Origin of the sequence: Saccharospirillum alexandrii, assembly GCF_004000275.1 — a bacterium.
GTDB classification, from domain to species: Bacteria; Pseudomonadota; Gammaproteobacteria; order Pseudomonadales; family Natronospirillaceae; genus Saccharospirillum; species Saccharospirillum alexandrii.
In genome coordinates this window covers 1383668-1441213 of sequence record NZ_RCIP01000001.1, presented here as the reverse complement: position 1 = coordinate 1441213, position 57546 = coordinate 1383668, and the positions used below count along the sequence as shown (strand labels likewise).

At 56.2% G+C, this 57546-nt stretch carries 53 protein-coding genes and 2 tRNA genes (2 of these 55 only partly in view); 38 read left to right on the top strand and 17 right to left on the bottom strand.

Annotated elements, in window-relative coordinates; all coding sequences use genetic code 11:
* Positions 1-954 carry the 5' portion of a 3-hydroxyacyl-CoA dehydrogenase gene (locus EP166_RS06475; RefSeq protein ID WP_127555945.1) on the bottom strand. The gene continues 588 nt to the left of window position 1, outside the view, so 954 of the gene's 1542 nt are visible here — the first part of the coding sequence; it begins with the start codon at positions 952-954; its stop codon lies beyond the left edge, outside the window.
* Between the two features lie 182 nt (positions 955-1136).
* On the opposite strand from EP166_RS06475, the gene EP166_RS06470 reads away from it, so the two are divergent.
* From EP166_RS06470 to EP166_RS06460, 3 genes are read left to right on the top strand one after another with little or no spacing between them, the layout of a single operon-like run.
* On the top strand, positions 1137-2288 hold the full coding sequence (locus EP166_RS06470; RefSeq protein ID WP_127555944.1) for an acyl-CoA dehydrogenase family protein: 1152 nt from the start codon (positions 1137-1139) through the stop codon (positions 2286-2288).
* Entirely contained in the window at positions 2288-3895 is a 1608-nt protein-coding gene (locus EP166_RS06465; RefSeq protein WP_127555943.1) for a class I adenylate-forming enzyme family protein, read from the top strand. The genes EP166_RS06470 and EP166_RS06465 overlap by 1 nt, the downstream gene beginning before the upstream one ends.
* On the top strand, positions 3892-4302 hold the full coding sequence (locus EP166_RS06460) for a PaaI family thioesterase (protein WP_127555942.1): 411 nt from the start codon (positions 3892-3894) through the stop codon (positions 4300-4302). Before EP166_RS06465 ends, EP166_RS06460 begins: the two co-directional genes overlap by 4 nt.
* Before the next feature lie 81 nt (positions 4303-4383).
* Here the strand turns inward: EP166_RS06460 and EP166_RS06455 are convergent, their stop codons facing one another.
* The 7 genes from EP166_RS06455 to EP166_RS06425 form a co-directional block, all read right to left on the bottom strand.
* A complete protein-coding gene (locus EP166_RS06455) occupies positions 4384-5265 on the bottom strand; it encodes a 2-oxo acid dehydrogenase subunit E2 (RefSeq protein ID WP_127555941.1) in 882 nt (293 codons plus the stop codon).
* A gap of 17 nt (positions 5266-5282) precedes the next feature.
* The gene (locus tag EP166_RS06450; RefSeq protein WP_127555940.1) at positions 5283-6740 is read right to left on the bottom strand and encodes an NAD-dependent succinate-semialdehyde dehydrogenase; all 1458 of its coding nucleotides are present in this window, start codon (positions 6738-6740) and stop codon (positions 5283-5285) included.
* Between the two features lie 14 nt (positions 6741-6754).
* On the bottom strand, positions 6755-8080 hold the full coding sequence (locus EP166_RS06445) for a biotin/lipoyl-containing protein (protein WP_127555939.1): 1326 nt from the start codon (positions 8078-8080) through the stop codon (positions 6755-6757).
* On the bottom strand, positions 8070-9065 hold the full coding sequence (locus EP166_RS06440; RefSeq protein ID WP_127555938.1) for an alpha-ketoacid dehydrogenase subunit beta: 996 nt from the start codon (positions 9063-9065) through the stop codon (positions 8070-8072). The genes EP166_RS06445 and EP166_RS06440 overlap by 11 nt, the downstream gene beginning before the upstream one ends.
* Before the next feature lie 10 nt (positions 9066-9075).
* Positions 9076-10077, bottom strand: a complete 1002-nt coding sequence (locus tag EP166_RS06435; RefSeq protein ID WP_127555937.1) for a thiamine pyrophosphate-dependent dehydrogenase E1 component subunit alpha — start codon at positions 10075-10077, stop codon at positions 9076-9078.
* A gap of 184 nt (positions 10078-10261) precedes the next feature.
* Positions 10262-11071 carry an SDR family NAD(P)-dependent oxidoreductase gene (locus EP166_RS06430; protein ID WP_127555936.1) on the bottom strand — a complete coding sequence of 270 codons (810 nt, stop codon included), beginning with the start codon at positions 11069-11071 and terminating at the stop codon, positions 10262-10264.
* Positions 11072-11092: 21 nt separating this feature from the next.
* Positions 11093-12838 carry an extracellular solute-binding protein gene (locus tag EP166_RS06425; RefSeq protein WP_164743840.1) on the bottom strand — a complete coding sequence of 582 codons (1746 nt, stop codon included), beginning with the start codon at positions 12836-12838 and terminating at the stop codon, positions 11093-11095.
* Positions 12839-13121: 283 nt separating this feature from the next.
* Here EP166_RS06425 and EP166_RS06420 point away from each other — a divergent pair, with 283 nt between their 5' ends.
* The 7 genes from EP166_RS06420 to EP166_RS06390 all read left to right on the top strand — a co-directional run bounded on the left by EP166_RS06420 (position 13122) and on the right by EP166_RS06390 (position 20396).
* Positions 13122-14075: a sugar ABC transporter substrate-binding protein gene (locus EP166_RS06420; protein ID WP_127555934.1), complete on the top strand. Its 954-nt coding sequence runs from the start codon at positions 13122-13124 to the stop codon at positions 14073-14075.
* A 163-nt stretch (positions 14076-14238) separates the two neighbouring features.
* Complete coding sequence (locus EP166_RS06415; RefSeq protein WP_246026245.1) at positions 14239-15174, top strand: ABC transporter permease; 936 nt, start codon at positions 14239-14241, stop codon at positions 15172-15174.
* Between the two features lie 9 nt (positions 15175-15183).
* Positions 15184-16185 carry an ABC transporter permease gene (locus tag EP166_RS06410; protein WP_127555932.1) on the top strand — a complete coding sequence of 334 codons (1002 nt, stop codon included), beginning with the start codon at positions 15184-15186 and terminating at the stop codon, positions 16183-16185.
* Positions 16182-17684 (top strand): sugar ABC transporter ATP-binding protein, encoded by a 1503-nt coding sequence (locus tag EP166_RS06405; RefSeq protein ID WP_127555931.1) that lies wholly within the window; start codon positions 16182-16184, stop codon positions 17682-17684. The genes EP166_RS06410 and EP166_RS06405 overlap by 4 nt, the downstream gene beginning before the upstream one ends.
* Before the next feature lie 64 nt (positions 17685-17748).
* Positions 17749-19053: a M24 family metallopeptidase gene (locus EP166_RS06400; protein ID WP_127555930.1), complete on the top strand. Its 1305-nt coding sequence runs from the start codon at positions 17749-17751 to the stop codon at positions 19051-19053.
* Between the two features lie 22 nt (positions 19054-19075).
* Positions 19076-19480, top strand: a complete 405-nt coding sequence (locus tag EP166_RS06395; RefSeq protein WP_127555929.1) for an FmdB family zinc ribbon protein — start codon at positions 19076-19078, stop codon at positions 19478-19480.
* A 241-nt stretch (positions 19481-19721) separates the two neighbouring features.
* A complete protein-coding gene (locus tag EP166_RS06390) occupies positions 19722-20396 on the top strand; it encodes a substrate-binding periplasmic protein (RefSeq protein ID WP_164743839.1) in 675 nt (224 codons plus the stop codon).
* Between the two features lie 59 nt (positions 20397-20455).
* Here the strand turns inward: EP166_RS06390 and EP166_RS06385 are convergent, their stop codons facing one another.
* Both EP166_RS06385 and EP166_RS06380 read right to left on the bottom strand, forming a co-directional pair.
* Positions 20456-21619 (bottom strand): CaiB/BaiF CoA transferase family protein, encoded by a 1164-nt coding sequence (locus tag EP166_RS06385; RefSeq protein WP_127555927.1) that lies wholly within the window; start codon positions 21617-21619, stop codon positions 20456-20458.
* A gap of 91 nt (positions 21620-21710) precedes the next feature.
* On the bottom strand, positions 21711-22220 hold the full coding sequence (locus EP166_RS06380; protein ID WP_127555926.1) for a MarR family winged helix-turn-helix transcriptional regulator: 510 nt from the start codon (positions 22218-22220) through the stop codon (positions 21711-21713).
* A gap of 162 nt (positions 22221-22382) precedes the next feature.
* On the opposite strand from EP166_RS06380, the gene EP166_RS06375 reads away from it, so the two are divergent.
* From EP166_RS06375 to EP166_RS06335, 9 genes are all read left to right on the top strand, one after another.
* Complete coding sequence (locus tag EP166_RS06375) at positions 22383-23528, top strand: 2-hydroxyacyl-CoA dehydratase family protein (RefSeq protein WP_127555925.1); 1146 nt, start codon at positions 22383-22385, stop codon at positions 23526-23528.
* A complete protein-coding gene (locus tag EP166_RS06370; RefSeq protein WP_220432490.1) occupies positions 23528-24820 on the top strand; it encodes a 2-hydroxyacyl-CoA dehydratase family protein in 1293 nt (430 codons plus the stop codon). The genes EP166_RS06375 and EP166_RS06370 overlap by 1 nt, the downstream gene beginning before the upstream one ends.
* Before the next feature lie 70 nt (positions 24821-24890).
* The gene (locus EP166_RS06365) at positions 24891-26084 is read left to right on the top strand and encodes a CaiB/BaiF CoA transferase family protein (RefSeq protein ID WP_127555924.1); all 1194 of its coding nucleotides are present in this window, start codon (positions 24891-24893) and stop codon (positions 26082-26084) included.
* Complete coding sequence (locus tag EP166_RS06360) at positions 26081-27193, top strand: CoA transferase (protein ID WP_127555923.1); 1113 nt, start codon at positions 26081-26083, stop codon at positions 27191-27193. Before EP166_RS06365 ends, EP166_RS06360 begins: the two co-directional genes overlap by 4 nt.
* Positions 27190-28383 carry a CaiB/BaiF CoA transferase family protein gene (locus EP166_RS06355; protein WP_127555922.1) on the top strand — a complete coding sequence of 398 codons (1194 nt, stop codon included), beginning with the start codon at positions 27190-27192 and terminating at the stop codon, positions 28381-28383. The genes EP166_RS06360 and EP166_RS06355 overlap by 4 nt, the downstream gene beginning before the upstream one ends.
* Before the next feature lie 76 nt (positions 28384-28459).
* Positions 28460-29485 (top strand): TRAP transporter substrate-binding protein, encoded by a 1026-nt coding sequence (locus tag EP166_RS06350; RefSeq protein ID WP_127555921.1) that lies wholly within the window; start codon positions 28460-28462, stop codon positions 29483-29485.
* A 54-nt stretch (positions 29486-29539) separates the two neighbouring features.
* The gene (locus EP166_RS06345) at positions 29540-30052 is read left to right on the top strand and encodes a TRAP transporter small permease (protein WP_127555920.1); all 513 of its coding nucleotides are present in this window, start codon (positions 29540-29542) and stop codon (positions 30050-30052) included.
* On the top strand, positions 30049-31344 hold the full coding sequence (locus EP166_RS06340; protein ID WP_127555919.1) for a TRAP transporter large permease: 1296 nt from the start codon (positions 30049-30051) through the stop codon (positions 31342-31344). Before EP166_RS06345 ends, EP166_RS06340 begins: the two co-directional genes overlap by 4 nt.
* On the top strand, positions 31326-32567 hold the full coding sequence (locus EP166_RS06335) for an MFS transporter (RefSeq protein WP_127555918.1): 1242 nt from the start codon (positions 31326-31328) through the stop codon (positions 32565-32567). The genes EP166_RS06340 and EP166_RS06335 overlap by 19 nt, the downstream gene beginning before the upstream one ends.
* A gap of 69 nt (positions 32568-32636) precedes the next feature.
* On the opposite strand, the gene EP166_RS06330 is transcribed toward EP166_RS06335, so the two are convergent.
* The gene (locus tag EP166_RS06330; protein WP_127555917.1) at positions 32637-33677 is read right to left on the bottom strand and encodes a TRAP transporter substrate-binding protein; all 1041 of its coding nucleotides are present in this window, start codon (positions 33675-33677) and stop codon (positions 32637-32639) included.
* Between the two features lie 303 nt (positions 33678-33980).
* The gene (locus EP166_RS06325; protein WP_164743838.1) at positions 33981-34457 is read right to left on the bottom strand and encodes a MarR family winged helix-turn-helix transcriptional regulator; all 477 of its coding nucleotides are present in this window, start codon (positions 34455-34457) and stop codon (positions 33981-33983) included.
* 156 nt (positions 34458-34613) lie between these two features.
* Between EP166_RS06325 and EP166_RS06320 the strand changes: the two genes are divergently transcribed.
* The 6 genes from EP166_RS06320 to EP166_RS06295 all read left to right on the top strand — a co-directional run bounded on the left by EP166_RS06320 (position 34614) and on the right by EP166_RS06295 (position 40964).
* On the top strand, positions 34614-36308 hold the full coding sequence (locus EP166_RS06320; RefSeq protein WP_127555915.1) for an AMP-binding protein: 1695 nt from the start codon (positions 34614-34616) through the stop codon (positions 36306-36308).
* A complete protein-coding gene (locus tag EP166_RS06315; protein WP_127555914.1) occupies positions 36305-37120 on the top strand; it encodes an enoyl-CoA hydratase/isomerase family protein in 816 nt (271 codons plus the stop codon). Before EP166_RS06320 ends, EP166_RS06315 begins: the two co-directional genes overlap by 4 nt.
* Positions 37121-37122: 2 nt before the next feature.
* A complete protein-coding gene (locus EP166_RS06310; RefSeq protein WP_127555913.1) occupies positions 37123-38025 on the top strand; it encodes an SDR family NAD(P)-dependent oxidoreductase in 903 nt (300 codons plus the stop codon).
* A 47-nt stretch (positions 38026-38072) separates the two neighbouring features.
* On the top strand, positions 38073-39095 hold the full coding sequence (locus EP166_RS06305; protein ID WP_127555912.1) for a TRAP transporter substrate-binding protein: 1023 nt from the start codon (positions 38073-38075) through the stop codon (positions 39093-39095).
* Positions 39096-39157: 62 nt separating this feature from the next.
* Positions 39158-39676 carry a TRAP transporter small permease gene (locus EP166_RS06300; protein WP_220432489.1) on the top strand — a complete coding sequence of 173 codons (519 nt, stop codon included), beginning with the start codon at positions 39158-39160 and terminating at the stop codon, positions 39674-39676.
* A complete protein-coding gene (locus EP166_RS06295) occupies positions 39669-40964 on the top strand; it encodes a TRAP transporter large permease (protein ID WP_127555911.1) in 1296 nt (431 codons plus the stop codon). Before EP166_RS06300 ends, EP166_RS06295 begins: the two co-directional genes overlap by 8 nt.
* Positions 40965-41303: 339 nt before the next feature.
* Here EP166_RS06295 and EP166_RS06290 read toward each other — a convergent pair.
* Positions 41304-41378, bottom strand: a tRNA-Gly gene (locus EP166_RS06290).
* 46 nt (positions 41379-41424) lie between these two features.
* Positions 41425-41500, bottom strand: a tRNA-Glu gene (locus tag EP166_RS06285).
* 299 nt (positions 41501-41799) lie between these two features.
* Here EP166_RS06285 and EP166_RS06280 point away from each other — a divergent pair.
* From EP166_RS06280 to EP166_RS06250, 7 genes are all read left to right on the top strand, one after another.
* Positions 41800-42225, top strand: a complete 426-nt coding sequence (locus EP166_RS06280; protein ID WP_164743837.1) for a YbaN family protein — start codon at positions 41800-41802, stop codon at positions 42223-42225.
* 124 nt (positions 42226-42349) lie between these two features.
* The gene (locus EP166_RS06275; RefSeq protein WP_127555909.1) at positions 42350-44164 is read left to right on the top strand and encodes an extracellular solute-binding protein; all 1815 of its coding nucleotides are present in this window, start codon (positions 42350-42352) and stop codon (positions 44162-44164) included.
* A 10-nt stretch (positions 44165-44174) separates the two neighbouring features.
* Complete coding sequence (locus EP166_RS06270; protein ID WP_127555908.1) at positions 44175-45293, top strand: microcin C ABC transporter permease YejB; 1119 nt, start codon at positions 44175-44177, stop codon at positions 45291-45293.
* Entirely contained in the window at positions 45293-46333 is a 1041-nt protein-coding gene (locus EP166_RS06265; RefSeq protein WP_127555907.1) for an ABC transporter permease, read from the top strand. Before EP166_RS06270 ends, EP166_RS06265 begins: the two co-directional genes overlap by 1 nt.
* A gap of 3 nt (positions 46334-46336) precedes the next feature.
* Complete coding sequence (locus EP166_RS06260; protein ID WP_127555906.1) at positions 46337-47944, top strand: ABC transporter ATP-binding protein; 1608 nt, start codon at positions 46337-46339, stop codon at positions 47942-47944.
* Between the two features lie 227 nt (positions 47945-48171).
* The gene (locus EP166_RS06255; RefSeq protein ID WP_127555905.1) at positions 48172-49050 is read left to right on the top strand and encodes a DMT family transporter; all 879 of its coding nucleotides are present in this window, start codon (positions 48172-48174) and stop codon (positions 49048-49050) included.
* 87 nt (positions 49051-49137) lie between these two features.
* Positions 49138-49620 (top strand): FKBP-type peptidyl-prolyl cis-trans isomerase, encoded by a 483-nt coding sequence (locus EP166_RS06250; RefSeq protein WP_127555904.1) that lies wholly within the window; start codon positions 49138-49140, stop codon positions 49618-49620.
* 75 nt (positions 49621-49695) lie between these two features.
* Here the strand turns inward: EP166_RS06250 and tpx are convergent, their stop codons facing one another.
* The gene (gene tpx, locus EP166_RS06245; RefSeq protein WP_127555903.1) at positions 49696-50193 is read right to left on the bottom strand and encodes a thiol peroxidase; all 498 of its coding nucleotides are present in this window, start codon (positions 50191-50193) and stop codon (positions 49696-49698) included.
* Positions 50194-50403: 210 nt separating this feature from the next.
* Between tpx and ltaE the strand changes: the two genes are divergently transcribed.
* Positions 50404-51408 (top strand): low-specificity L-threonine aldolase, encoded by a 1005-nt coding sequence (gene ltaE / locus EP166_RS06240; protein WP_127556264.1) that lies wholly within the window; start codon positions 50404-50406, stop codon positions 51406-51408.
* Here the strand turns inward: ltaE and EP166_RS06235 are convergent, their stop codons facing one another.
* Complete coding sequence (locus tag EP166_RS06235) at positions 51409-52206, bottom strand: phosphotransferase (RefSeq protein ID WP_127555902.1); 798 nt, start codon at positions 52204-52206, stop codon at positions 51409-51411. It abuts the gene before it with no gap.
* A gap of 383 nt (positions 52207-52589) precedes the next feature.
* On the opposite strand from EP166_RS06235, the gene thiB reads away from it, so the two are divergent.
* The 4 genes from thiB to EP166_RS06215 all read left to right on the top strand — a co-directional run bounded on the left by thiB (position 52590) and on the right by EP166_RS06215 (position 56430).
* Positions 52590-53579, top strand: coding sequence for a thiamine ABC transporter substrate binding subunit (thiB, locus tag EP166_RS06230; protein WP_127555901.1), 990 nt, complete (start codon positions 52590-52592; stop codon positions 53577-53579).
* Positions 53580-53592: 13 nt separating this feature from the next.
* On the top strand, positions 53593-55101 hold the full coding sequence (locus EP166_RS06225) for an ABC transporter permease subunit (RefSeq protein WP_164743836.1): 1509 nt from the start codon (positions 53593-53595) through the stop codon (positions 55099-55101).
* Positions 55094-55804, top strand: coding sequence for a thiamine ABC transporter ATP-binding protein (locus EP166_RS06220; RefSeq protein WP_127555899.1), 711 nt, complete (start codon positions 55094-55096; stop codon positions 55802-55804). The genes EP166_RS06225 and EP166_RS06220 overlap by 8 nt, the downstream gene beginning before the upstream one ends.
* Positions 55805-55899: 95 nt before the next feature.
* Positions 55900-56430, top strand: coding sequence for a thioesterase family protein (locus EP166_RS06215; RefSeq protein ID WP_127555898.1), 531 nt, complete (start codon positions 55900-55902; stop codon positions 56428-56430).
* Positions 56431-56716: 286 nt separating this feature from the next.
* Here the strand turns inward: EP166_RS06215 and EP166_RS06210 are convergent, their stop codons facing one another.
* Positions 56717-57361: a phosphoribosyltransferase gene (locus EP166_RS06210; protein WP_246026223.1), complete on the bottom strand. Its 645-nt coding sequence runs from the start codon at positions 57359-57361 to the stop codon at positions 56717-56719.
* Positions 57362-57381: 20 nt separating this feature from the next.
* Between EP166_RS06210 and EP166_RS06205 the strand changes: the two genes are divergently transcribed.
* A protein-coding gene (locus tag EP166_RS06205) for a phosphoribosyltransferase (RefSeq protein WP_127555897.1) crosses the window boundary here: on the top strand, positions 57382-57546 show its beginning. It continues 423 nt past the right edge of the window; only the first 165 of its 588 coding nucleotides appear in the window; its start codon is at positions 57382-57384; its stop codon lies off the right edge, out of view.

Genomic DNA, 57546 nt, shown 5'->3' with positions numbered 1-57546 from the left:
GATCCATACCGGGCAGGGCGGGGTGCGTTCGATGGGGGGTTCGTCGGGCATCACTTGCTGCCCATTCTCGTAGGTGTAAAAACCCGCGTTCGTCTTTCGACCCAGCAGCCCGGCGCTGACGCGCGGGCGTATCAGTTGCGCTGGCCGATACCGGGGTTCTTGATAGTACTGGTGGTAAATGGATTCCATTACCGCACTGGAAACATCGAGCCCGGTGAGGTCCATCAGGGTGAAAGGGCCCATTCTGAACCCGCCCTGGTCGGTCATGATGCGGTCGATGTCCGCACAGCTGGCGCTGCCTTCTGACAGTATCCGCAAGGCCTCGGTGCCGAATGCGCGGCCAGCATGGTTCACGAGAAACCCCGGCGTGTCGGTGGTGTGTGCGGTGAAATGCCCAAGCTGCTGCCCGAGCGCCGTCATACGCTCGGTGACTTCAGGTGCGGTTTTGATACCCGGAATCACTTCGACGATCTTCATCAGCGGCACCGGGTTGAAGAAATGAAACCCGATCACCTGCTCCGGCCGCTTGCAGCCAGAGGCGATGTCGGTCACCGACAGCGATGAGGTGTTGGTTGCCAGAATGGTGTCGTCTCCGACCAGGCCTTCCAGCTCTGAAAACAGACTTTGTTTAACCTCCACCTGTTCAACAATGGCCTCGATGATGACGTCGCAATCGGCCAGATTGGCAAGCTCGGCTCCGGGTATCAGGTGGGCCAGCAGTCGGTCGTGGTCTGTCTCGGTCAGCTTGTTCTTACTGATTTTTTTCTGCCAGAGGCCCGAGACGAAATCGATGGCGGCGGTCGTTGCCCGGGTATTCTGATCGTACAAGATGACCTCAAGCCCGGCTTCAGCGGCAATTTGGGCAATGCCCCGACCCATGGCGCCGGTACCGACGATGCCCAGACGTTTGAATGTCAGTGACGCTGGCGTCGAAGTAGGGTGTTCACTCGACATAATGGAATTTCCTGTGACCTGTGCGTTTTATTGTTATGGCAGACCCGATGGTGGGTTCCGCTCTGAAAAACTGGATTCTAATGATTGACTGACATCCTAGGCTATGTAAAAGTTTGGCGCAATATATGCGGAAGAAGATACCGCATAGCGGAATAACAATAATAGCGCGGAGACGATCAACCATGATCAGAGATCAGGAAACACTGGACCAAATATTGGGTACGCTGCGGAAGTTTGTGCGTGAGCGGCTGATTCCGAATGAAGCCGTGCTGGCTGACACAGATCAGGTTCCGGCTGACATCGTTCAGGAAATGAAAGACATCGGCCTGTTTGGGCTGGCCATTCCGGAAGCCTACGGTGGCCTGGGTCTGACCATGGAAGAAGAAGTCCGGGTCGCGATGGAGATCGGCCAGACATCGCCCGCCTTTCGTTCCATTTTCGGCACCAATAACGGCATTGGTGCCCAGGGCATTCTGATTGATGGCACCGATGAACAAAAAAACTATTACGTGCCCCGGATGGCGACCGGCGAGATCATCAGTGCGTTTTGTCTGACCGAGCCCGACTCCGGTTCAGACGCGGCCAGCCTGAGAACAACGGCGATACGCGATGGCGATCACTATGTGCTGAATGGCACCAAACGCTACATCACCAACGGCCCTGAAGCGGATCTGTTCACCGTCATGGCACGGACCGACCCGTCGAATAAAGGCGCAGGTGGCATCACGGCCTTTGTGGTCGAGGGCAATACCCCGGGTTTATCCCGCGGGGCTATCGACAAGAAAATGGGGCAGAAAGGCTCTCATACCTGCGACATCATCTTTGAGGACTGCCGGGTACCGGCAGCCAACATCATCGGTCTCAAAGAAGGCCAGGGCTTCAAAACCGCGATGAAAGTACTCGACCGCGGTCGACTGCACATTGCAGCGGTGTGTGTGGGCGTGGCCAACCGGCTGATCGATGAATCGGTTCGGTATGCCATGGAACGAAAGCAGTTTGGGGTTCCGTTGTCCGATCAGCAACTGGTTCAGGCGATGCTGGCCGACAGCAAAACCGAAACCTACGCCGCCGAGTGCATGGTGCTCGATGGTGCTCGCCGCAAAGACGCGGGCGAGAATGTCTCGACCCTGGCCTCCTGCAGCAAATTGTTTTGCTCGGAGATGGTTGGCCGGGTGGCCGACCGGGCTGTGCAGATTCACGGCGGCGCCGGTTACATGGCGGAATACGCGGTCGAACGCTTTTACCGCGATGTCCGGTTGTTTCGCATCTATGAAGGCACCAGTCAGATCCAGCAATTGGTGATTGCCAGAAACATGGTGCGGGATGCCAGCTGATGGAATGGTCGACGCCCCGTCAGGCACCGGATGAGCAGATTTTTGGCCGCTGGGCCAGTGAACTGGTCGCTGAACTGCCCGATCGACTGAGTACCCGCGTTCACGACAACGCGAAACGCATACCCGAGCAACCCGCTCTGGTCGACGGGTCAGTGCGCTGGAATTACCGGCAGTTGTCAGCCGAGATTACAGCGGCGACCGCCTGGTTGACCGGGCAGGGTATTCGCCCGGGTGATCGGATTATGGTGGTCAGCGAAAACAGTCGGGCATTGGTGGTGCTATTGCTGGCTGCCACCGAGCTCGATGCCAGTGTCGCCATTGTTAATCCGCGTTTGTCCGTCAATGAGGTGGATGCCATTGCCCTCGATTGTCAGCCCAGACGCATCTATTACACCGCGAGTGTTTCCACCGAGGCCGCAGAGCACGGAGTACGGCGTAAGGCGGATACCCTTGTTCACGAGAGCCTGGGTGAGCTGATGATCAGCCCGGTCAACACGGTTGAAACGGATCCAGTGTACCCAGAGGGTCATCGCCAATTGGCCGCACTGATTTATACCTCCGGTACCACCGGCCGACCCAAGGGCGTCATGCTCAGTCACCGGGGCATCCTGTATATAGCGTCTATATCCGGGGGCATGCGTCATCTGACGGAGGGGCAGCGCGTCTATGGTGTATTGCCCATGTCGCACGTGTTTGGCTTGTCGTCGGTGTGTATGGGTTCGTTATACAACGGTGCCTGTCTTTACGTGGTGCCAAAGTTCACACCGGAGGCCGTGTTCGACGCGCTTGAGCATGAAGCGATTACCGTGCTTCAGGGCGTTCCAGCCATGTATGCCAAAATGTTGGAGCACCTGCGCACCCGTCAGCAGCCGCTGAAAAAGGACTCGCTGGTCTACCTCTCGGCGGGTGGCTCACCGCTCGATACAGAAACCAAGCAGCGGGTGGAGGCCGTGTTCAATCTTACCTTGCACAACGGATACGGTCTCACCGAGGCGAGCCCGACCATCAGTCAGACCCGGATCGATCAGCACCCACAGGATAATACCGTGGGTGCGGTATTGCCGATGCTCGAGTATCGACTTCAACTTCTAGACGCCGGTTCGGCTTCCAACGCGTCAGCGCGTGACGACGTGCCCGGGGAGCTGTGGGTGCGGGGTCCCAATGTCATGCTGGGTTATTACCGTCAGCCAGACGCCACGGCCGCCTGTCTGACCGCCGATGGCTGGTTGAATACCGGTGATATTGCGCGGGTCGATGACCAGGGGCAACTGTATATTGTCAGTCGCAGCAAAGAACTCATCATTCGCTCTGGCTTCAATATTTACCCGCCGGATATAGAGGCTGTGTTAAACCGACATCCGGCGGTGATCATGTCGGCGGTCGTCGGGCGGCAGGTGACGGGAAATGAAGAAGTGGTCGCCTATGTTCAGTGCGACCCGGGTGCCATGGTCACTGAACAGACATTGCAGGATTTTGTGCTGGATCAACTGGCCCCCTACAAGCGCCCCGCCAGAATTCATATCATGGAGCAGTTACCGGCGACGGCGACCGGTAAAATCCTGAAAGGCCGGCTGCGAGATCTGGCCAATACCGAAGGTGATGAATGAAGCAACAGCAACCGTATTCCGGTTACCAGGCGCTGATAGGCTGGGTGGTTACAGAGCGTCAACCAGGCACCGTGACACTGGCGCTGGAACTGACCGAGCATCACCTGAACCTGAGCGATTTTGTTCATGGCGGTGTTTTGGCCTCGCTTCTGGATACAGCCATGAGCTTTGCCGGGCTTTACAGCCCCGACCCCAAGGTGGTGCGCAAAGCCGTTACGCTGTCGATGACAACCACCTTTGTCAGCCCCGCACGTGAAGGGACGCTGACCGCCATAGGCAGGGTGCGCGGTGGCGGTCGCAAAACCTTTATGTCCAGTGGCGAAGTGTTCGATGCCAACGGTCATCTGATCGCGTTCGGGGAAGGGACCTTCCGGCTTCGCTCTGGCAGTGAAAGCGAAGGTCCCTGAGGAAGGCAGGCGAGGTCGCTGCGCGGTCACGGACCGGCCACTACCGCGCCAGTGCACGCTTATAGAAGGGGGTACTGTCTTCTATATCAACAGTAAACGCGGGTCAGCCAGGCTGCGCGCATAATCATTGAGAAAACGGGCGGCAACGGCCCCGTTTATGACGCGATGGTCATAGCTCAGGTCCAGCGGTACCATCGGCGTTGCCACAAACGACTCGCCATTCCACACCGGTTGTTGCTGCATACGGGTAATGCCGAGAATCGCAACCTCGGGCGGGTTCACGATTGGGCTGAAACCGGTACCGCCTATTCCCCCAAGATTGGTGATCGTCATGGAGGCACCCCCCATTTCATCGGGGCTCAGCTTTCTCGACTTTGCCCGCGTAGCCAGATCAACGATGTCTGCAGCAATCTGCCACAAGCCCTTTTTGTCAGCATCCCGAATGACCGGGACCATCAGCCCATGCTCGGTATCCACCGCGATGCCAATATGGACGTAGTTCTTCATGTGGAGGATGTCACCGTCTGCACTCAGGGACGCATTGAACGTTGGAAACTTTTTCAATGAAACGGCCAGTGCTTTCACAAAAAAAGGCAGCGTCGTCAGCTTCAGCCCTCGTGCGGTAGATTCGCTGCGATACTGAGCGCGGATGCGCTCGACTTCACTGACATCCACCTCATCGTGATGAGTGACCTGGGGAATCACTGCATTCGCAGCCGTCAGGTTCGCAGAGGCAACCCGGTCAATTTTGCTGGTTTTGTGCTCATCAACCGGTCCGAATTGACGGTGATCCACGTTCCAATAGCTGCTATAACCGTTCACAGGCTGCTCCAGTGTCTGATGGCCGTTGAGGTCATCCATGGTAAGTTGGGTTCTGCCCAGTCGGTCGGCCAGATCTTGAAGATCGATCGATAAGCGACGCGCTTGCGCTCGAACGCTTGGTGATGCAACAACAGTGTGCATACGATAATCCTCTCTCTTTACCAGGTTGCCGAGATGTACTGGGTTTCCATGAATTCCAGCATGCCTTCATGACCACCCTCGCGACCGAGGCCGGATTGCTTGCTGCCACCAAACGGAGCCGCCGGGTCGCTGACAAGGCCCCGGTTAAGGCCGACCATGCCATAGTCCAGCCGTTCGCATACTTGCATGGCACGCTTCATGTTCTCGGAAAAAACATAGGCCACAAGGCCATACTCGGTATCGTTTGCCCGGCGAATCACGTCGTCCTGGTCTTCGAAGGTTTGAATGGCAACGACCGGCCCAAATATTTCATCGTGCACACAGTTGGCGTTTTCCGGCACATTGGAGAGCACCGTCGGCGGGAAGAAAAAACCTTTACCGGGTAGCCGCTGTCCGCCACATTCCACTTTGGCGCCTTTCGCTACCGCATCGTTAACAAAGCCCACTACTTTCTCAAGCGTATCCAGGTTGACCAGTGCGCCTACGTCAACGGCCGGGTCGGCACCATTACCGATCTTTAACGCCGACATTGTTTGCGTCAGGCGTTTGGTGAATTCGTCAGCCACATCCTTGTGCACGTAAACCCGGTTGGCCGCCGTGCAGGCTTCGCCCAGGTTGCGCATCTTGGCGAGCATCACGCCTTCAATGGCGGTATCCATATCGGCATCTTCAAACACGATGACGGGGGCATTGCCGCCAAGCTCCATTGCGGGTGTGAGTACCTGATCCGCCGCTGATTTGAGCAGCTTGCGCCCAACCGCTGTTGACCCTGTGAAAGACACAACACGAACGCGAGGGTCGTGCATCATATGATCGACAACTTCGGCTGGCTTACTGGTGGGCAAGACGTTAACCAGACCCGCCGGTACGCCCGCCTCTTCAAGCAGGGGCATCAGGGCCAGCATGGTCAGCGGTGTTTCAGCGGCGGGTTTGATAATGACACCGCAGCCGGCCGCCAGGGCAGGCGCAATTTTTCGGGTACCCATCGCTGCCGGGTAATTCCAGGGGGTGACCAGCACCGCTAAACCGGCGGGCTTGTGTTGCACGATGATTCTTGCACCGGAAGCCGGTGCATGGGTAATGAGCCCGTCTGCTCGAACGGCCTCTTCCGCGAACCAGCGAAAGAATTCGGCAGCATAGCGAATTTCGCCCATCGCATCGGTTTTGCCTTTACCATTTTCCAGTGTGATCAGATAGGCGAACTCTTCAAGCCGCTCCTGAATCAATTCCCAGGCTTTTCGAAGCACTTCAGAGCGTTCGCGCGGTGTTCTTGCGGCCCACTCAATCATGGCTTTTTCAGCGGCATCAAGGGCGGCATCAGCGTCAGCTATCTCTGCTGATGCAACGGATGCCAGCGTTTCTTCCGTCGCCGGATTAAATACGCCAAAGCGGCCGTTTTCTGACGCGGGAACAAACTGACCATTGATATAAAGGTCGGTTGGAATCGTGTTGATGAAATCGTTATGTTGTGACATACCAATACCTTTCTTTAGAAGAGGTGCCGAATGGGATCTGCCATGCGTCCGGCAAAGTTATCGAGTACGACGGCTGCATCTTTCCCGGCGAGCAGGGCATTGGTGCAGGTCAGTGTCAGCATCAGTTCATCGCCGGAGCTCACGATCGCAATGACGGGTGCTGACTCGGGCGGAAGTTCAGCTGAGGAAATAAAAGTTCCCCGCAGATCGTGAATGATGACATCCGGTTCGCCTTCCGTAGCTACGGTCTCTGACAATCTCTGACGGGCCGAATAGGTTTCACTGGTACCTCGCCGGTTAATGCGCACGGTCGCCTGATCGGCCAGGCTGGCGCCGGCAAAGGCAGCGATGACACTCGCGTCACTGGCAGACTCGATATGACCGGTTGCCCAGTCAAGAAAAGCATCCAGTGCAACCGGTGATACGCGTGCGGACAATCGGGTTATTACCGCGCCGGGCGCCGCGAACTCCGATCGTTTCCCGGCCTTTTCATGGGCTTGCCTGAGTGCTTCAAAGTCTCTGGCATGAAACGGTTGGGGGTGGCCTGTAGCGGCCAGATGGGCCAGATCATAGCCCGCCTGGTGGGCGAGGCGCTTTAGCTTGGGCGAGGCCAGTACCTTCCCTTCCGGTGCCGGCTCCCGACGCCTGCTGACTTCCGGTTGTTTTGGGGCAGCCGGCTCTGCAACGGTCGTTGCCGGCGCTTTTTCCGATACCTCTACCGAGGGTTGATCGGCGCTGGCAGTGGGCACGGCCGACGACGAATACGCTCTGTCGACGGGGTCTGATACCGGGTCTTCGCTGATGATGGCAATTGTTTCGCCCGTGGGTACGTCGTCGCCAGCGGCGGCCAGCCGCGCCGCGAGATAGCCATCAACGCCAGCCGGTACCTCAACCACACTCTTGTCCGTTTCCACTTCGAACAGAATGTCATGCTGTTTGACGGCGTCACCGGGTTCCTTGTTCCACCCGACCAATACGCCCGAATCCTGAGACATGCCGAGCACGGGCATAATGATCGGTTTGCCGGTAGGCAGTGAGTCAGGCTTTTGGGCTGCTTCCACAGGTTCTTTGTCGGCTGTCTCGCCCGGCGCCGGAGCGTCGGCCGTATCACTGATGATGGCAATGACCTGGCCAACCGGTATCTCATCCCCATCACGAGCGCTGACGCTTACCAGAAAACCACTGGCAGGGGCTTCAACTTCCATGGTGGATTTGTCGGTTTCCACTTCGAACAGGGTTTCGCCCTGAGTAACGGCCTCACCCTCCGACTTGTGCCAGGCGAGCAGCGTCCCCGTATCCTGCGCCATGCCCAACGCAGGCATGATGATGTCATGCCGCATTGATCAACTCCCCGCTTACCAGTTTTTTGGCCTGTTCGAACACCCGCTCCGGGGTGGGAACCGTGATGTCTTCGAGTGCCGGTGAGAAAGGAATAGGTACGTCCATCGCGCCGATACGGGTGGTCGGGGCATCCAGATGGTAAAACGCCTGTTCATTGATCCGGCTGGCAATCTCCGAGGTCACGCCAAAGCTCTGGTGACCTTCATCGACCACAATGACCCGGCCCGTCTTTTTGGCCGATTCAACCAGAGTCTTTTCATCCAGCGGGACAATGGTGCGCGGGTCGATGACCTCGGCACTGATGCCCTCAGCCTGCAGCATTTCTGCCGCTTTCTCACACACCTGCACCATAGAGGAGGTGCCGATGAGTGTGATGTCGGTGCCTTCGCGTTTTATGCAGGCTTCACCAAAGGGGATGCTGTATTCCTCTTCCGGTACTTCGGCGGAGTCCTGATACATCAGCTTGTCTTCGAAAATGACGACGGGATTGTCGTCGCGAATCGCGGTCTTCAGCAGGCCCTTGGCTTCATAGGCAGATGATGGCATGGCCACCTTTAAACCCGGTATGTGGGCAACAATGGCATGCAGTGATTGTGAATGTTGCGCTGCCGAGCGCCGCGTTGCGCCCATATTGGTGCGCAACACCAGCGGTACATTGAGTTTGCCGCCGGACATGTAATGGGTTTTGGCCGCCTGGTTACACAACTGGTCCATGATCAGAAAGATGAAGTCGCCGAACATCAAGTCGACAACGGGGCGCATCCCCGTCATGGCAGCACCCACACCAATACCCATAAAACCGGGTTCGGAAATGGGCGTATCGATGACGCGTTCGGTCCCAAACTCTTCCACCAGGCCCGACAAAACCTTGAAGGGTGTACCGGCTTCTGCCACGTCTTCGCCGAGAATAATCACCGTTTCGTCGTGGCGCATCTCTTCAGCCAGTGCCTCGTTAACGGCCTTTGATAACGTAATTTTCCGCATACTGTTCTCCTCAGGCTAAGACATGCTCAATATCGGTGTAGACGTGCATGTCCACCTCCGAGACATCCGGGTAGGGGGCGTCCAACGCGTAGGCGACGGCCGCTTCCGCGTCTTCGGTGACCTCCTTGCTGAGCTCGTCCAATTCGGCCTCCGTGGCGTACTTGTTCTCGATTAGCCAGGCGCGCATACGGATGATCGGGTCCCGGTTTTCACGCCAGTCTTCTTCTTCCGACTTGGCGCGGTAGTATTCGCGATTAATGTCACCGACATGGTGTCCGTGATAGCGGTAGGTCATCAGTTCCAGGAAGAAAGGTCCTTCACCTTTGCGGGCGCGATCGACTAACGTGCGGGACAGCTCGTTTACAGCGATGACGTCCTGACCATCCACCTGATGCGACTCGATACCAAATGCTTCAGCCCGGGCCGTAATGGAACCGGCTGCAATTTCTTCCGTCTTGGTGTACTCGGAATAGCCGTTGTTCTCACAGGCGTAAATGACCGGGAGTTTCCACAGTGCGGCCATGTTCATCACTTCGTACATCAGCCCCTGGGCAGTAGCGCCATCACCAAAGAAACAAACGGCGACATCACCGGTTTTTTTCAGTTTGGAAGTGAGTGCAGCTCCGGTTGCAATGCCGAGAGAACCGCCCACGATTGCATTGGCACCCAGGTTGCCATTTGACTGATCGGCAATGTGCATGGAACCGCCCTTGCCACGGCAGTAGCCTTCTTCTTTCCCCAGCAATTCACAGAACATGGCTTTGAAGTCTGCTCCCTTGGCGACACAATGCCCGTGACCTCTGTGGGTGGAGGTGATCTTGTCGGTAGGCAATAAGGCTTCGCAAATACCAACGGCGACAGCCTCTTCCCCGGAATACATATGCGTCAGACCTGGCATCTTGGCTGACAGGTAGAGCTGATTCGCATTGTTCTCAAAGGTACGGATGCGAACCATCTGACGAAACATTCTTAACGCATCGTCCGCACTCACTTTCTTCTTGGCGTTACTCATTGCAAACCTCTGTAGTTGACCTGGCAGCCCGTTGGTGTTGGGCGTCGTCGTACCAGGTTTGGCGAAAAATGAGGGCAAGTGTTCAGCAAACCGCCGGCCGCAACGCAGTATCCATGGAGAACAGAACAAGCAACATTGGTTCTGTGGTTACCATTTCAGATACCGCGATGTCAGCCGGTTGGCGTTACTGCATGACGATGCCACCATCAATCATGATCATCTGGCCGGTCATATAGTCGCTTTCATCCGAGCACAGGAAAGCGGCGGTGCCGACAACGTCATCGGGCGTTGACAGCTTTTTCATCAGAATCATTGTTTTGGCAAGGTGATCCATGGACTGGCCTTCCTCTTCGAACATGCCAATCTCAACCAAGTCCTTGTCCAGTTGTTCCCACAACTCGGTCTTGACAACACCAGGGCCATAGCCATTGACGGTGATCTTGTGTTCCCAGAGTGCCTTGGCACCCCCAGTGGTCAGGGCAAGGACGGCGTGCTTCGAACAGCCATAAGGAATGACATCCAGGAAGGTGGTGCGAGACAAAATGCTGCCCACGTTGATGATCTTGTAGGGGTGATCGTCCATTGGGCCCTGCTTGATCATTTGTTTTGTCGCCTCTTGCATGCCATAGAGCATGCCTTTGGTGTTGACGTTCATGATCAGGTCCCAGTTTTCATCATCGATGTCCAGAAACATTTTCGGCTTGTTGACGCCTGCGTTGTTCAGGTACACGTTGATGGAGCCGAACGCATCGACACAGGCCTGAACCGCTGCCGTATGGTCTTCCCGCTTGGTCACGTTCATTGAAACGGCAATGGCTTTGCCAACACCGGCTTCGTTGATGCTGTTTGCAACAGCCTTGACGCCTTCGACGTTCAAATCGCCAAGAACGACGTTGGCGCCCTGAGCGGCAAAATACATGGCATTGGCTGCGCCCATACCCTGTGCGGCACCGGTGATAACGATGTTTTTTCCAGACAGTCTCTTCGGATCCATTTCACTTCTCCAGTCTTGTTGTTATTGCCAGTTTTCAATGAGTTTTTGAACACCATCGTGAGCCCGCGACAGCGCCTCTTCCGGTGTGATGACCCCTCGCAGCATTTCGTGCAATACGACGCCACAGAACTGGGTTATCGCTCCAAACTCGGGAGTGGGTGGTCTCGGCCATGCCTGCAGTTGGTCCTGGATGGCCAGTTGGTCAACCGCATCAAAGATCGGTGAATTGATGCGGATGTTTGGATCTTCACTTGCCGAATACCGTGAGCAACCGCGGCTGCCATTTTTCACATAGAGGCTCTGAGCCCGTTCGGACGTGAATGTCTCCAGGGCGATGGCAGCTTCCTGTCTGCGTCGCTCGCTTAAATTACTGGGAATGCCCAGCACAAAGCCGCCCAATGGGGAAATGGGTTTTTTGCCGGAACCGGCCGGGTGCGCGATGAAGCCGGTGTTGTCTTTGGCCGGAGAATTGTCGTCATCTTCGAAATAGGGTGTCATCTGGGAAAAGCTGTAGGTCATGGCGACCTGGCCCTGGGCATAGCTTTTGGTCCGCTCATACCAGGACATGTTCAGGATGCCCGGGGGTGAGTACTTCAGTAATTCAAGTAAGAACTTGGCTGCAGACAGACCCGCCTGCGAGTCGATCATTGATCGATACTTGCGACTGCCCAGGCCCGCAATCGAGAATTCCTCTCCATCCGGAGCGAGATCAATGATTGGTTGGCCAAAATCGGCCATCGCCATCATAAAGGTATGGCTCAGAGCGGTACCTCTTGCCGCATTCCAGGCGATACCGTAGATCTGTTTTTCCGGCTTATGCAATTTTGCGGCAACCGCCAGCAGTTCATCGATAGTTGTAGGCGGCGCAATGGCTTCCTGAGCAAAGAGGTCAGTCCGGTACATCAGAACTTCAGAGGTGGTCTCTACCGGGATGCCGTAGCAACGTCCACCCCAGTGGGACGCTCTCCAACTGGCGGCGTGAAAGTCTGTCGGGCTGAGTGCCTCCATGTCGATCAGTGTATCCAGCGGCAACAACATGCCCCGTTCGGCAAATTCGCCAATCCATGGGAAATTGACGGCGACCAGATCGTAACTGCTTTTTTCACGGCCCGAGTTCTCTACGGCCTCGTCGTAGAGTTTATCGAGAGAATAGGACCGGTGATGGATAGGGCACCCGACGATCAGTTCGAAGTGCCGCTTGAGGTTGTTCATGATCAGGAATGTAGGGTCGCTGTGCGACAACATGCGCAACCCGCCGGGCAATGACAGAGGGGTACTCAATACGTTCAACGGCGGCCCGAGGCGTTCGCTGAAGTAATCACTGCCGAAGAAACGCTCGTCAGGTTCGAGCTTTTGATCGGCCAGGTTGACCGTGCTGTTGATCAGCAGGTGGTTGTCTTTGGCCATCTGGATCCAGAGCGACAGCAACTGATCGCTGGGGTGCAAGGTAAAGCTGCGTTCACTTTTATGGCGTGCTCTGCGGTTAATCAGGCCTGATTCAACCAGTTCATTCAACCGGCGGGTAGCGGTGGCATAGGGTACGCCACTGATGTCGATAAGCAGCGTAGGCGAGGTTACTTTTCCCTGAAAATGGCGCCTCAGGAGTTCAACACACATACGAATGTGGGCGTTGGGTTTGAACAGTGAATGAGCCGACTCAAAGGCCAGCATGTGTTCATCCATGTAGTCGAGAAAGCGCAATACGCCTTCATCCGGAGCCGCCAACACCGAGATTCTGTCTACCGAATTGTTGTGCATTGACGCCATAAAAACCGCTCCGTGTCTTGCTTGGGCCGCCTTCATTGCCAGTTGGCCGCAATTAGTTCTTATTAGGGAACTGAATATACTCCCAGAGCGTAAGTATATTAACCATTATGATGTCCATAATGGATATGACGTATCCAAAATGGATATATTGGGGGGTTTTTCAACGTGCAGCCGGGGGTATGGTTAATGGGCCCGTTTAAAACTGGGAATGCGTAACTTGCCGTTGACCTAGCTGATGCAGCAGTAACGCAGTAAAGCAGAACAACAATAACGGAGAGTAAACATGAGCACGAAAACACTACTTGCAACCGCTGTAACTGCCACCGTTTTAATGGGTCCTGCCCTGGCGATGGCCGAAATGAGAATTGGTATCACACAGAATAACGTGGGTGTTGATAGCTACCAGACAACCTATGAGAGTGCCTTTATCGCGGCAGCAGAGGCTAATGATGAGGTTCGCGCCGTCGTCCTTGATGCCGGGGGTGATGTAGCACGGCAAATTGCCCAGGTCGATTCGCTCATTCAACAGGAAGTTGACGCGATCATCATCTGGCCAACCAATGGCGAGGCCGTCATCCCGGCTGTCCGCAGAGCGCATAATGCCGGTATCCCTGTGGTTGTCACCAACTCCAACATTGCAGAGCAGGGGTTTGATTTCATTCGGTCTTTCTCTGGGCCGGATAACGTAACGCAAGGCAGTCGCTCTGCCGAAATCATGTGTGACAAGTTCAAGGACATGGGGATCGAGAACGAAGCCAAAGTTGTACAAATCTCTGGACAACCTGGCTACACCACGGCCATTGAGCGCGCGGCCGGCTTCGAAGACCGCTTGCCTGAGGTCTGCCCTAATGTGGAGCTGATGGAAACGCAGCCCGGCGACTGGAACCGGGAGCGGTCTCAACAGGTCATGGAAGCCTTTTTGACCAAGTACGATGACATTGACGGCGTCTATTCGGGCGACGACAACATGGGTGTTGGCGCACTCAATGCAGCCCGCGCCGCAGACCGTGACGGTATCATTTTTGTGGGTGCCACCAATTTCTCGGTAGGTTACGACGCAATGGCTGAAGGTGAGTACTGGGGTTCTATTTACCAGTCGCCCGTCGATGATGCGGAAGCTGCGCTGCAAACCGCCATTGACATTCTGGAAGGTAAAGAGGTGCCTTTCCTGAACTATTTCGACACACCGAAAATCACTCAAGACAATATGGATGAGTTTACCCGTCCAGTTTTCTGATACGGGCGATGGGTAGGTGCTCATTGGCACTTTCATAATCCCACTGTCAATGTCCCATGGCGTTCAATCGAACGCATGGGGCACTCTTTAACCCGAATAACAACAAAACGGTTTCAGGGATACCCCTATGGCAAATCTAGCCAGAAAACGAATTCTTACCGTGATGGGAAATCAAGGCATTCTCATTGCCTTCGTGGTGTTTATGGTGATTTTCGCGCTCGCAAGTCCGAAGTTCCTGTCGTTGGACAATCTGCAAAGCGTGGTCAGATCATCTGCGATTCTGGGTGTGATGGCGCTTGGCGTTACCTTTGTCGTCATCAGCGGGAATCTCGACCTGTCGGTCGGTTCCATGATGTCATTCTCCACCATCGTAGTGCTGGACCTGCACGATAAATTAGGGCCCAGCCTGGCCATTCCGACCATGTACTTGATGACACTCGGTTTGGGCGGGACCATTGGCTTTCTGGTTGGGTATCTAAGACTTAATTCACTGATTGTAACGCTTGGCATGCTCTCAGCCATCCATGGGCTGACGCTGACCTATTCAGGCGGAAAAAACATGGATATTGATGACAAGGCAGGTACCTGGTTCAGCTTCTTTGGGCAAGGAGAAATTCTAGGGTTGCCTGTCCCGATTATCCTGTTTGTTGCACTGGCTGCCTTCCTTGGCGTGCTGCTGGCTAAAACTCCGTTTGGCAGAAAGGTATATGCCGTCGGTGGTAATTCAACCGCTGCGTCATTTTCTGGCATACCCAGAGCCCGCACCGTATTTACCTGTTATCTCATTTCAGCGTTTTGCGTGGCAACGGCCGGGTTGATTCAGGCCAGCCGTTCCATGGGCAGTCAGAACACAGTCGGCCAAGGCCTGGAGCTGGAAGTGCTCGCGGCTGTCATTCTCGGAGGCGCTTCTTTACTGGGTGGTTCCGGTACGGTTCTCAAGACGGTAATTGGTGTGCTCATTCTTGGCTTTATTCAAAACGGACTCCTGCTGATTGGCTGGCCTTTCTACATCCAGTATGTCATCACGTGGATCATTATCATCCTGGCGGTGTGGCTCGATATTTCAGTCAAACGCGGTAAGTTCTGGGCCACGATATAGGAGCCGGTAATGAATTCTGAATTTATAAAACGCAATCTCAGCACCAGCGCAATCTGGCTGTTCATTGTTGTTGAGCTCATATTCTTTAGTGTCGCGGGGCAATACTTATCGCTAACCGACGTTGCTTTTATGGATGGCGGCAACATGCTGCTTCTGCTCAAACAGTCAGCGCCCATTGGCATCATTGCTGTCGGTATGACCATCGTAATGGTCAATGGAAACATTGACTTGAGCGTTGGTGCCATCTTTGCGATGGCCGGTATCATTCTGCTGGATAGTTTGTCCTGGAGCATTTTTTCAGGTATCGGAGACTGGGTCATCGTTGTCAGTGTGCTACTTGCACTGACAACCGGTGTGTTGCTTGGCGCGCTCAACGGGTTGATTGTCTGGAAGACAGGCGTCGATGCTTTCATTGTCACCCTGGGTTCCATGCTGGGCTATCGCGGGCTTGTGTTCATGTTCAATGGCGAAAACCCAACGTCAAATCTCAACTGGACACTGGTCGACCTTGCCGAGGCTAGGTTCCTTGGAGTTCACACGGCTACCTGGGTGTTTGGCTTGACCGTATTGATTGTTTGGCTAATCACCCGCTACACAGTCCATGGACGCAATGCGTATGCCATTGGCGATAACCGGAATGCCGCAGTGAACGCTGGCATTCGAGTCGGTCCGCACATGTTAATCAACTTTGCATTGATAGGCTTTCTGGCCGCACTGTCAGCGGTGGTTTTCTACGCCGGATCAGGATCGGTAAACCCGAATGATGGCATGTTGTATGAACTGTGGGTCATCACCGCCGTGGTGTTAGGCGGTACCAAACTGGCCGGTGGGTCGGGCTCCATTATCGGTACTCTGGGAGGGGTCATTGCCATCCAGTTGCTGCGTACCGGGCTGGGTTACATCGGTGCGGACACTTCGACCGTTAATTTGGTTCTCGGCCTGATCCTGATTGTGGTTCTGTTTATTGATCGCCAGCTTAACGTCAAGGGCGCACAGGAGTTAAAAGTATGACTCAGTCAACGCCAGCCCTGCGTCTGGAGGGTATTGTCAAGGAATTTCCGGGTGTAAAAGCACTCGATAACGTATCGCTGTCGGTAATGGCGGGTGAAGTTCACGCACTGATGGGCGAAAACGGCGCTGGAAAATCCACACTGATGAAGGTGCTCGGTGGCATCTATCAGCCCGATGCCGGAACAATCTATGTGGCTGAAACGCCGGTTGTCATGTCCAACCCGCTCGATGCGAAGAACAAGGGCATTGTTTTTATACATCAGGAACTCAGCCTTGCTGAAGAGCTCTCGGTGGCAGAAAACGTTTATTTGGGTGAGCTGCCGAGAAAGTCAGTGGGAAGGGTTGACTGGAAAACGCTTTACGAGAAAACGGACGAAATCCTTAGGCGTCTGAAAGTAAGCTTCAATGCTCGCACTCGGGTAGGCGATCTGTCCATCGCCAACCAGCAGATGGTTGAGATCGCGCGAGCGCTGACCGTTGATGCCAAGGCGGTCATTTTCGACGAGCCGACAGCATCACTAACTGATGCTGAGAAACTGGTCTTGTTTGAAGTGATTGACGACTTGAAGAGCCAGGGTGTCGGTATCGTATATATATCTCATCGCATGGAGGAGATCTTCAAGATCACCGATCGGGTCAGCGTGCTTCGCGATGGCCAGTATCAGGATTCCGTGTTGACGGCAGACACCTCAGAGGAAGCCATTACCCGAATGATGATTGGCCGAAACCTCGACCTATCCCGTGCTCCAGTCAGCCATGAGCTGGGAGAGGTTGCTATCGAGGTTAAAGACCTTAGTTGTGGAGCCTCATTCCAAAACGTCAGTTTCAAAGTTCGGTGTGGAGAAGTGCTTGGGTTCTACGGTTTGGTGGGTGCAGGCAGGACGGAAATAGCGGAAACGCTGTTTGGCCTCCGGCAGCCCAGTTCGGGAACGATCTTACTGGATGGAAAGGAGACGGTGATCAGTTCACCTGCTATCGCCATCAGAGAAGGTATTTCCCTGGTTCCTGAAGACCGAAAAACCCAGGGGCTGGTGCTAGGCATGAACTGCCGGGACAACATGACGTTGCCTCAGATCGATGACATGAAAGCAGGGCCATTCGTATCCGATGGGGCAGAAGTAGCGCTTTTCGACCTGTATCGGGATCGGCTGGATATTCGCACGCCGGGTTGGCGACAGACTGTGGGTAATCTATCGGGCGGTAACCAGCAGAAAATTGTCATTGGCAAGTGGCTGTCAATGCACCCGAAAGTCCTGATCGTTGATGAGCCAACACGAGGCATCGACGTAGGCTCCAAATCCGAGATTCACAAGCTGATACGAGAGCTTGCAGCCAGTGGCTACGCCGTCATAGTGATCAGTTCGGAAATGCCGGAAGTACTGCACGTGGCCGATCGAATTGTTGCCATGTACTCAGGCGAAATAATAAAGACGTTCACATCAGACGATGTAACGGAAGACAACCTTATCCAGGCGATCTCCGGAATTAAACCAAAATAACCAAAGACACTTGGTGAAGTGCCGGAATGTGGTCAGGCACAACACCGTAGGCGAGAGGGATACCATGAGCAATAACATTATCGTAGAACCGACTATCATTGACGCAGAGGCACTTAATCCACGCTGGGACTGGAGTCGTCCCATTCCGGCACCCGGACGCATGAACGTTGATTTTGAGGAGCGGGTCGACTTTCGACGGTTGCACAAGTATCGCGTCGCCCGTGCCAGACAGGCACTCCGAGAATCTGATCTGGGCGCGATGCTGTGTTTTGACAATAACAACATACGCTACCTGACCAGCAGTGTGATCGGCGAGTGGTCCCGCGATAAGATTTGCCGGTATGCGCTGTTCACCGGTAATTCAGATCCGTACCTCTGGGATTTCGGCAGTGCAGCGGCGCATCACCGTTTGAATAACCCCTGGTTCGATAACGACCACTGGCGAGCAGGCATGCTGGGCTTGCGGGGTTCCGTAGCCGAAGAAGCCGGACTGTTTGAAAATGCGGCAAAAGAAATTCGCGACATACTGCAGTCGGAAGGCGTTGCCGATATGCCCATCGGGGTCGATGTCTGCGAACCACCCATGTTGTTCGCCTTGCAAAAACAAGGGCTTGATGTCCGGGATGTCCAGCAGGTGATGCTGAACGCCCGGCAGATCAAAAGCATGGACGAGATTATCCTGCTCAATCAGTCCGCATCGATGGTTGATGGTTGCTACCAGTTGATAGCGGATAACCTTAAGCCTGGCAAGAGAGAAAACGAGCTTGTGGCCATCGCCAACAAGTTTCTGTATGACAATGGGTCGGACGATGTAGAGGCGATCAACGCTGTGTCAGGGGAGCGCTGCAGCCCACACCCACATAACTTTACTGATCGCATGTATCGTCCGGGCGATCAGGCTTTTTTTGACATTATTCAGTCTTACATGGGTTACCGCACCTGTTACTACCGTACCTTGAACGTGGGTAGCAAAACGCCGGCGCAGGTTGATGCGTATCGTAAAGCCCGGGAGTGGATTGATGCAGCCATCAACCTGGTCAGGCCGGGAATGACCACCGACAAAATCGCCGCAGTATGGCCGGCGGCAACGGAGTTTGGATTTCAGAGCGAGATGGAAGCTTTTGGTCTGCAGTTTGGGCATGGGCTTGGTTTGGCACTTCATGAACGCCCGATCATCAGCCGGCTGGTGTCGTTTGAGAACCCGTTCGAACTGCAGGAAGGTATGGTGTTCGCGCTTGAGACCTATTGCCCGGCAGCCGACGGCAATGGCGCGGCGCGCATTGAAGAAGAGGTTGTGGTGACCGCTGATGGCTGTCGGGTAATAACTTTGTTCCCAGCCCAGGACCTGTTCGTGGCGAACCCCTATTAAGTTTTGGAATTGAGGAAACACTATGCCTACCTACACCTATCGGGCAACAGACTCCGGGGAGATCTATGAAATCTCCCACAGCATTCATGAAGCAACCCTGACGCAGCACCCGGACACGGGCGAGGCACTGGAGCGTGTGATATTGGGCGCGCCAGCGTTACACATGAAGGGGTTGAAGAAACACGTTCAGGTTAACTACAAAAGCGCAGCCGCGACCGCTTGTGGCTGTGCTTCGAACGTTGCGCTTGCGCAGCAAATGTACAGCAACAGTCGTGAGACACCGGCCTATGGTTCGGTCAGCAGCAGGCGCACTGTTCACGGCGGAGTCACTACCGGTCCCATTGGTGGCCATAGCCATAGCCACAGCCACGGAGGAAGTTGTGGGCACAACCATGGATCGGGCGGGAGTTGTGGCCACAAGCATTAAAAGGCAGGAAACGTCGGTTGCCAAAGCACTTTAAATAGTCAGTGAGCTGCACTGAAAGTTGGTCTGATGCCTCGTTGATCAGTAACAATACTACCGGTAACGCAGCAGGCTTTCGGGTGAAAGTACAGTGAGGTGCGGGGAGCTTAATAGCTTTGCCAACCTTCGGGACCCGGCGATAGAAACGATCATAGAGGCATTCAGAGGGTGAGTTATGATGTTGTTAAAAACAGCAGATTGTCTGATGCTTGGTGTTCTCCTGGTGGTAGGGTCCAGCTCGCTGGCAGCCAGTGAGCTCAGAGTGATGAAAGAAGATTATGGTCAGTTTCATTACAATACGGATCTGCAAAGTCAGGCCGGTGCCATTGATCTGGAGGACGAGACAACACAGCGAGTCCGGCAGATACTGGACCAGGTGGATGTTGACTACAGCATCCAGATGCGCACCTGGCCGATCTCCTACCGGCGTGCATCCGAAAGACCAGGGTATGGCATCTTTCCATTGGAGCGGCAGGACGATCTGGAAAACACCTTTGAGTTCATAGGGCCTCTGGCGGAGTACCAGTGGGTTGTTTACACCCGGGCAAGCAGTGACCGTGAGATCAGCAGTCTGGATGACTTGCAGGGCATGAGAGTGGGTGGGTATCAGAACTCACCCATTACCGAGTATTTAACGGAACGGGGGGTAAGCGTGGATGAACTGCCCTACGATGCATTGAACCTCAAAAAGCTGACCCTGGGTTATATTGACGCCTGGGTAACCTATAACGCCAACGCAGAAAGCATCGCCCGCCAGGCGGGCTACCCAATGCCAAGATCGGCCTGGGTAGTGAAGACGGTCGATGTTTACCTGGGCATTAACAAAGAAAGTGAGGCCGGGTTGCTGATGTCGTTGGGCGAGGCATCTCAGGGGTTTTGACCTGCTCGGGTTATGCCCGGTATTCAGCGGTGCAATCGCATCGGCATCGGGCTTGGATTCTAGATCATTCCAACCTCGCCCAATATCTCGTCCGTGTGCTCACCTAAACGCGGTGGGGCGGTATCAACCCCTGGACCATCGTGTTCAAATTTGAAACCTGCGTTCAGTATGGTGGCCCGATCAATGGCAGTGCCATTAACGGGAATTTCTAATTGCAATCCGCGATCCTTTAACTGATCGAGTTGTAACACTTCCTCTACCGATCTTACGGCGCCGGCCGGTACACCTGCTTCACACAACCGTTTTTCCCAGTCCATGGCTGAACGGGTCTTAAAGGTTTTGCTTAGTTCTTGTTGTAACGCCTGATCGTGCTGCAAACGCAGGTCAGGGTCGCTAAACCGTGCGTCTTCCAATAAGTCCAACCGTTCCATGGCATGACACAGGCGTTCGTACTGGTTTTGCTGTACCGCGCCGATGGTCAGCGGCATGTCCAGGGTGTCGAATGTATCCGCGGTGGGTGCTCGTGAAAACCCCCGGTTGCCCGTCCGCTCGGGCTGGATGCCTGAAATCATCAGCGGCGAAAAGACGGAGGCCATCATGACCATGGAAGCGTCCAGCATCGACATGTCGATGAACTGGCCTTTTTTGTCAGGGTCCCGCTCACGCTGTATAAAGGCGGACTGAATGGCAAAAGCGGCCAGGAGAGCACTGTAGGTGTCCACAATTGGAAAACCGATGCGCATGGCTTCACTGTCGGCCTCACCGGAAAGACTCATCAGTCCTGAAACGCTCTGGATAATCTGATCGATGGCGGGGTAGTCCCGCATGGGGCCTTCCTGACCGTAGCCGGACACCGAGCAAAAAATCAGCCCGGGATGGCGCTCACGCAAGGTATCGTACCCCAGCCCCAGGCGATTGATGACACCTGGCCGGAAGTTCTCAACCAGGATATCGCTGCTGTCGATGATCCTGAGGGCGGCTTCGCGCCCGAAGTCAGATTTGAGATCCAGCACAACCGATTTCTTGCCGGCATTGGTGGAAATAAACGGCTCGGACATACCACGAAGTTCCCGTCTCTGGGTGTAGTTACGCAGTACGTCGCCACCGGGGGGCTCGATTTTTATGACTTCGGCGCCGAGAAGCCGTAGAAAGTGGGTGGCGAGCGGCCCGGCAATGACGTGCGAAAAATCGGCGATTCGTACGCCCGCGAGTGGTTTTGCCATGAGATCATTCCAATCAAAACGAGTAATAGTTAACAAAGTTAACTACTTGCCTCGCTGACGTCAATGGTTGCCGTCATTTATCCTGGCCAGTTCAGGGGTTGGCGGTGCTGTCCGTCGATTGATGCCGTTCGGCTAGATGAGCGCACAGCCGGTTCATCATGTCGAAGAACTGGGCCTGCTCTTCTGTTGAGAAAATGTTCAGCAAGGTCTCATGCTGAGTTTCCATCTGGTGGCGCATCGCGGCGCGTCGCTTCTCACCTTCTTGGGTCAGAACAAGGGCGTTGTAGCGTTTGTCGGCCTTGACCCGTTCGCGTTTGACCAACCCTTTGTCCTCCATTGAACGGACCACCTTGGTGACCGCCGGTTTCTTGAACACGACTGCCGCGGCAAGGTCGTTCTGAGAGATCCCGGGGTTGATGCCAATGAGGTTGGTAATCGCGATTTCACCCGGTTCGACATTCAGTTCTTTGTAGGCATCTGCAGTTTCATTGCGAATGTAGGTGCGCAGTACTCTCGACAGAAATGGCAAATCTCTGGCCAGGTAGTCCAGTTCCAATTGCCCGTTGTAGGGGAGCGTCGAGATATCAGGAGTGTCAGTCATAGGGTTCCAGAATCCATTTTTTCAGCAGTGAATTTGCCACGGAAGCGCTCAAAGTCAAGCCGTGATCTGCGCCAGCCAGCGATCGTGAACAATGCGTTTGACACAGACAAATCGATATAGTTAACTAAATTAACTAATAACAAAGCGACCCGGAGGTGCAGATTGAAGTCAGCCCAGGCGATCACAGAACTGGAAACGGCCTTTGCCAACAAAGCCCGACCAGCGACTCGCGAAGACAAACCTGCCCGGCTATGGGTGGGGTGCTTTGGTAATGCGGTGCCTGACGTATTGCTGGCTGCGGCAGGATGCCGGTTTGTAGACGTTAAAGCCATTCCGGATGCGGAGCTGAATGACGTTCATCAGGGCATGGCGCGATTTATTGAGCCGTTCCTGGATGATTACACCCGTGTGTTCCTGCACCGGCTCGCCTGTGGACGACTGGATCATCTGAGGGCCATCGTTTTCAGCCGGCAGGATGCGGCAGCCCTGGTCGCTTACCAGTACGCGCTGGAGTATCAGCGCCAGCATCAGGCGGACACAGCTTTTCCGACGCTGCTGTTATGGAACGCGGAACAGGGCACCACTGAGGCTGTGATGACCTTTAACCAACGCCAGGCAAGTCAGCTTTTGACTCGACTGGCGGCGCTGGGTGCCGCGCACCCGAGCAAGGAAGACATCGCAACCGCCATTGAGCAGGTCCGCACCAGGCACCAGGCGCTCGATGAACTGACGCTGGTTCAGCGTGATGGAACGCCCCGGCTTACCGCGCTGGAGGTTTTACGCTGGCGTAATGCGGGGCGCTACCTGGACCCCGCCCAATTTTCTTCGCAATTGCGTACCGCCTTGTCGGATGTGAGTAGCAGGCCGGCTCGGATGGGCAAGCGACTTGGCCTGGTTGGAACAGCCACTGACTCCGAAGACTTATATCGCATGCTCGATTCAGTTGGGTGTGTGGTTGCTGATCTGCAGCCATTTGGCCAGGCCTGGCCGGGGCCAATGAGTGAGTCAGATGATCTGGACGGTCTGTTAAACGCCATGGCGATTGATCCCTTTTGCCCCAGAGGTCGGTCCTCCATCGCCATGGTCGATGCGCTGGCCGATGCCTGTGCGCTGGCTCAATGCGATGCGGTGATCGCCCAGATGGACCAGAACGACGACACATTTGGCTGGGATCTGCCCAGTCTGGAACAGGCGTTGAATGACCGGGGAATTCCTCTGCTGCAACTTGGCTTTCGCGATTTAAGGCCGGACGGTGACTGGATCACCAGGTCCCGGGAACGCTTGACCACTGTCTTGGGAGATCTGTGATGACTGACGCCAACGCAACCGACTACGTGCCGCTGGCAACCGCTCGTCAGGCAACCGACTATCAGCGCGACTGGGTGCGGGGGCTGCGTGAGCAGATCAAGTCCGGCACTGAGTTCGCCTTTGTCAATGCGGATACACCGCATGAATTGTTTCACATCATGGGGCTGCCGATTGTCACTAACCAGTGGTGGTCGGCGGTGTTATCGGCCAAGCAGCTGTCAGAATATTACTTCGATTACATGGAAACGCTGGGCTATCACGATCGATTGGCAAAATACTCCAGTTTGCCGCTGATCGCCGAGCTAGAGGGCGACCGTGAGCGCCAGCCCTGGGGCGGCTTGCCGGCACCGGCGATTCTGTGCGCCCGACAAAGCGCCGATGATCATCAGCGCATCTTTTCCTTATGGGCCAAGCAGACGGGGGCGCCGCTCTTTCTGTTCAGTGCGCCGGCGGTTCCGGACCCGGCGCCCAACTGGTGGCAACTGGCCCGCGACGACTGGGAAACCTTGTACGGAACCGACCGTCTCGACTTGATGGAAGCGGAACTCTACGACCTGGTGCATCAACTGGAACACATCACGGGTCGGGATTTCGACCCGGATGCGTTTGCCCGGTACATGGCCGCCATTAATCGACAGGAAGAACTGTTCGATGACGTCAGTCAGATGTTGGCGCAGGCGCCTCGTTGCCCCATTCGAATAGCTGAACAAATTCCCAACGTGATGATTCCACAATGGCACCGCGGTTCGGACTGGGCCCTGCGACATGCCGAAGCCTTCCGTGACGAAGTGAAACAGCGCATCGAGGACGGCGTGGCGGTATGCCCCGACGAATCCATTCGCATGATGTGGGTCGGCGCGGGGCTCTGGTTCGATACCAGCTTCTACGCGGCGTTTGAAGAAAGCCACAGCGCCGTGTTCGCCTGGTCCATGTACCTGCCGTTCGCTGCCGATGGTTACATCCGGTACGACCATGGCGATCCGATGCGCTCCCTGGCTGCTCGGGTTGTGTCTATGAATGAACAACTGCACCAGCCGCCCTGGGTCAATTCCTGGTTGGTTGAGCAGGCCCGGCGCTATCGAATCGACGTGGCTCTGATGCTGATCCCCCGGCACGATCGCTTTTCCGGTCAGGGTTCCCTGTTCTCGAAACAGGCGCTGGAAGCGGCGGGAATCACGGTGATTGAGATCTGGTCCGACATGGTAGACCGGCGCGAGTGGGACCGGGAGGCCATGGTTGCACGGGTCGCCTCGGTGCTCGATGAGGTGAAGGCAAAAAAGGTTTTGACGTAGTTAACAAAGTTAACTATTGTGGAGTTAAACAAGATCGGTGATAAACCGACTTCAAGACAGGAGCTTCCCGATGACGGCTTTGCAGGATATTAACATTGCGGATTTCAGCTGGGTCGGCGCCGGACCGCGCGCCACCAAAGATCTGGCCGATAATGGCGCCACCGTTGTGAAAGTTGAATCGCGCAAGCGCCTCGACCTGGGTCGTCGTTCCCCGCCTTTCGCGGGTGACAGTTCCAACGCCGATGCCTCGGCGTTTTTCGCCCAAACCAATACCTCCAAATACAGCGTCACCATTAATCTGTCGGAGCCCCGTGGCGTTGAAGTTGCCAAATCGCTCATCGCCTGGGCGGATGTGGTCGTGGAAAACTTCGGGCCTGGCTTCATGGATCGCATCGGTCTTGGTTACGAAGAATTAAAGCGCATCAAACCGGAGATCATTCTCGCCAGTGTGTCGGTGGCCGGGCGTACCGGGCCCATGGCTGGCTTTCGCGGCTACGGCAATTCCGCGGCTGCCCATTCCGGCCACGCGGCCATGTCTGGCTGGCCCGGTCATGAACCGCATATGCCTCCCTTTGCCTATGGCGACGTCATTGCGCCCATGTTCGCCACGGTGGCTATTCTCGGCGCCCTGGAAGAACGCGCCCGGACCGGGCAAGGCCAGCATCTGGACATCTCTCAAATTGAACCCATGGTCCATGTTCTGGCCGATCTGTACGCCGAGGCGGATGAACCTGAAAAGCCGGGGAACGGTGATCCGGTGATGTCGCCTCACAATGTTTACCCAACCCGCGATGACGATGGCTGGATCGCCATTTCCGTTGAAAACGACTCCCAGTGGCAGGCGCTGTGCCGGGCGTTTGATCAGCCGAACCAGGCGGTCGACGCTCGATTTGCCAGCGCCGAATCGCGCCGGAACAACAGTACCGAACTGGATGAATGGCTCAGCGACCTAACCCGCCAACACACGGCCGAAACGCTGGCCGCTGACCTGTGCCGGGCCGGTGTGCCTGCTGCGCCGGTTCTGAATGGCAAAACCCTGTTTGACGACCCCGAACTGAACCGCTGTGGTCATTTCACCACGCTTGATCACCCGGTGCTCGGCGCCAGCAAGATGCCGACGCCACCGATGCAGATGTCGGACACCCCATCCTGTGTTGGCCGGTCTCCGTTGCTGGGCGAGCACACTCGACTGGTGTTGGTCGACTGGCTTGGAATGAGCCCTGAGCAAGTCGAGACGCTGCAGCGCGAGGAGGTACTGGCATGAGCATGTTGAGTGGCATCAAAGTACTGGAGTTCAGCAATGGTCTGGTGGATCTCGGTGGGCGAATGCTGCGGGAAATGGGGGCTGATGTGATCTCGGTGACGTCGGAGCGGGCCAGTGACCGGCCACACTGGCGCACTCTGGCCTGGCACCACGGCAAAACCCGCGTCACTGTGCCGGAAGGTGCTGATCTTGGCCAGTGGGCTCTTATTGATGACGCCGACATTGTGCTCGACGACCGGCGTCCTGCGCATACCTCAACGCTGGACGAACTGAGAGCCGGGCGGCCGGGCCTGATACACGTTATCGCACGCCCTTACAGCGCGAGCGGCCCTTACCATGACCGGCCTGCCAGCGATCTGACACTGATGGCCATGTCCGGCCTGATGACCATTACCGGTGAACCGAACAAGCCACCGTTGCGATTGCCGGGAGAGCAGGCTTATGCCCTGACCGGTATCCAGGTAGCGACGGCTGCCTTGTTGGCACTGCATGTGCGCCGCCGCACCGGCCAGGGCCAGCGGGTTGAAGTGTCTGCCTTTCAGTCGGCTGTTCTTGCCAACTACCGGGAAGCCATTATGTACGAATGGACCGGTCGAATCGGCCGGCGGACCGGGAACCAGTTGGTGCGGGGCAAGTCGGGTGTGCGTCAGGTATGGCCCTGTGCTGACGGCTATGTCACCTGGTCGATGATCGATAACCCCAGCATGATGCGATCCATGGTGGCTGTGATGACGGAGCGCCAGGTCGCGGGCGAGCTGGCGGACATAGACTGGGAGGCCATTCTGGTCGCCGATACCCCGCAAGACACCATTGACCGCTGGCAGTCCGTTTTTGGCCGCTTTTTCGCCACCCAGACCCGCGCTGAACTGGGCGCCTTGTCATTGGAGCGTGGTTGGGGATTGTCCGTGATCAAGAATCTGGACGACGTACGACGCGACGCGCACCTGCTTGAACGCTACCTCTTCGTCCCGGTGCGGGATGAAGCTAGCGGCGTCGAGACACCCTTGCCGGGACCTCTGTTTCACCACACAACAGCCGATGAACCACCTGCGCGGGTATTACGCAAACCGGTGCCGGTTACGGCGTCTACCCGGTGGGGTGACCTGTGAGTCGCGCCGCATTGGCCGGGGTTCGGGTCCTGGACTTTTCGCGCCTGTTGCCCGGGCCTTATTGTACCTGGCTGCTGGGTGACATGGGGGCCGATGTCATTCGCGTTGAGAACCCGCGCGAACTGGCGAAACAGGCGACCATATTTGGTTGGGATAAGCTGACACCGGCAGAGCGGACGCGGCTGCGAGAGCGGGACATTCTGGCGCGCAACAAACGCTCATTCCAAGCGGATATGGGCGATGCTGACGTCGTCAGTCTGCTGCATGACCTGGTCCGAACCGTTGACGTTGTGGTTGAAGATTATCGGCCCGGTGTTCTGGAAAAACTGGGTTTGGGCTACGACGCCCTGTCCAAAATAAACCCGGGCCTGGTGTATTGCAGCCTGACCTTATGCGGCCAAACCGGTCCCTATCGCGACAAGCCCGGACACGACCCGGTTGCGCTATCTATTGCTGGCGTGACTTCCCGTTTGGGAGAAGACCCGGACGCTCCCGGGTTTGCAGGTATTCCGGCCGCAGACATCGTAACCGGTACCCACGCCGCGTTCGGCATTGTAACGGCGTTGCGTGCCCGCGACCGGGACGGGCAGGGCCAACACCTCGATATTGCCATGAGCGATTGCTCGATGAGCCTACTGGTCAACCTACTGTCGAGACATTCCGATTTGGAAAATTTGCCCGCCCGCGGCAGTCGCCGGGCGGACATGGGGCTGTGGCGCACGGCCGATGATCAGTTCATTTGCACCACCGATATGGAACCGCGTTACTGGCGCCGGTTCTGCGAAGTGGTGGGTCGTGAAGATTTCATCCACCTGCAAAATGACGTCGAATCCCGGCCGGCAATACGGGAAGCCCTGAATGACATTTTCAAAACCAGAACCCGCGCTGAGTGGCTGACCCTTCTTGAGCAGGCCGGAACCCAGTTCGCTCCCGTGTACAGCGTGAGCGAAGCCATGCAGGACCTGCATAACCGCGCGCGGGGAATGGTCGGGGAGTATCCGTCCAATACTGGCGATGGCGCTGTTCTGCAGTTGGGTTCGCCGCTGAAATTTTCCAGAACTCCGGCATCGATCCGTCAGTTAGGCCGATTACCCGGATCGGACACCCGTGCCATTTTACAGGAACTGGGAATACCCGAAGAGGAGGTTGAGAAACTGATCAGAAACGATTCGGTAATGCTGAGTGAGTGAGTCGATTCGGTTGTCCGCTCTATTCAGAGTCTTCCATACAACAAATATAAAACGAACGAAGAGAGAGGAACTGGTTATGGTATTTAACAAAAAATGTGCAGTTCAAATTGTTGCTGCATCTGTTTGCTCCACCCTGGCCGTTGGCTTTGCCAGCGCAGCGGAATTCAATCTTACCTATGCATCCCCGTATTCAACGACTCACCCTTATGGTGCTGCCGATGAAGCCTGGATTGAGCGTATCGAGGAGCAAACCGACGGACGGGTGGACATCACCGCTTATTGGGGCCGCTCACTGATCAGCAGCCGCGAAGGGGTTGACGAGTTGGAGGCCGGCATCGCCGACATGGCCTACATCACTCCGATCTACGCCACCTCGGGCTACGAACTGAATCGCCTGACACCGGCCTTCTTCTATGGCTATTCAGACCCGGCTCATGTTCTGGAGGTTTACCAGCAGCTTTGGGAAGACTTTCCAACCTTTTCCGAAGAGCTGGACGGTGTCCGGGTGCTGGGTTTCAACGTAGGCACGCCGATGCACCTGCAGTTGCGGGACACCCCGGTTCGGGAGCTCGAAGACTTGCAAGGCTTGCGCATTCGCGCAGCGAACGATTACATCGGCGCCCTGGCTCAATTCGGTGCTGAAGGTGTGGCCATGCCAATGGGTGATACCTACCCCGCACTGCAGCGCGGTGTACTTGATGGCGTGGTTGCGCCCTACGAAGCGTTGAAGTCGCTGAGTTTTGGGGAAGTGGTCGACTACTACGTTGATCTGCCCCATAGCCGTGGTGCCTATGCCTCGCGGGCCATGAATCAGGATGTTTGGAATTCGTTGCCTGAAGACATACAAGCGGTTTTCATCGATAACATCGACTGGCTGACGCAAAAGAATCTTGAAAATTCGATGGCCGCAGAGGAATCAGGTAAAGCCTTTGGGCGTGAGCAGGGCGTGACCTTTATCGATATCGCAGACTCGGAAAAACAACGGTATGCAGAGGCCTTTGTCAGCAGCGCCCGGGACGTAGCGGAAGATTTGGACGAGCGTGGCCTGCCGGGCACTGAGATTCTAGAACAGGTTCGTCAAGCCCATCAAAACGCCGACTAAGCCCAAGCCGGAGGGGCCAGACAAGGCGTCTGGCCCGGATTCGCGGAGATTAGCATGAGAATGATCGAACGCCTGCTGCGCTGGGTTGTGACGGCGGGTGCCTTCACCGGCGTGGCCTGCATTATCGCCCTGATGTGTCTGACCGTGGTGACGGTGAGTTTTCGGGCCATCGGCATCGCTTTTCCAGGAACCTATACGCTGGCCGAGATACTCCTGATCCCGGCGATCAGCTTTTCCCTGGCCTATGCCGCCTATGAAGGGGCCCATACCCGGGTTGAGTTGATGACGTCGATCCTGCCTGAACGGCTGTCGAGTCTGCTCGACGCTCTGATGCTGGCACTGGGTACGGTGTTTTGGGTGGTAGTAGCGTATGCCGGAACACTCGAAGCACTCAAGAGCGCCCGAAACCGGGAAGAGGCTCCCATTCTGGGGTTTCCGGTCACGCCGTTTCGGTGGTTGCTGGTGATCGCCATTGTGCTGTTGTGCCTGGTGTTGGTGGTGCAGGTTGTTCGGGCTCTGTTGCGCACGAGACAGGTTAAAGAAGTCAGTAAAGGGAGTCAGTCATGACGCCGGTAGTTACTGGAATTGTCGGCCTGATTGGCCTGTTCAGTTTGATCGCGATGGGCATGCCTATCGGTTTTGCCATGGGCCTGGTTGGTTTCCTGGGCTTTGCCTATCTCATCAGTTTTCATGCCGCCATCATCAAGGTGGGGGTTGTTACCTTCGATATATCCACAAACTACGCCATCGGAACGGTGCCCTTGTTTCTATTCATGGCCCATGTTTTGTTCGCATCCGGAATCGGCCGGGATCTGTATGACGTTGCCGCATGCTGGCTGGGTCGTCGTCGGGGTGGTTTGGCGATGGCAACGATTGGAGCTTCATCGGGCTTTGCCGCAGCAAGTGCGTCGAGCATCGCAACAACGGCGACGATGGGATTGGTCGCACTGCCTGAAATGCGCAAGCACAATTACGATGTGTCGCTGGCCTCCGGGAGTGTTGCCGCCGGCGGAACCATCGGTAGTCTGATTCCTCCCAGCGGCATGTTCATTATATATGGTATTCTCACCGAAACGTCGATTGGCAAAATGTTTGCCGCAGGGATTATTCCCGGTATTTTGCTGGCAGTGTTTTATATGATAACGATTGCCGTAGTATGCCGGATAAACCCGAACGCCGGCCCACGGGGCCCCAAGTATTCGTTCAGTGAGAAACTGGTCAGCCTCAAAAAAACCGGTGAGGTCATTATCCTGTTTATGCTGGTGATGGGTGGGATACTGCTGGGTTGGTTCACGCCTACGGAGGCAGGTGCCATGGGTGCGTTCGGTGCCATCATTGTGGCCAGTCTGCGTCGTCGATTGAACTGGAAAGCATTGAAAGAAGCGATATATTCCACACTTAAAACGACCGGTATGATTTTCGGTATTCTATTTGGTGCCCTGGTCTTTAACAGCTTCATCACGGTGACGAATATTCCGTTGAACATCGTCGGTTTTGTGACTGAGTCCGGCTTCTCTCCGTTTGTGGTCTTGCTGCTCATCCTGTCCGTTTATTTGTTGTTGGGTATGGTGCTTGATGCCTCGGCCATGATGACATTAACCATTCCGCTTTTCTTTCCGCTAGTTACCAACCTCGGGTTCGATGCGGTGCTGTTCGGTGTGCTGGTGGTACGGATGACCGAGATTGCACTGATCACACCACCGGTGGGCATGAACGTTTATGTGCTGTCCGGTATTGCCCCCGACATACCATTGCGAAAGATCTTTAAAGGCACCTTGCCGTTCGTGATGGCCGATGCCGTACACGTCGCACTGTTGCTGACCTTCCCGATTCTGGTGTTGTGGCTACCAAGCCTGTAGTTGCAAATGCCTGGCGACGCTGGGGCATTGTCGGAGCATCCGGCGCGCTAACCGGTGTTGGCCAGGGGTTTGTGGCCTTTGCCATTTCCTCGCTGGTTAAACCCATTGCCGGAGACCTCGCCGTAGGGCGGGGCACAGTGTCGATGGCGATTGGGCTGGGTCGGCTGACGACCGGTTTGCTGGCTCCGCTGGCAGGCTATTTGTCGGATCGTTTCGGACCTCGCTTGCCCGTAATTCTGGGTATGTTCCTGCTCGCCCTGGGCCTGGCATTTATGGCTTTTATAGAAACCGCTGTCGGGCTGGTGATGGTTTGGTCCGTACTCGTTTCGGCCGGAGTCGCTCTGGGTTTCATGATCGCCCTCGATAAGCTTGTCGTACAATCGACGGTTCATCGAAGAGGGCTGGCTTTAGCCGTTCGTTTTTCGGTCGTCGGACTGGTCACCGCTTTGCTGATCCCGCTGGTAGCCTCTTTATTGGATCGATTCGGCTGGCGGGCAACCTGCCTGATATGGTCCGTATTGATCGTTTCGCTGATACCCTTCGCTTTGATCGGATTCCGGGGCGGCAGAGTGCCAGGTGACTCGCAGCATAGGGCAGCTCAACCAACAACGGGCAAGAGCGATACCCGGACTGGATGGCGCACCATCGCAGCCAGTCGGGCGTTCTGGTTACTTGGCCTGGGTTTTATGGCACAAGCTTCGATCAATTCAGGGTTGACTGTGCACCTCATGCCCCTGGTAACCGACCAGGGCTACCCGGAACGCATGGCAGCGGCGCTGCTCAGCGGCTTAATCCTGTTATCGATACCGGTTCGGTTGTTAACGGGTACATTGTCAGACTTACTGACATCCAGGACGCTGGTTATTGGCTTTGGTGGAATGCTGATCGTCGAGAGTTTCAGCCTGATCTGGTTCGGCACCTGGCCGTCATTAACGGGGTTGATCGCCATGCTTGCCATGCTGGCCGTCAGTGTTGGCGCCGGCACGCTGATTGTCATGGTGCTGGTCAGCCGGCTATTTGGTGAGCATCGATTCGGTTCTGTACAGGGCAGTCTGATGCTGCTGCAGGTGCCCGGCACCACGCTGGCCCCGATCCTCGCGGGCTATGCCTTCGATTTAACCGGAAACTATCAACTCGCACTATGGGGGTTTGCCGGTGGCTTGATGTTTATAGGGTTGTTGATTTTAACCTGGCGATTGGGGGGAGCAAGCCCATCGGGTTGACACTACTCGCTACCTTTCGATGATATCGATTGGTGTTAGCGGCGTTTTATAAGACGCTCTGGGTTCACGTTATTCCAAGGTTGTTATGATGCGAGAATAACGCGCAATGTAACGTCTTGCTTCATGAACCAGTGTTTCACCATCGATGCCCTGCCTGGCCATATCGTCGATCCAGCGTCTGACCACTTGTTCGCTGAGCGCCTCAAAATCATAAATTATATCCACATCCAGGCGGTTAACGCGGTCACGCTGTGCGCGGAACATCGGAGCCTCCAGGTCATCCCAGGCCTGGCCCATGCTGCGGTAGAGATCCTGGCCGATTTGGTCATCGATTACCTGTCGAAGGTTCGCGGGCAGTGACTCATATCGGTCCTTGTTCATCAGCAGTAAAAAAACCGCAGTACCAAAACGTGAGCCGTCGCTGCCTTGCACGGTTTCTGTTACCTGGCTTTCGAGCCCCAAAGCGGTAAAAATTTCAAGCGGTAGCAGGGCGCCATCGATTTGATCGTTGGCGAAGGCATCACGAATTTGCAGGACAGGTACGGTAGTTTCGCGAGAACCCCAGGCTTCCATTAACCAGCTTCCAGTGCGAGATGGCGTGTGAATGCGAAGGTTGCGGACATCCGCAGCACTTTGGATACTATGGTTTTTCAGGTGCAAAGCGTTGCCACCATGTACGTGCACCAGTAAGGGCTTAACGTCAGCGTAATCGGCTTCGATCAAATCAAAATTAGCATAGATTGCCCTATTGGTTGCATAAGCGCTGCGAAAGTGAACGCTGGGCAGTTCGAAAACTTCGGTGCGTGGAAACTGGCCAGGGTGGTAACCCGCCAGTGTCCAAATCATATCGACTTCTCCGTCAACTAGCTGCTGATACAAATCTCCAGGCACACCACCGAGTGACATCCCCGGATGAATACTGACGTCCAGCTGGCCGTTGCTTTCATCTCGCAGTCGTTGGGCAAAGGGTTCCAGCAGGACGGCTTGAGCAGGAGAGTTTGGCCCCAGAAAATGATGCAACCTTAGGGTATGGTTTTCTGCCTGAGCTGAGTTCAGCATGAAAAGACTGAGCAACAGCACAGCCAGACCTCTTGGAGTATGGGTAAGCACAGGTATAAATCCTTGTTGTTATTGTTGTAGTGTTAAACGGCGACCCTCCCGCCTAATGCTGTTAATGAAGTGGGTCGCGTATTTTGCTGTATAGTCGGAGTCGAATTGTTGTGCGACTAAACAATTACCCTAGGCAGGGATTAGGCATTGGTCGATGCCAATCACTAGAACGCAGCGTTTAGTATTTGGGACGGGAGTGGGCTCAATCGGGCACAGAGAGCCCACTTTGATGTCCCCGGCATTGAGAAATGTCTCGTAATATTCATTTCAGGGGCCTCTGGCCGCCTGGGTCACGTCTCTGTGTCAGCTACGCAAGTTGTCGATGATGTGACCCAGCATCTCGATCAACCGTTCCCGGTCTTCGGCAGGTATTCCCTTAGCCATCCTCTCCTCGTGGTCTGCTGCCCGTGCAGCCAGTTCAGTCACAACCTTCTCGCCCCTGGGAGTAAGCCAGACACCTCGTGCACGCCGATCCTGTGGAATGGCTCGGCGCTCTAGAATCTCCTCTTTTTCAAGCCGATCCAGAATAGTGACAAGGCTCGATTTCTGCAGTCCGATGGCGTCTGCAAGCTTGTTTTGCGGCTGGCCGGGGTTCGCGGAAACGATACCAAGTAGCCCAAGGTAGCGGGGGGCAACTCCGTGGTCGGTAATCTTCTCTTCAAAATTCCTATAGGCAAGGATCTGCGCCAGACGCAGGCGATACCCCACCGAGGCCTCCATTTCCCCACCACGCAGGACACTCTCCTGCTCATTTTTTGATGATGAATTATCGTCATGCATCCCGAACGATCCTTTTATTGACAAGGTTTCTGTAATGTCTATATAGTTTGAAAATAAATAGTACGAAGACGAACAATACAATGTCGAACTATGCGAAAGCCGAATCATGATGCCTTTAGGGCAAGAGCAAGGCAAGTCGGCACGGAGGGGAAGGCGATGTCTATTCGCGAGATTGCATGGTGGCCGGCAACTGACGGTGCCAGCCTAACGGATGAGACCCTGGGTTCCCTGCTTGATGCCCAGGCAGAGCGGTTTAAGGATCACACGGCGGCGGTATTTGTGGATACTCGAACCGACGTAGAGACACGCTGGACCTATGGCGAACTAAAAGTAGCCACTGAGCGTCTTGCGCGCGCCCTCATCGGTTGGGGTGTCAACAGGGGCGACCATGTCGCTGTCATGTCGCCCAACCGGGCAGAGTGGATCCTTCTCGAATACGCGCTGGCTCGAATGGGGGCCGTCCTAGTTACGGTTAACCCGTCCTTGCAGGAGCGGGAGCTGGATTATCTGCTGACTCAGGGGCGCATCAATTACCTGATCTTTGCTGACACTTTTCGCAAACAGGATCTCGCAAGCATGCTTGAGGGCATGATGTCGGGCGCGGGGATGAGAGGGCAAAGAGGGGTAGCCAGCCCCAACTACCCTGATCTGAAAGGTCTCTGCGCGTTCGATTCGGGCGTGAACGGTGCCCTGTCTTTCTCAGTGCTTGAAACGATGGCCGACGAGGTCTCGCCGGAGGATCTGCAACGTCATCAGGCGGCTGTGAAGCCCAATGATGTGATGCAAATCCAATACACCAGCGGCACCACAGGCAAGCCAAAGGGCGCCATGTTGTCGCATTACTCCACGGTCAATAACGCACGGTTGATGAGTCAGCGCGGCGGGTTCCGTTCCGACGATGTGTTGCTCAGCGCGATGCCTCTGTTTCATACCGCAGGCTGTGTTTGCAACATCATGGGCATGCTGGCCTGTGGCGGTTGTGTGGTCGTGCTCGATGACTTTGAGCCGGGCGCCGTGTTGGCTCAATGGGAGCATCATGCAGCGACCATCATCAATGGTGTTCCGACCATGTATAGCCGCATGATGACCCATTCGGATTTTGCACGTCGCCGAACCGATGGACTGCGCCTGGCGTTCATGGGAGGCACATCGATCCCGCCAAGCCTGATGCAACAGGTCTGTGATGCAACCGGCGCCCAGCCGATGATCATCATGGGGATGACCGAATGCAGCCCGATTATCACCCAGACTGATCCAGATGATCCCTTTGATGTGCGAATCGCCACCGCAGGTATCCCGCTGCCCCATACCGAAGTGCGCATTGTTGACCCTGATAAAGGTGATCCGGTGGGTTGGGGAGAGAAGGGCGAATTGTGCATTCGCGGTTATCTTCTGACCCGCGGTTATTTCGACATGCCTGAGAAATCGGCTGAAACGATCGACGCCGATGGCTGGCTGCACAGTGGTGATCTCGCTGTATTGGAGAAGACCGGCCACCTGCGGATCGTGGGCCGGCTCAAGGATATGATCATCCGAGCCGGCGAGAACGTTTTTCCCGTCGAGATCGAAGAGTTCCTGCTGGAGCATCCCGCAATATCACAGGCTCAGGTGGTGGGCGTGCCCGACCCTGACCTTGGCGAGCAGATCTTTGCCTTCGTCTTACCGGCCGGCGACGCCAGGCTCACTGCCGACGAGATTCGAGATTTTTGCCGCGCCAACATCGCCCGGCACAAGATCCCCAAATACATCCATGCACTGTCGGCCTTCCCGATGACCTCCAACGGGAAGATTCAGAAGTTTGCCCTGCGTGAATTGGCGCTAAGCCTGATACAAGAGGAAGTCTCCTTATGAGCGACGTTCTGCCGCTGCTTCTCGAAAAGTCGGACGGGGTCGCCCTGATGACATTCAATCGGCCGAAGGCACGCAATGCCATCAGTCCGGAAGTCGCCTGCCGTCTGGCCGATGCCTTTGCCGACGTGGCTGGGGATGACTCCGTACGTGTCGTGATCCTGACCGGAACGGGAGACAGGGCTTTTTGCAGCGGGGGCGACCTGGCCCTGACGTTACCACTGATGACGGGCGCTCGACAGCCTGAAACGCAGTGGGATTACCGCCTGCTGGATGATCCGGGAATCATGGACCGTTCCGCGCTGCGCGGGTTTGAACTGAACAAGCCGATTATTGCCGCCATCAACGGCCCCTGCATGGCTGGCGGCATGGAAACAATGCTGGCCACCGACATTCGGATCGCAGCGGATCATGCCACCTTTGCCCTGCCGGAAGTGAGGCGCGGGTTGATTCCTTTTGCCGGCTCCCTGGTCCGTCTGCCCCGGCAAATACCCCAGTGCCTGGCGATGGAAATGTTGCTGACCGGCGATCCCATCAGCGCAGAGCAGGCATTGAGCGCCGGCATGATTAACCGGGTGGTTCCCCAGGCCGAGTTAATGGCCAGTGCCTGGGCGATGGCCCGGAAGATCGCTGCAAACGGGCCGCTCGCGGTTCAGGAAGTGAAGCGCACGGTGCTGCAAGCCAGCGGTGTAACGCTGGAGCAAGGTTACCGGATGGAGGACGCTGCCAAGGCACGGGTCATGGCATCGGACGATGCGCGTGAAGGTCCCCGGGCCTTTATGGAAAAACGGCCCGCTGTGTTCCGGGGAGTATGAAGATGACCTCCGCACTTACCGGACAAGTCCACATTGTTACCGGCTCCGGCCGTGGTATTGGGCTGGCTATAGCTCACGCCATGGCTGAAGCCGGCGCGGCTGTGGTCATTAATGATGTCGATGCCGACGTTGCTGAGGCGGCGGCTGACCGAATCCGTGCTGCCGGTGGCCGGGCCGCTGTCGCCGTGGCTGCCATCGGCGAAACGGAAGCAGCGGATCACTGTATCCGGGTCGCCCTGGACCAGTTCGGGCGTATGGACGGCCTGGTCGCCAATGCGGGCGTACTGCGAGATGCGATCTTGTGGAAGGTGACCGATGACGATTTTGATTCGGTGCTGCGCACACACCTGCGTGGAGCTTTCACCTGCGGGAGGGCCGCTGCCCGCTATTTCCGTGAAGCGGAGCAGGGGGGGACCGTGACACTGGTTTCCTCGGTAGCGGGGCAGCGCGGCAATGTTGGACAAACGGCCTATTCAGCGGCGAAGGCTGGGGTGGCGGCGCTGGCACGTACCTGGTCGATGGAGCTGTCCCGGGCGGGCGTCAGCGTCAATGCCATCGTACCCACGGCGGTCACGCGAATGGTCGCGACTATACCGGGGCTTGGCGAAGTCGTTGAAGCTGCCGAGCGCGGCGAACCAATCCCGCACCGGTTGCGCCACGAACTGGGCCTTGGAACGCCACAGGATGTAGCCCCGCTGGCGGTCTTCCTCGCCTCAGAGGCGGGACGCCAGATCACAGGGCAATGCATTGGGATTGGCGGCGATCGGTTGTCGCTCTGGTCCCACCCGCAAGAGATTGCGCTCTGTCACCAAGAAGGTGGCTGGAACGCGGACAGTATCGCTGAGGCGTGGGCGCACACGATGTCTATGCACCGGCAAAAGGTCGGCATCGACCAGAAGACCTGAGCCCGGCAACCGTCCGGGATCTTAATGCCATTGGGAGGAGAGATACCATGAACAACAAAAAGACGTTATCCATCTTGACCACCACGGCCCTGATCGGCCTCGCGGGCGCCGTACAGGCCGAAACATCCTTGCGCCTTGCGCATTGGCTACCGCCCGGCCATGCGCTGCAGACGACCGGATTCGAACCCTGGATTGAATCGATCAGCGAAGCGTCGGATGGCGGTATCAGCTTTTCGATCTTTCCGGCCCAGCAGTTAGGCTCAGCGACCGATCACTATGACATTGCACGCAATGGCATTGCCGATATCACATTTGTCGCGCCCAGCTATCAGCCGAGCCGTTTCCCGATCATTTCGCTGGCGGAACATCCCTTCATGGTGACCAATGCCATCGAAGGCTCTGCAGGGTTCAACGACTGGTACCAGCAGTATGCGCAGCAGGAAATGCCGGATGTCCACGTTTGCATGGCCTTTATACAGGACCCCGGTACGCTGCATACCGTCGAACCGGTGACCTTGCCGTCTGATCTTGAGGGAGAAAGCATTCGTCCGGCTCAGGCCGTCATGGGGTCGATGGTTTCGCTACTGGGCGGGGTCAGTATCCAGGTGCCCGCACCTGAAGCACGCGAAGTGATTTCCCGCGGCGCAGCTGATGGCATTACCTTTCCATGGGACAGTGTCTACCTTTTTGGTATCGACAAAGAAACGAAGTACCACATTGATTTCCCCCTCTACACGACGACCTTCGTACTGGCGATGAACAAGTCCCGTTATCAGGGGTTGCCTGAGAACGAGCGCGCCGTCATTGATGAGCACTGCACGTCACAGTGGGCCAGCGAGATTTCATCGGGCTGGGCCAGGCAGGAACAATCAGGCCGGGTGCGAGCGATAGAAGACCCAACGCATACCGTTCACGAGCCGAGCAGTGCAGAAATGGCTACCTGGCAGGAAGCCACCGCACCGTTAATGGACGCCTGGCGCGAAGAAGTCACCGATAAGGGATATGACGCTGCCGCGATCGAAGCCAGTTTCCGCGAGATCATGGGTGCCGCCGGTGCCCTCTACGAATGATTCGACACCGCATCGCCTGATCCCGGGTGGTGCGGGCCATCCTGTCGGTTAGGAGCCTTTCTATGTATGTCATCAGCGTGGTTATGCGTCGCTTTACGACTGTGGTCGAAACGGTGGCGGCGCTCTGCCTGGCGGCGGTGATGATCATCGTTTTTGCATCATCGCTGGGTCGCTATCTGTTTTCTTCACCCATTCCGGATGCATTCGACCTTTCCCGGTTGTTTCTGGGTTTATCAATAGCCTGGGGTTATGCCGTACTGGGTTTCCGTGGCGGCCACATCTGCGTGGACCTGTTCGCCGAAATGTTGCCAGACAAAGCACGGAAAGGTGTTGAAGTTCTAGCTCAGGGAGTCCTCCTGGTGTTCACCGCAGCGTTGGTTTGGAAGCTATTCAGTCGGGTCACGGATGCCTATGCCTCCAGCGAGGCGACGTTTGATTTGCGTTTGCCCATTTGGCCGCTTGTTGGCGGTATCTGGCTGGGTCTGGCCGTTGCCGTTGTAACCACTCTGGCTGGGTTGATCTACCTGATCAGTGGCCGTCCCCTGGATGAGCAGTCACCTGAGGAGAAACACCATGAGTGAAGCCGACTTCGTCGCCATCGGCGGTTTTGTCGTTCTGTTTGCCCTGATGGCTCTGCGGGTTCCTGTCGGTATTGCCATGGGTGTTGTGGGTGTTGGTGGCTTTGCACAGATTGTTGGGTGGGGCGCTGCTCTGAGCCAGTTAGCGATCACGCCATTGCGGACGATTACCGATTACAACACCTCGCTGATCCCGATGTTCATCCTGATGGGGGTCTTTGCCACCCGTTCGGGTATTTCGTCCGAGCTTTTCGGTGCGGCCCGTGCCTGGGTCGGACACAAACGAGGTGGCTTGGGGTTGGCGACTATTTCGGCCTGCTCAGGTTTTGCTGCCATCTCAGGGTCTTCCGTCGCAACGGCTGCCACGATGAGCCGCGTTGCCCTGCCAGAGATGCGCAAGGCGGGTTACAGTGATGAGCTGGCGACTGGGGTCATTGCCTCGGGCGGCACGCTCGGTATTCTGATCCCGCCCTCAGTGGTGCTGGCAATCTATGGTTACATCACTCAGCAAGACATCGGTACCCTGTTCATTGCCGGCATCGTCCCGGGCATTATTGCTGTCATCATGTATCTGGCACTGGTTTGGGTTATCGCGGGCAAACACAGTGCTGCCAGTGAAAAGGTAGGACTGAAAGAGCGGTTTATTGCACTCAGGGGAATCTGGGCGGTACTGCTGTTGTTTGTGTCCGTGGTCGGTGGCATATACGCGGGCGTGGTCACACCTACCGAAGCCGCAGCGGCCGGTGCCTTTCTGACCGGGCTGATCGGCGTACTGCGGGGACGTTTGGGCCTGCGCGAGCTGCGGATTAGTTTGGTAGATGCCTTACGCACCTCCGTATCGATATACACAATTCTGATTGGGGCGATGTTGTTCAGTTCATTTCTGGCGATCACCCAAACACCCCAGAAAATGACCGCATGGCTCACGGCTTTGGATCTGGGAGCCTATCCAACCCTGGCGCTTATTCTGCTGTTCTTCCTGTTTATGGGGTGCATTCTCGATGCCATGGCCATGATCATTCTGCTGGTACCCATCGTCTTTCCGGTCATCATGGCACTGGGGTTCGATCCGATCTGGTTTGGAATCATCATTGTGATGACGGTTGAGCTGGGGATGATCACGCCACCCATTGGGATGAATGTCTACATTATTAATGGGGTGATCCGGGATACCAAACTGACCACTATTTTTCGCGGTGTTGTGCCCTTCGTGGGGGTGGACCTGGTGCGGCTGGTGTTATTGGCAGCCATTCCAGCGATAACCCTCTGGTTGCCGAGGACCATGAGTTAGTTTACTACCGCTGCAGGCGCGACAAGGATATAGGTGGATATTCACTGCCAGAAATAAATTAGAACAGGAGAAGCGTTTAACGACGCGTTAGCGCCCGCAGGGGACATCCCAGGGGTGTGATGTATCGCAACGAGATGCAATCTCGGTTCCCCATAAACAGTGAAAGCAGCCATTTGGCTGCTTTCACTTTAATTTGGAGCGGGATTAAACGCCGGGAGCGTTTAACGACGCGTTAGCGCCCGCAGGGGGACATCACAGGGAGGTGATGGATCACAACGAGATGTAATCTCGGTTCCCATAAACAGAAAAAGCAGCCCTTGGGCTGCTTCATCTAAGATTTGGAGCGGGAAACGAGATTCGAACTCGCGACCCCAACCTTGGCAAGGTTGTGCTCTACCACTGAGCTATTCCCGCGCTTTTTTGTCTCAAGAGCACCAGTGCTCTCAAAACAGAAAATAGATGGTATCCCGTAGGGGACTCGAACCCCTGTTACCGCCGTGAAAGGGCGGTGTCCTAGGCCACTAGACGAACGGGACACACAAACTCTCGATAGGACGGTACTGGTTTTAAGCAGCCTCGTCTGGCCGTTTCCGTCGAAAGCGGGGCGCATATTACCATTGGAATTGACCAATGCAACACTTTTCCTGAAAAAATTATCAAAATCAGTGTGTTAGCGTTGTATAGAGGCTTCCCGGCAGGGTTTGGGAATACCGCCAGTCACCGGTCTCTGCTATCGTGCTTTCCAATGAATCCGATATTGGGAAGGCGTCATGAAAGCCGCAAATGGGATGGCTTCGGCAAGTTTAAGGGTCCAGCGAATGCAGGAGTCAGCCTGATGCACCGGCTTGTCCTGCGCTGGCTGTTGTTTAGTGTTGGCTGGGGTTGTGTGGTCTTGGGCGCTATCGGGGTGGTGTTGCCGGTGTTGCCAACGACGCCGTTTCTGCTGCTGGCTGCGGCCTGTTTCGACCGCTCTTCGCCCCGCTTCCACCGCTGGCTGTTATCCACTAAGCTGTTTGGACCTCTGATCGAAAACTGGCAGCGGGAGCGGTATATTGAGAAACGCTCCAAGCGGGTTGCGCTGATCGTGGTGGCGATAACCTTTACCAGTTCGATCCTGATAGTTGAGCCTCTGGCCCTGAAAGGGATGTTGGTGGGGTTTTGGGCGACCTGTACCTTCTTTATAGGCCGCTTGTCGACCGTTCCCCGGTCCCAGCGGCAGGTACAGCCAAAGGACACTGTTGCCACAGAGCAGGGATCTTGACGTATGCAAACGAAACCGGCCCGGCGCCGGTGGCGTATCAGTATTACCGGCGTTGCCGGTTGGCATAAGAGTACTGCCTCGTAAGGCTTGAACCTTACGGGTTGGGAACCTGGAGAGTATCGCTATGAGAGTCTTGTTGAGTCTGCTGTTGGGCTTGAGTGTGTCGGCCGCGGCCCTGGCCGAGGATGTCATCGTTTCCCATGCCATTGCCGAACGCGGCGAGCCGCAATACCCGGCCGATTACCCCCACTGGGACTATGTGAACCCGGATGCTCCCCGTCAGGGGTATGTCACCTACGGGGTGCGCGGGACCTTCGATAACTTCAATCGGTTTGCCCAGCGTGGCACTACACCAGCAGGTATCAGGAATTACTTGTTTGACCCATTAATGATCAGCAACAGCGATGAAGTGGGCGTTTACTATGGCCTGATTGCCGAGCAAGTTGAGTACGCCGCCGATAACAGCTGGATCATATTTCACCTGAACCCGGAGGCTACATTTCAGGATGGTGAACCCATCAAGGCTTCCGATGTCGCCTTTACCTTTAATCTGTTTATGGAAGACGGCGTTCCTCAGTTTAAGACCAATTATGAAGGTGTGACGGTTGAAGCACTGGATAGTGGTAGGGTGCGCTTTGATCTTGAAAAGCCCGACAAGAGTCTGCTGGTTGGTCTGGCGACGTTACCGGTGTTTCCGGAGCATGAGTTTGCAGATCTGGACTTTTCAGAGCCTTTCGACGAAGTGCCTCTGGGTAGTGGGGCTTACACGATTTCGGACTACAGTATGGGTCAATTCGTGGTGTACGAGCGCCTCGATGATTACTGGGCCAAGGACCATCCGGCCTGGGTTGGGCAGTTGAATTTTGATTTTGAACGGTATGACTATTATCTGGACGATACCGTGTTGCTCGAAGCCTTCAAGAAGGGCGAGTACGACTTCCGTCAGGAAAACGTCGCCAAAGACTGGGCCACGGCTTATACCGGGGATAACTTCGACGCCGGTTACATCATCAAGGAAGAAATTCCGAACGAACTGCCTCATGCCATGCAGTCCTTTGTATTCAATATCGAGAACCCCCAGTTTCAGGATCGTCGGGTGCGCATGGCCATCAACATGCTGTTTGATTTCGAATGGACCAACGAAAATCTGTTTTACGGTGCCTACAACCGGACACAAAGCTACTTCCAGAATACCGAGTACATGGCGGATAGCCTGCCGCAAGGCCGTGAACTGGAGATATTGGAAGAGTTCCGGGATGAATTGCCTGCAGAAGTCTTCTCGGAAGTGTATGAAAACTTCTCGAGCGACGGCAGCGGTAACATTCGTCCACAATTGCGACAGGCGGTTACCTTGTTACGCGAAGCCGGGTATGTCAGCCGCAATGGCGTAATGGTGAATAATGAAACCGGCGAACCGCTATCGTTTGAAATGCTGCTGTACTCACCATCGTTTGAGCGTATCGCCATTCCGTTTCGTGAGAACCTCGCCCGGGCCGGCATCACCATGGATATTCGCACCGTGGATGTCACCCAGTACACCAACCGGATGCGCGAACGGGACTACGACATGCTGGTGAGTACCCTGGGCGGAGGAACCTATCCGGCCAGCACGAGCCTGATGCTTCAGTTCCACAGTAGTTACCTGGATTCCACTTATAATTCCATCGGCTTGCAGAATCCGGTCATCGATACGCTGGTCGAAGGCATTCGCGACAATCAGCAAAACGACGAGGAACTGCTGGCCTACGGCCGCGCGCTGGACCGGGTGTTGCTGTGGCATTATTACGTGATCCCGCAATGGCATATTGGTGCCTACCGGGTGGCCTACTGGAACAAGTTTGCCCGACCGGAAACACGGCCCCGTTATGCGCTGGGTGCGTCAACCTGGTGGCTGGATACTGAGGCCGCTGCGACCTTACCCGACCGCAATGCTCGCTGAGGGGTAGGGCATGACGGCCTATCTGATACGGCGCCTGTTGCTGGTTATTCCTACGCTCTGGGCCATTGTCACCATCAACTTCGTGATCATCCAGGTCGCCCCGGGCGGCCCGGTGGATCAGATGATCGCCAACATGGAGGGCAACACCGCCTCCATGCTGGACCGAATGACAGGCAACAACCAAACTGAGGTATTGCAGTCACCGTCGTCTTCCGAACGCGAGTCCGGCAGCGATAACCGCTCGGGGGAGTCCAGCTATCGCGGTGCACGTGGCCTGACCGAGGAAGACATCGCCGCCATTGAAGCCCGCTTCGGGTTCGATAAACCCCTGCACGAACGTTACTTCACCATGCTTTGGGAATACCTGAGATTCGACTTTGGCGACAGCCTGTTTCGGGGTGGTTCGGTGGTGGAACTGATTGTCGAACGGCTGCCTGTGTCGATTTCCCTGGGGTTATGGACAACACTGATTGTCTATCTGGTGTCGATACCACTCGGTATTCGCAAGGCCATTAAACACAGCACCCGATTTGATGTCTGGACCTCGGGCGTTATTTTTGCCGCTAATGCCATTCCTTCTTTTCTGTTCGCCATCCTGCTGATTATTCTGTTTTCCGGCGGCAGTTATTTTGACTGGTTCCCGCTGCGGGGTCTGGTTTCAACCAATTGGGATGAACTGAGCCTCGGTGGCAAGATTCTGGATTATTTCTGGCACATGGCCCTGCCAGTGCTGGCGATGGTGATCGGCGGTTTTGCCAGTCTGACCATGCTGACCAAGAATTCGTTTCTGGATGAAATCCACAAGCAGTATGTGATGACGGCTCGTGCCAAGGGTTGTACCGAGCGGCGGATTCTTTACGGCCATGTATTCCGCAATGGCATGCTGATTATTATTGCCGGTTTCCCGGCGGCCTTTCTGGGTATTCTGTTCAGCAGCTCGTTGTTGATCGAAACGATTTTTTCGCTCGACGGCTTGGGCTTACTGGGTTTTGAATCCACGCTGCAACGGGATTACCCAGTCATGTTTTCAACGCTCTATGTGTTTACGTTAATGGGGTTAATCATGGGCATTATCAGCGATCTGATGTACACCCTGATCGATCCGCGCATTGATTTCGAGGCGCGTTGATGGCTCGTTCTAACACACCATTTTTATCACCGGTCAACCGGGCTCGCTGGTTACGATTCAAGGCCAACCGCCGGGCCTGGTGGAGTCTGTGGATTTTTACGATTGTATTCGCATTGTCGCTCGTGTCGGAATTGGTCGCCAACGAAGAGCCTTTGCTGATCTGGTACGAGGGCAAACCTTATTTTCCGCTGGTTCAGGATTACACCGAGCTCGACTTTGGGGGCGATTTCGACCTGATGGCCGACTACCGCGACCCTTATTTGCAAGAGCTGATCGAATCCAGTGGCTGGATTCTCTGGCCACCGATTCCCTATGCCTACAACACCATCAACTACGATTTGCCGAGCCCGGCGCCAAGCCCGCCGACCACCGAAAATTGGCTCGGTACCGACGACAAGGGTCGGGATGTTCTGGCGAACGTGCTGTATGGCTTTCGGCTCTCAGTGTTGTTCGGGTTTCTGACCACGATTATCTCCGCCATTATTGGCGTGGCTGCTGGGGCTGTGCAGGGGTTTTACGGTGGCAAGCTGGATTTGTTCATGCAACGTTTCATGGAAATCTGGGGCAGCATGCCGACGCTGTTTATTCTGATCATTCTAATGAGCATTGTGACACCGAGTTTCTGGTGGCTGGTTCTGGTCGTTTTGTTGTTTGGCTGGATGGGGTTTGTTGGTGTGGTGCGGGCTGAGTTTCTGCGAACTCGTAACTTCGAATATGTGCAATCGGCCCGGGCCATGGGCATGAGTGACAGCCGGCTGATGTTCCGTCACATATTGCCAAATGCCATGGTCGCCACCCTGACCTTTTTGCCCTTTACGCTTTCGGGGTCGATCACCATTCTGACATCGCTCGATTTTCTCGGTTTTGGTATGCCACCCGGCTCACCATCGCTGGGCTTGTTGCTGGCGCAGGGTAAGGCAAACATTCAGGCTCCCTGGCTGGGCTTCACCGCGTTTTTCATTGTCGGCTTTATGCTGACCACTCTGATTTTCGTGGGCGAGGGCGTGCGTGATGCCTTTGACCCGCGCAAGGCGTATTAATGCATGAGTAAACCCACTTCCGAACCTCTGGTCAGTCTGGTTGACGTCTCGCTGGGCTTTGGCTTTGGCGATGCCGTAACGCCGGTGGTGCAAAATGTGTCGCTGGATATTCATGCCGGTGACGTTGTAGCTTTGGTGGGCGAGAGCGGTTCCGGCAAAAGCGTCACCGCCATGTCGATTCTGCGTTTGATATCAAGCCCACCGCTTGTGTGGCTGGGCGGTGAAGTTCGCTGGCAGGGTGAGCGAATAGACGACAAGTCAGATCGGGATCTGCAGGCCTGGCGCGGGCGTAAGGTCGGCGTTATTTTTCAGGAACCGATGACGTCGCTCAACCCGCTGCACACCATCGAGAAACAGATTGTCGAGATGGTGCAATTGCATCATCCGGTCACTGCCCGCCTGGCGTCGGCCAAGGCGTTGACCATGCTGGAGCGGGTTGGTCTGAAAGATCCGCCGACTAAACTACGGGCTTACCCTCATCAATTATCCGGAGGAGAGCGTCAGCGGGTGATGATCGCCCTGGCGCTGGTGAATGAGCCGGAAATGCTGATTGCCGATGAACCCACAACAGCACTCGATGTGACCATTCAAGCGCAGATTCTGGAGCTAATTGCCGATTTACAGCGGGAATTGGGTATGGCGGTTCTGTTCATTACTCATGATCTGACACTGGTGCGACGGTTTTGCCAGCAGGTGGCCGTCATGGAGCGGGGCCGGGTAGTTGAGGCCGGGCCAACCGATCGGGTGTTTGACGCGCCACAGCATCCCTATACTCAGTCTTTGTTGTCCGCAGAGCCGGGCAACCCGCCAGAGCCCCTGAAGGGTGAGCAAAAACCGTTGCTGACCGGGCGTGATGTTCGGGTTTGGTTTCCGATTCAGCGCGGTATTCTGCGACGCACGATCGGGCATGTGAAAGCGGTTGATGGCATCGATTTTACCTTGCATGAGGGTGAATCACTGGGCGTTGTCGGTGAGAGCGGTTCGGGAAAGTCGACGCTGGCCCGCGCCATACTGCGACTCGAAGAAAGCGCGGGTGTACTGGATTTTGAAGGGCAGTCGCTGCAGGGGCTGGATCGCAAGGCGTTGCGCCCGGTGCGCAAGCGCATGCAAATTATGTTTCAGGATCCCTATGGCAGCCTGAGTCCGCGGTTATCGGTGGAGCAGATTGTTCGCGAGGGGCTGGATATCCACAGGATCGGCGAGCCTGAAGAGCGCGATGCAGCGGTGATCGAAGCCTTGAAGGCGGTGGAGCTTGACCCTGAAATGCGGTTTCGCTACCCGAATGAGTTTTCCGGTGGTCAGCGCCAGCGCATTGCGATTGCCCGGGCACTGATCATGCGGCCACGGTTTATCATTCTCGATGAACCCACCTCGGCGCTTGACAGAACGGTGCAATTCCAGGTGATCGAGTTGCTCAAGCGGTTGCAGGCCGATTACGGTCTGTCGTATCTGTTTATCAGCCACGATTTGAAAGTCGTCAAAGCCCTGTGCCATTCGGTTATGGTGATGAAAGACGGCAAGGTGGTTGAGCATGGCCCCGCTGAACAGGTGTTTAATTCCCCTCAAAACCCCTACACTCAAGCCTTGCTCGAAACCGCCTTTGCGGTTTGACGTTGCCCAGTAGCAGTCGCTATAACCGCGTCTGTCACATCGTTGGTCAAACCCGCCCTCGGCACTGGTCATGCCCCTGCAGGGTCGCCGTAAACCCATCCATGGGGACTCGGCTGCAGCATCCTTGCTGCAGACGCCCCTGCAGTGACATGACCAGCACCGAAGGCTAGCCAGTTGCGCGTTTCTTGTCGTTTGACTAAAGCTAAAGCGTTCTAAAAGGAAACCTAATGTCCCTACCCAAACTGGATCATCGCCAGGGAATCTGGATCGCCACACTGGGTGTGGTGGTGCTCAGTTTCGATGCGTTACTGGTGCGTCTCGCCGGTACAGAACCAATGAACATTGCGTTCTGGCGGGGTACCTTGATATGCGTGTCGGTGACGACGTTTATTCAGCTGAGTGGTAACCGTAAACAGTGGCGGTTATATCGGGCACATGGTGGCGCTGCGTTGCTGGTCACGCTGCTTTATGGCATTAATTCGGGGCTGTTTGTTTTCAGTGTTAGCCATACCACTGCGGCCAACACCGTGGTGATTCTCAGCAGTTCCGCTTTTTTTGCCGCTTTCTTTTCATGGCTGCTGCTGCGTGAGCGGGTGGCGTTGCGGACCTGGGTTGCCATTGCGGTGTCGGTTGCTGGCGTGTTGGTGGTGTTCTCAGGGTCGCTGGGTAAACCCGGTAGCTTGGGGGATTTACTGGCGATTATTCTGGCACTTCTGATGGGGCTGATGCTCACATTGCTGAGACGCATGCCAGATTTACCGAAGATGCCGGTCGTTGCCTGTAGCGGTATTGTGCTGGCGATTCTGTCCTGGCCGCTGTCGTCTCCGCTGGAGCTTGAGCCAGCTCAGTACGGATGGCTTGCCGTTATGGGGCTGGTACAGATGCCGGTTGCCTCGGTACTGCTGATGATGGCGACGCGCTACTTGCCTTCCCCTGAGGTCAGTCTGTTTTTACTGATCGAGACCGTGCTGGGGCCGGTATGGGTTCTGTGGGTATTGAACGAGGCGGTTCCGCCGCTGACACTGGTCGGGGGCAGTGCCATTCTGGGCGCGGTGGCTGTGCACTCGTGGTTGTCGCTGCGACGGGAAACCAGAGGTGCCATCTGAGCGCTGGTATGGCCGGATAGGGCAGGTATAATGCGCGCTTTGGAAGTTCAATGCCTCCTCTGGCCCGACGTTGATAACAGGTGAAGTATGCCCATTGAAAAGAATACCGTAGTGACCTTTCACTACATACTGAGTGATGAAACCGGTGAAACGGTGGAGTCCAGCCGCAGTGGCGAACCCAGTGTTTATCTGCACGGGCACGGCGGCATTTTGCCCGGTCTGGCCGAGGCGCTGGCAGGCAAGGAAGCGGGCGATTCGGTAAGCGTTACCCTCACACCCGATCAGGCCTATGGCCAACGCAAGCCGGATGCGATTCAACGGGTACCGGCCAAGCACCTGATGGGCGCTAAAAAATGGAAGCCGGGGATGATCGCTCAGGTGAACACCGAGCAGGGCCCCCGCCATGTGCTGGTGGCTAAAGTCGGGCATAAGTTCATTGATGTGGACACCAACCATCCGCTGGCCGGTAAAACCCTGACCTTTGATGTGGAAGTGGTCAGCTTGCGTGACGCAGAGTCTGAAGAAATAGCCCACGGCCACGTGCATGGCGCCGGTGGTCACCACCACTGAGGTGACTGCAAGACTTGCTTTGTTCAATAAAAAAGGGCCTTGAGGCCCTTTTTTAATGCACGGAAACTGCCTGGTTCAGCCTACGGCTTTCAGCGCTGCATCGTAGTTCGGTTCATCGGCAGTCTCGGCGACCAGTTCGGTATGGGCCACCTTGCCGTCTTTGATGACCACAACGGAACGCGCCATCAAGCCTTTAAGCGGGCTGTCTGCAATGGTCACACCGTAGTCTTTACCAAAGGATTCGCTGCGGAAGACAGAGGCGTTGGTAACGCGCTCCAGGCCTTCGGCGCCACAAAACCGCTGCATCGCAAACGGTAGGTCGGCCGAGACGCAAACGACCTCCACGCCATCCAGATTGCTCAGTGCTTCGTTGAACTTGCGTACCGAGGTCGCGCAAGTGGGGGTGTCAACGCTGGGGAATATGTTCAATACCACCGTTTTACCGGCCAGGTCACTGAGCTTCAGATCCGACAGGTCGGTTTTGGTCAGTGTGAAGTCGGGGGCGTTAGCGCCGACAGCGGGCAGATCGCCAACGGTGTTAACCGGGTTGCCTTGCAGGGTAATTTTAGCCATTGCGGGTGGTCTCCCTTAAAAAATCGGTTTTATGGAACGAAGGTGTGAACCCGGCAGTGTAGTCAATACAGCGAAAAGCGGGTTACACGGTATTATCACTGTACGGAAGTGGGGTGTTTTTGGTTGAATGCAATGCCAGAGACTCCCTAGACACACGTTTTAAGCACGCCGCAGACAGGACATCCTATGAGTCATTCAAAGCAAGAGCCGCTGATCGATTTACGCAGCGATACCGTTACCCGGCCGACTGACGCCATGCGCGACGCCATGGCCCGCGCCGAGGTCGGCGATGATGTGTTCGGTGACGACCCCAGCATTAACCGGTTGGAGGCCCGCATGGCCGATCTGACCGGTAAAGAAGCCGCGCTGCTGCTGCCAACCGGCACTCAGAGCAATCTGGTGGCGTTGCTCAGCCATTGCCAGCGCGGCGACGAGTACCTGGTGGGCCAGAATTACCACACCTATTACTACGAAGCCGGTGGCGCTGCTGTGCTGGGCAGCATTCAGCCCCAGCCCATGCCGGTGCAAGCCGATGGCACACTGCCGCTGGATACCCTGATGCAGATGATCAAGCCCGATGACAGCCACTTTGCGCGCAGCCGGCTGATTGCCCTGGAAAACACCCACGGTGGCCGGGTGATGCCGCGCGACTTTATCGGGCGAGTGCGGCAACTGGCCGACCAGCACGGGCTAAACGTTCATCTGGACGGCGCCCGCTTGTTCAACGCAGCCGTCGCCAGCGGTCAGTCGGTGGCTGAGCTGTCGCAATCGGCCGATTCAGTCAGCATTTGTTGTTCGAAAGGGCTGGGTGCGCCCATGGGGTCGGTGCTGGTTGGCTCGGCCGAACTGATCAAGCAGGCCCGACGCTGGCGCAAGATGGTCGGTGGGGGCATGCGCCAGGCGGGTATTGTTGCGGCGGCTATCGATCACGCCCTGGATCATCACATCGACCGTCTGGCCGATGACCATGCCAATGCGGAGCGGTTGCACGCTGAGCTGAGTGTCTTACCGGGCATCGTCAGTGCGACGGTCAACACCAACATGGTGTATATCGAGCTCAAATCGCACGAAAAGGGGCTGGCGTTGCAGGCCGCATTGAAAGAACAGGGCATATTAACGGCGGGCGGCCAGAAGATACGGCTGGTGACCCATCTGGACATAACCGCCGACATGATCGACCGGTTTGTCGCAGCAGTGGCTGAGGTCCTTAGTTAGCTAGCTAATCTGGCTCCAGTCTTCGTACCATTGTTCGGCACTGGTCGAGGCGGCCCCGGCAAGTCTGGGGTTGGCCCGGTACCAGACCATGGCCAGAGCGCTCATCAGGCATTGTGCTTCGCGTAGCCTCGGCTCGCTGATGCCCAGGTTATCGGCCAGGACTGTTGCCTGGGGTTCGGAGAGGTCGAACCCCAGGCACACGCCTGCCAGATCCATCGCCGGGTCGCCCGCTGCGGCAAATTCCCAGTCCAACAGGGTCCACTCCGGCCCGCTTACCCGCAAATTCCCCGGGTGCCAGTCGTGGTGGCACAGTACCGGCTGTTTAACAAACGAATAAGCCTGGCATTGATCCAGAAGAAACGTATGGATATGCGCCGGCAGCGGTTTGGCATGAGTGAGCAAATGCTGGACCTGCAAGGCCACGTTTAGCGGCTCGCCCTGAGGCCTGTGATGGTGTACCTGCTGTAACGCCAGTGTCAGTGACTCCAGGTCGGCGGCCTCACCGCTGGGTGCAGCCTCACCCGGGGCCCAGTGACACAGTTGCCAGCGTGGACATGCGGCAATGAGTTTGGGTGACCAGGGCTCGTTACTTAGATTCAGCAAGATGTTGATTTCACGACGCCGGTCGACCCCTAGCGATGGCACCTCCGGATGATTCAGGCGCAAGGCCACTTGCTGTGACGGACTCTGGATCTGAAACAGGCGGTTGCATTCGCCACCGGGCCAGGCCGTTATTTTCAATGGCCCGGGCAGGGTGTCTTTTACTTCGTTCAGAGCTTCAAACAGCGCAATGGTCATAAGCGGATACCGACATTATCTATGCCCATTGTGTCAGAAGTTGGGTTTCTCTGGCGACTTCAGTAGAATGCACGCCAGTCGGGCACTGTTGGTGCCCGCCAGAGCACGACAGAGAGGGTGAATGACTCTCTGCTCGCTCGCAGCGTTCTCGCCGGGGTGCCTACTGCGGTGCTTGCTGAACCAGGCAAGCCACAGGGCTGAGACTCACCCGCCGAACCTGAACCAGTTAATGCTGGCGTAGGGAGTTGAGACGACAGGTGGGACCCGGGCGCTTTCTGGCAGGGTCTGCACCGATCAACCTTTCCCCTATGAGTCACGTTGGCGCTTTTGTCCACGGCTCATGCGCCGGTCATTGTGATGTTTAACATTGAACCGGAATGCTTATGATGATTGTAAAACCTGCCGTAGCTACGGCCTCCCTGATGACACTGGCGCTGGCGGTCCATGCCGAGCCCCTGACAGTCTATACCTACGAATCCTTTGTTTCCGAATGGGGCCCGGGGCCCCAGATCGAAGCGGGCTTTGAAGCGGAATGCGGCTGTGATGTTGAGTTCATTGGCCTTGAAGACGGTGTGGCCCTGCTTAACCGCCTGCGCCTTGAAGGGTCATCCAGCCAGGCCGATATTCTGCTCGGCATCGACGACGCCCTGATAGCCGAGGCTCGCGCCCTGACCCTGACCCTCCCCCACTGGCTGGACACCAGTCACCTGAGCTTGCCCTACGACTGGCAGGACTCTGAATTCGTGCCTTACGACTACGGTCACTTCGCCTTTGTTTACGACCAGACCCGCGTCGATAACGTGCCTGCCTCGCTCGAAGAGCTGGTATACGACTCCGATCTCAGTGTTATTTATCAGGATCCACGCGTCAGCACGCCGGGCCAGGGGCTGATGTTGTGGATGAAGTCGGTATTCGGCGATGAAGCCGATGACGCCTGGGCAACCCTGCAGCAGCGGGTCGTAACGGTTACCCCGGGCTGGAGTGAGGCCTATGCCCTGTTTCAGGAAGGCGAGAGCGATGTCGTACTCAGCTACACTACCTCTCCGGCCTACCACATGACCTATGAAGACACCGATCAGTACCAGGCGGCCGAATTCAGCGAAGGCCACTATGCGCAGATCGAAGTGGCGGCGGCGCTGGCCTCGTCTGATCAGCCGGAGCGGGCGCGTGAATTTCTGGCCTTTCTGATCAGCAAACCGGCTCAGGATGTGATGGCTGGCACCAACTGGATGTGGCCAGTGTTGGATGGCGCAAAGACGCCTGAAGCTTATGACAGCATGGCCAGACCCGAAACTCTGTACTTCGACAGTGAAACCGTCGCCGAAAACCGCCGTAACTGGATTCGTGAATGGCGCACGGCGGCCAGCCAGTAAGGTTAGCCAAGCTGTGAATCTGCCACTTGTTCTGGCCCGGCTTGGAACCGGCGCCCTGCTGCTGACGCTGGTGCTGGCTCTGGTCGGCATGGCGTTGCATCCGGGCCAGGGATATGGGTGGTCGAGCTATTTCGACGCTTGGTTGTGGCAGATTATCCGATTCTCGGTTCTGCAGGCCGCGTTGTCGGCGCTGTTGTCGGTAGTGCTTGCCTTGCCCTTTGCCTGGTCTCTGGCTCAGCGACCCTTTCGTGGCCAGTGGTTACTGGCTGGTTTTCTGAACCTGGCATTTGTGTTGCCGGTTCTGGCTGTGGTGCTGGGCATCGTCGCGCTGTTCGGTCGCCAGGGTTGGTGGCCACTGCAAACGACGGTGTATGGCCTGCCCGGTATCCTGCTGGCGCATGTGGCGTTGAACTGGCCTTTTGCCGTTCGGTTGCTGTGGGATCGGCTGAACCAGGTGCCGCTGCATCATCGCCGGTTGGCGACTGTGCTCGGGTTATCGACCCTGCAACGGTTACACCGGATCGAATGGCCGATTCTCAAGACCGCCACCGGGCCCGTGTTTGTTTTGATTGCGCTGCTGTGTTTCAGCAGTTTTACGGTGGTTCTGACACTGGGCGGTGGCCCGGCCAACACCAACCTGGAAGTGGCGGTGTATCAGGCGCTGAAATACGATTTCGACGCCCGTGGCGCGGCGCTCTATGCGGCGTTTCACGGTGCCATGGCGCTGGGGTTGATGGCCTTGCTGGGGCATAACAAAGTCTGGTCAATGGAGACCGTAGCCCAGCCCGCCCGGTCCGGCATGCAGCGGGCTAGTGCACTGCAGCGGGTGGCTATCGTCACTTTGCTGCTGACCTTGCTGGCGCCCTACCTGGCGCTGATACAGCGAGCGCTGCGAGCAAACTGGCAGTGGCCGGGTCAGTTGAATGAAGCGCTGGTAAGCAGCCTCGGCATTGCTAGCTTCAGTGCTCTGGTGGCTGTGTTGCTGGCGCTCAGTCGCTGTGTTTCGGTTCAGTCGGCACGCCGGCGCAGTCTCTGGCTTGATTTTGGGGTATTGGTGATGCCCGCCATGGTGCTGACCACCGGCCTCTTTTTGCTGTGCTTGCGGCTGGGTTGGGCACGCCAGTCGACCTGGCCGCTGATCATCTGGATCAATGCCCTGATGGCCATGCCACTGATTTTACAGCCAATCAAGGCACGTACCGCAGCAGCGCGTAACCAGTATCAGCGGCTGACCCGTGTACTCGGGCTCTCCCGCTGGGGAGCGGTGCGCTTTGTGTACTGGCCGGTGCTGTGGCCGGTGCTGACCTGGGCGTTGGCGCTCAGTGCGGTGCTGAGCCTTGGTGACATGGGCGTAGCGGCGCTGGTTGGCCAACTGGATTTTGTGACCCTGCCACTGATGATTTTCAGAGCCATGGGCAGTTATCAAATGACTTTGGCAGCCCAGCTCATGGTCGGGCTGCTGGGGCTGTGTGCCCTGTTACTGGGGCTGGCAGAATGGGCAAGAGGGCGAGGCCATGCTTGACGTGACTAACCTGTCGGCTCGCCTGGGCGATCAGGCGTTTCACTGGCAGTTTCAATTGAAGGCCGGTGAGCTCATGGCCATTGTCGGGGCCAGCGGTCTCGGCAAGTCGACCTTGCTGAACGTCCTGATGGGGCTGCAAGCCACGGCTCAGGGAGATGTGAACTGGCAAGGGCGCTCGGTAATGCAGGTGCCCGTGCATGAACGGCCGTTTGGCATACTGTTCCAAAGTCACAACCTGTTTGATCATCTGAGTGTGCGGCTAAACCTGGCGCTGGGGCTATCACGCTCGGGGCGGCTGACAGATGATCAGCAGCATCAGGTGGAGGAAGCGGCGCGTCGCTTCGAGTTGCAGTCAATGCTTGACCGCACACCGGGCCAGCTCAGTGGCGGTCAGCAGCAACGGGCGGCGCTGGCCAGGGTGTTTCTGCAGCGCAAGCCCGTACTGCTGCTTGACGAGCCCTTCTCATCGCTGGATCCGGCATTGCGCCAGGAAGGGCTCGACTGGGTTCGGGACATGCAGACAGAGCTGGGTTGCACGGTATTGCTGGTCACGCACCATCTTGAAGAGATGCTGCCGGTGACCGATCGGATCCTGCTGGGCCTGACCGGCCAGCAGTGGCTCGACCTGTCGGTGTCGGAATTCCGGAAAAAACGGCAGGAAGGTCGTTTTGAATCATTGCTGGGCAGCATTGAAGGGCGATAATCCGGCCAGCCCAATTGATCTTTTCGCCTCTGGCAGGCAGCATGTGTGCTGGTTTCAAACGATCGTTTGAATAACGCACTGTTGAAGGGTTGCCAATGAATCTCGTGGGTCGTTTTCTCCTGTTACTCCTTCGGGCGCTGATGCGTCGTCCCAGCGGCGACCCCCTGGCCCCGGTTCGACACCGGTATCGGGTCTGGTTGCACGATATGGATCTCAATTTTCACCTGACAGCGGCTCGTTACTTCTCCTTTGGCGACCTGTGCCGCATTCAATGGCTGATCGATACCGGGCTCGGGCGTGCCTTTCTTAAGGGCCGTTACCGGGCCGTGCTCAATGCACAGGAACTGACCTATATTCGTGAGTTTGCGCCGCTCAGTCAGGTCACCCTGGAAGTTCAATTGCGCTGTTGGGATGAGAAATACGCCTATTTTGAGCAACGCTTCTACCACGGAAAAACACTGCACTCGGTCGGCCATGCGCGTATGGCCATGCTGCATAAAGGCAAGGTCATGAGCATGGGTGAGGTACTGGCGCGTGAGGGTCTCAGCGTTGAATCACCACCGGAAACCGAAGCCATTACCGACTGGAAGGAAACCCTGGCGGCGAAACGGGCCCAGTTTGGTTAAATATTCAACTCAAGTTTCGGAGTGCGCTAGCACAGGATTAGCACCGGATGTAGGTAGGGCTATCGAGGGTGGTCCGCAGCAAGGACTAAAACGCCGGGAGCGTTTTAGCATGAGCGAAGCGAGCCCGAAGGGTGAATCCCATGGAAGGGATTCATATCCTGCGGTCCAGGCCCGAATCGTCGGACCGCCATGGACAGGTTTACGCCGACCCTCGATAGCCCTACCTGGTGGCCGGTGCGGGCGACTGGCAACGTAACTTAGCCGCGAACTCCGTAACTTGGCTGAGTCAGTTGCCCTCCACCGAGTCCAATATGTCCGACAGGTAACCCTTGTGCTGGTCAATGTCGGCGCGAGTCAGGCCCGTCATTTCATAGGGGAATACCAGCCAGTCGTCGGTATCGTACAGGCAAAAATCGGGTCTGCGATCGGTCTGCTGCGTCGCTGGGCGCTGGTAGAGGGTGGCGATGCGGGTGTCGGCGGGCATGTTTCGTTTCAGGTGCTTGTTCAGACGGCCCAGCACGGCCTGAACACTGTGGCCGGTGCCGAATACGTCATCGACGATCAACAGGCGGTCATCCGCATTGAGGTTATCGAGCAGGTACTGGGTGCCATGCACGCGGATGTGCGTTTCCGGCGAGGCGATCATATCGGAATAATGGTCCATGCCCCGGTAGGACGTGCGCAGCGCAATGTGGTCGGTCTTGTTGCCGAGCGTTTGCAGGCATTCTTGAACGTAAATGCCGATGGTGCTGCCACCGCGCCACAGACCGACGATAAAGTTGGGTCGAAAGCCACTTTCATAGACCTGAACGCCCAGGCGAAAGGCGTCTTCGATCAGTTGGGCTTCATCCAGAAAACGTTTGTTGCGATGGGTATCCGTATCGGTCATGGCTTGCCGGGGGCTCGGGTCGGTGGGATTATAGGGACTCATCCAGTGAAGCTAATGATTTTATGGCCAAAAAACAATACCTCAGTGCCCAGGGCCTGTTAGAAGACGCCTTTCGACTGGGAGCGCAGATTCTCAATTCCGGTTTTCGGCCCACCTTCATGATCGCCGTTTGGCGGGGTGGGGTGCCCATGGGCATTGCCGTGCAGGAGTTTCTGGAGTATCACGGC

Excerpts from the sequence above, each read along its gene's own strand:
- EP166_RS06265 (WP_127555907.1), top strand. The coding sequence starts at position 45,293 with ATGGCTCGTTCTAACACACCATTTTTATCACCGGTCAACCGGGCTCGC.
- EP166_RS06420 (WP_127555934.1), top strand. The coding sequence starts at position 13,122 with ATGAGCACGAAAACACTACTTGCAACCGCTGTAACTGCCACCGTTTTA.
- EP166_RS06450 (WP_127555940.1), bottom strand. The coding sequence starts at position 6,740 with ATGTCACAACATAACGATTTCATCAACACGATTCCAACCGACCTTTAT.
- EP166_RS06360 (WP_127555923.1), top strand. The coding sequence starts at position 26,081 with ATGAGCATGTTGAGTGGCATCAAAGTACTGGAGTTCAGCAATGGTCTG.
- EP166_RS06470 (WP_127555944.1), top strand. The coding sequence starts at position 1,137 with ATGATCAGAGATCAGGAAACACTGGACCAAATATTGGGTACGCTGCGG.
- EP166_RS06210 (WP_246026223.1), bottom strand. The coding sequence starts at position 57,361 with ATGAGTCCCTATAATCCCACCGACCCGAGCCCCCGGCAAGCCATGACC.
- EP166_RS06260 (WP_127555906.1), top strand. The coding sequence starts at position 46,337 with ATGAGTAAACCCACTTCCGAACCTCTGGTCAGTCTGGTTGACGTCTCG.
- EP166_RS06405 (WP_127555931.1), top strand. The coding sequence starts at position 16,182 with ATGACTCAGTCAACGCCAGCCCTGCGTCTGGAGGGTATTGTCAAGGAA.
- EP166_RS06395 (WP_127555929.1), top strand. The coding sequence starts at position 19,076 with ATGCCTACCTACACCTATCGGGCAACAGACTCCGGGGAGATCTATGAA.
- EP166_RS06345 (WP_127555920.1), top strand. The coding sequence starts at position 29,540 with ATGAGAATGATCGAACGCCTGCTGCGCTGGGTTGTGACGGCGGGTGCC.
- EP166_RS06295 (WP_127555911.1), top strand. The coding sequence starts at position 39,669 with ATGAGTGAAGCCGACTTCGTCGCCATCGGCGGTTTTGTCGTTCTGTTT.
- EP166_RS06465 (WP_127555943.1), top strand. The coding sequence starts at position 2,288 with ATGGAATGGTCGACGCCCCGTCAGGCACCGGATGAGCAGATTTTTGGC.
- EP166_RS06435 (WP_127555937.1), bottom strand. The coding sequence starts at position 10,077 with ATGAGTAACGCCAAGAAGAAAGTGAGTGCGGACGATGCGTTAAGAATG.
- EP166_RS06440 (WP_127555938.1), bottom strand. The coding sequence starts at position 9,065 with ATGCGGAAAATTACGTTATCAAAGGCCGTTAACGAGGCACTGGCTGAA.
- EP166_RS06300 (WP_220432489.1), top strand. The coding sequence starts at position 39,158 with ATGTATGTCATCAGCGTGGTTATGCGTCGCTTTACGACTGTGGTCGAA.
- EP166_RS06215 (WP_127555898.1), top strand. The coding sequence starts at position 55,900 with ATGAATCTCGTGGGTCGTTTTCTCCTGTTACTCCTTCGGGCGCTGATG.
- EP166_RS06325 (WP_164743838.1), bottom strand. The coding sequence starts at position 34,457 with ATGCATGACGATAATTCATCATCAAAAAATGAGCAGGAGAGTGTCCTG.
- EP166_RS06350 (WP_127555921.1), top strand. The coding sequence starts at position 28,460 with ATGGTATTTAACAAAAAATGTGCAGTTCAAATTGTTGCTGCATCTGTT.
- EP166_RS06305 (WP_127555912.1), top strand. The coding sequence starts at position 38,073 with ATGAACAACAAAAAGACGTTATCCATCTTGACCACCACGGCCCTGATC.
- EP166_RS06445 (WP_127555939.1), bottom strand. The coding sequence starts at position 8,080 with ATGCGGCATGACATCATCATGCCTGCGTTGGGCATGGCGCAGGATACG.
- EP166_RS06385 (WP_127555927.1), bottom strand. The coding sequence starts at position 21,619 with ATGGCAAAACCACTCGCGGGCGTACGAATCGCCGATTTTTCGCACGTC.
- EP166_RS06310 (WP_127555913.1), top strand. The coding sequence starts at position 37,123 with ATGACCTCCGCACTTACCGGACAAGTCCACATTGTTACCGGCTCCGGC.
- EP166_RS06280 (WP_164743837.1), top strand. The coding sequence starts at position 41,800 with ATGCACCGGCTTGTCCTGCGCTGGCTGTTGTTTAGTGTTGGCTGGGGT.
- EP166_RS06365 (WP_127555924.1), top strand. The coding sequence starts at position 24,891 with ATGACGGCTTTGCAGGATATTAACATTGCGGATTTCAGCTGGGTCGGC.
- EP166_RS06415 (WP_246026245.1), top strand. The coding sequence starts at position 14,239 with ATGGGAAATCAAGGCATTCTCATTGCCTTCGTGGTGTTTATGGTGATT.
- EP166_RS06270 (WP_127555908.1), top strand. The coding sequence starts at position 44,175 with ATGACGGCCTATCTGATACGGCGCCTGTTGCTGGTTATTCCTACGCTC.
- EP166_RS06275 (WP_127555909.1), top strand. The coding sequence starts at position 42,350 with ATGAGAGTCTTGTTGAGTCTGCTGTTGGGCTTGAGTGTGTCGGCCGCG.
- tpx (WP_127555903.1), bottom strand. The coding sequence starts at position 50,193 with ATGGCTAAAATTACCCTGCAAGGCAACCCGGTTAACACCGTTGGCGAT.
- EP166_RS06455 (WP_127555941.1), bottom strand. The coding sequence starts at position 5,265 with ATGCACACTGTTGTTGCATCACCAAGCGTTCGAGCGCAAGCGCGTCGC.
- EP166_RS06340 (WP_127555919.1), top strand. The coding sequence starts at position 30,049 with ATGACGCCGGTAGTTACTGGAATTGTCGGCCTGATTGGCCTGTTCAGT.
- EP166_RS06235 (WP_127555902.1), bottom strand. The coding sequence starts at position 52,206 with ATGACCATTGCGCTGTTTGAAGCTCTGAACGAAGTAAAAGACACCCTG.
- EP166_RS06315 (WP_127555914.1), top strand. The coding sequence starts at position 36,305 with ATGAGCGACGTTCTGCCGCTGCTTCTCGAAAAGTCGGACGGGGTCGCC.
- EP166_RS06425 (WP_164743840.1), bottom strand. The coding sequence starts at position 12,838 with ATGGCGTCAATGCACAACAATTCGGTAGACAGAATCTCGGTGTTGGCG.
- EP166_RS06400 (WP_127555930.1), top strand. The coding sequence starts at position 17,749 with ATGAGCAATAACATTATCGTAGAACCGACTATCATTGACGCAGAGGCA.
- EP166_RS06220 (WP_127555899.1), top strand. The coding sequence starts at position 55,094 with ATGCTTGACGTGACTAACCTGTCGGCTCGCCTGGGCGATCAGGCGTTT.
- EP166_RS06370 (WP_220432490.1), top strand. The coding sequence starts at position 23,528 with ATGACTGACGCCAACGCAACCGACTACGTGCCGCTGGCAACCGCTCGT.
- EP166_RS06320 (WP_127555915.1), top strand. The coding sequence starts at position 34,614 with ATGTCTATTCGCGAGATTGCATGGTGGCCGGCAACTGACGGTGCCAGC.
- EP166_RS06390 (WP_164743839.1), top strand. The coding sequence starts at position 19,722 with ATGCTTGGTGTTCTCCTGGTGGTAGGGTCCAGCTCGCTGGCAGCCAGT.
- EP166_RS06430 (WP_127555936.1), bottom strand. The coding sequence starts at position 11,071 with ATGGATCCGAAGAGACTGTCTGGAAAAAACATCGTTATCACCGGTGCC.
- thiB (WP_127555901.1), top strand. The coding sequence starts at position 52,590 with ATGATGATTGTAAAACCTGCCGTAGCTACGGCCTCCCTGATGACACTG.
- EP166_RS06255 (WP_127555905.1), top strand. The coding sequence starts at position 48,172 with ATGTCCCTACCCAAACTGGATCATCGCCAGGGAATCTGGATCGCCACA.
- EP166_RS06380 (WP_127555926.1), bottom strand. The coding sequence starts at position 22,220 with ATGACTGACACTCCTGATATCTCGACGCTCCCCTACAACGGGCAATTG.
- EP166_RS06410 (WP_127555932.1), top strand. The coding sequence starts at position 15,184 with ATGAATTCTGAATTTATAAAACGCAATCTCAGCACCAGCGCAATCTGG.
- EP166_RS06250 (WP_127555904.1), top strand. The coding sequence starts at position 49,138 with ATGCCCATTGAAAAGAATACCGTAGTGACCTTTCACTACATACTGAGT.
- EP166_RS06460 (WP_127555942.1), top strand. The coding sequence starts at position 3,892 with ATGAAGCAACAGCAACCGTATTCCGGTTACCAGGCGCTGATAGGCTGG.